Source organism: Erwinia sp. JH02, assembly GCF_013074405.1.
Lineage (GTDB): Bacteria > Pseudomonadota > Gammaproteobacteria > Enterobacterales > Enterobacteriaceae > Erwinia > Erwinia rhapontici.
The window spans coordinates 576,717-634,081 of sequence record NZ_JABANZ010000001.1 but is presented as its reverse complement, the minus strand read 5'-3'; the positions used below and the strand labels follow the sequence as shown (position 1 = coordinate 634,081).

The 57,365-nt window shown below is 54.1% G+C and carries 57 protein-coding genes (2 of these 57 cut by a window edge); 29 read left to right on the top strand and 28 right to left on the bottom strand.

Annotated elements, in window-relative coordinates; genetic code table 11:
* On the bottom strand, positions 1-1,142 hold the 5' portion of the coding sequence (gene ascB, locus HHI26_RS02900; RefSeq protein ID WP_133845105.1) for a 6-phospho-beta-glucosidase. Its footprint begins 253 nt before the window's first position; the window shows 1,142 of its 1,395 coding nt (coding positions 1-1,142); its start codon is at positions 1,140-1,142; its stop codon lies beyond the left edge, outside the window.
* Positions 1,143-1,162: 20 nt separating this feature from the next.
* Positions 1,163-3,049, bottom strand: a complete 1,887-nt coding sequence (gene bglF / locus HHI26_RS02895) for a PTS beta-glucoside transporter subunit IIABC (protein WP_159337179.1) — start codon at positions 3,047-3,049, stop codon at positions 1,163-1,165.
* 416 nt (positions 3,050-3,465) lie between these two features.
* Between bglF and zntB the strand changes: the two genes are divergently transcribed.
* From zntB to dbpA, 5 genes are all read left to right on the top strand, one after another.
* Positions 3,466-4,449, top strand: a complete 984-nt coding sequence (gene zntB, locus HHI26_RS02890; protein WP_159337178.1) for a zinc transporter ZntB — start codon at positions 3,466-3,468, stop codon at positions 4,447-4,449.
* 261 nt (positions 4,450-4,710) lie between these two features.
* Positions 4,711-4,887, top strand: coding sequence for a hypothetical protein (locus HHI26_RS02885; protein WP_159337177.1), 177 nt, complete (start codon positions 4,711-4,713; stop codon positions 4,885-4,887).
* A 116-nt stretch (positions 4,888-5,003) separates the two neighbouring features.
* The gene (gene ttcA, locus HHI26_RS02880; protein ID WP_133845099.1) at positions 5,004-5,897 is read left to right on the top strand and encodes a tRNA 2-thiocytidine(32) synthetase TtcA; all 894 of its coding nucleotides are present in this window, start codon (positions 5,004-5,006) and stop codon (positions 5,895-5,897) included.
* Positions 5,898-6,009: 112 nt separating this feature from the next.
* Positions 6,010-6,135, top strand: a complete 126-nt coding sequence (locus HHI26_RS25605; RefSeq protein ID WP_259149943.1) for a hypothetical protein — start codon at positions 6,010-6,012, stop codon at positions 6,133-6,135.
* Between the two features lie 520 nt (positions 6,136-6,655).
* A complete protein-coding gene (dbpA, locus tag HHI26_RS02875; RefSeq protein WP_133845097.1) occupies positions 6,656-8,035 on the top strand; it encodes an ATP-dependent RNA helicase DbpA in 1,380 nt (459 codons plus the stop codon).
* Positions 8,036-8,096: 61 nt separating this feature from the next.
* Here the strand turns inward: dbpA and HHI26_RS02870 are convergent, their stop codons facing one another.
* Positions 8,097-8,384, bottom strand: coding sequence for a putative quinol monooxygenase (locus HHI26_RS02870; RefSeq protein ID WP_133845095.1), 288 nt, complete (start codon positions 8,382-8,384; stop codon positions 8,097-8,099).
* Between the two features lie 280 nt (positions 8,385-8,664).
* Between HHI26_RS02870 and HHI26_RS02865 the strand changes: the two genes are divergently transcribed.
* The 3 genes from HHI26_RS02865 (at position 8,665) to yciH (ending at position 10,258) form a co-directional block, all read left to right on the top strand.
* The gene (locus HHI26_RS02865) at positions 8,665-8,937 is read left to right on the top strand and encodes a DUF333 domain-containing protein (protein ID WP_133845093.1); all 273 of its coding nucleotides are present in this window, start codon (positions 8,665-8,667) and stop codon (positions 8,935-8,937) included.
* A 275-nt stretch (positions 8,938-9,212) separates the two neighbouring features.
* A complete protein-coding gene (gene pyrF, locus HHI26_RS02860) occupies positions 9,213-9,929 on the top strand; it encodes an orotidine-5'-phosphate decarboxylase (protein WP_159337176.1) in 717 nt (238 codons plus the stop codon).
* Positions 9,930-9,931: 2 nt separating this feature from the next.
* Positions 9,932-10,258: a stress response translation initiation inhibitor YciH gene (gene yciH, locus HHI26_RS02855; RefSeq protein ID WP_133845089.1), complete on the top strand. Its 327-nt coding sequence runs from the start codon at positions 9,932-9,934 to the stop codon at positions 10,256-10,258.
* A gap of 47 nt (positions 10,259-10,305) precedes the next feature.
* Here the strand turns inward: yciH and osmB are convergent, their stop codons facing one another.
* Positions 10,306-10,524, bottom strand: coding sequence for an osmotically-inducible lipoprotein OsmB (gene osmB / locus HHI26_RS02850; RefSeq protein ID WP_133845087.1), 219 nt, complete (start codon positions 10,522-10,524; stop codon positions 10,306-10,308).
* Positions 10,525-10,932: 408 nt separating this feature from the next.
* On the opposite strand from osmB, the gene araD reads away from it, so the two are divergent.
* Positions 10,933-11,631 (top strand): L-ribulose-5-phosphate 4-epimerase, encoded by a 699-nt coding sequence (gene araD, locus HHI26_RS02845; protein WP_159337175.1) that lies wholly within the window; start codon positions 10,933-10,935, stop codon positions 11,629-11,631.
* A gap of 276 nt (positions 11,632-11,907) precedes the next feature.
* Positions 11,908-12,777: a crotonase/enoyl-CoA hydratase family protein gene (locus tag HHI26_RS02840; RefSeq protein ID WP_133845083.1), complete on the top strand. Its 870-nt coding sequence runs from the start codon at positions 11,908-11,910 to the stop codon at positions 12,775-12,777.
* 10 nt (positions 12,778-12,787) lie between these two features.
* Here HHI26_RS02840 and pdeR read toward each other — a convergent pair whose 3' ends face one another.
* From pdeR to HHI26_RS02820, 4 genes are all read right to left on the bottom strand, one after another.
* Positions 12,788-14,779: a cyclic di-GMP phosphodiesterase gene (pdeR, locus tag HHI26_RS02835; RefSeq protein ID WP_133845081.1), complete on the bottom strand. Its 1,992-nt coding sequence runs from the start codon at positions 14,777-14,779 to the stop codon at positions 12,788-12,790.
* A gap of 253 nt (positions 14,780-15,032) precedes the next feature.
* Positions 15,033-17,099: a carbon starvation CstA family protein gene (locus HHI26_RS02830; protein WP_171148561.1), complete on the bottom strand. Its 2,067-nt coding sequence runs from the start codon at positions 17,097-17,099 to the stop codon at positions 15,033-15,035.
* 181 nt (positions 17,100-17,280) lie between these two features.
* The gene (locus HHI26_RS02825) at positions 17,281-19,224 is read right to left on the bottom strand and encodes an exoribonuclease II (RefSeq protein ID WP_133845077.1); all 1,944 of its coding nucleotides are present in this window, start codon (positions 19,222-19,224) and stop codon (positions 17,281-17,283) included.
* Positions 19,225-19,347: 123 nt separating this feature from the next.
* A complete protein-coding gene (locus HHI26_RS02820) occupies positions 19,348-21,654 on the bottom strand; it encodes an FdhF/YdeP family oxidoreductase (protein ID WP_171148560.1) in 2,307 nt (768 codons plus the stop codon).
* Between the two features lie 240 nt (positions 21,655-21,894).
* Between HHI26_RS02820 and HHI26_RS02815 the strand changes: the two genes are divergently transcribed.
* The 3 genes from HHI26_RS02815 (at position 21,895) to HHI26_RS02805 (ending at position 25,300) form a co-directional block, all read left to right on the top strand.
* A complete protein-coding gene (locus HHI26_RS02815) occupies positions 21,895-23,484 on the top strand; it encodes a PTS transporter subunit EIIC (RefSeq protein ID WP_171148559.1) in 1,590 nt (529 codons plus the stop codon).
* A gap of 184 nt (positions 23,485-23,668) precedes the next feature.
* Positions 23,669-24,391 (top strand): YnfC family lipoprotein, encoded by a 723-nt coding sequence (locus HHI26_RS02810; protein WP_159337172.1) that lies wholly within the window; start codon positions 23,669-23,671, stop codon positions 24,389-24,391.
* Positions 24,392-24,403: 12 nt separating this feature from the next.
* Positions 24,404-25,300 carry a LysR family transcriptional regulator gene (locus HHI26_RS02805; protein ID WP_159337171.1) on the top strand — a complete coding sequence of 299 codons (897 nt, stop codon included), beginning with the start codon at positions 24,404-24,406 and terminating at the stop codon, positions 25,298-25,300.
* Between the two features lie 2 nt (positions 25,301-25,302).
* Here HHI26_RS02805 and HHI26_RS02800 read toward each other — a convergent pair whose 3' ends face one another.
* From HHI26_RS02800 to pspF, 15 genes are all read right to left on the bottom strand, one after another.
* Entirely contained in the window at positions 25,303-26,451 is a 1,149-nt protein-coding gene (locus HHI26_RS02800) for an oxidoreductase (protein WP_159337170.1), read from the bottom strand.
* Positions 26,452-26,685: 234 nt separating this feature from the next.
* On the bottom strand, positions 26,686-27,492 hold the full coding sequence (gene sapF / locus HHI26_RS02795) for a putrescine export ABC transporter ATP-binding protein SapF (RefSeq protein ID WP_133845064.1): 807 nt from the start codon (positions 27,490-27,492) through the stop codon (positions 26,686-26,688).
* Positions 27,492-28,484: a putrescine export ABC transporter ATP-binding protein SapD gene (sapD, locus tag HHI26_RS02790; protein ID WP_133845062.1), complete on the bottom strand. Its 993-nt coding sequence runs from the start codon at positions 28,482-28,484 to the stop codon at positions 27,492-27,494. The genes sapF and sapD overlap by 1 nt, the downstream gene beginning before the upstream one ends.
* Positions 28,484-29,374: a putrescine export ABC transporter permease SapC gene (sapC, locus tag HHI26_RS02785; RefSeq protein WP_133845060.1), complete on the bottom strand. Its 891-nt coding sequence runs from the start codon at positions 29,372-29,374 to the stop codon at positions 28,484-28,486. Before sapC ends, sapD begins: the two co-directional genes overlap by 1 nt.
* 420 nt (positions 29,375-29,794) lie before the next feature.
* A complete protein-coding gene (locus HHI26_RS02780) occupies positions 29,795-30,235 on the bottom strand; it encodes a putative T6SS immunity periplasmic lipoprotein (protein WP_171148558.1) in 441 nt (146 codons plus the stop codon).
* On the bottom strand, positions 30,235-30,768 hold the full coding sequence (locus HHI26_RS02775; RefSeq protein ID WP_171148557.1) for a type IV secretion protein Rhs: 534 nt from the start codon (positions 30,766-30,768) through the stop codon (positions 30,235-30,237). Before HHI26_RS02775 ends, HHI26_RS02780 begins: the two co-directional genes overlap by 1 nt.
* 124 nt (positions 30,769-30,892) lie before the next feature.
* On the bottom strand, positions 30,893-31,336 hold the full coding sequence (locus HHI26_RS02770) for a putative T6SS immunity periplasmic lipoprotein (RefSeq protein WP_171148556.1): 444 nt from the start codon (positions 31,334-31,336) through the stop codon (positions 30,893-30,895).
* Positions 31,336-31,869 (bottom strand): type IV secretion protein Rhs, encoded by a 534-nt coding sequence (locus tag HHI26_RS02765; RefSeq protein ID WP_159337168.1) that lies wholly within the window; start codon positions 31,867-31,869, stop codon positions 31,336-31,338. The genes HHI26_RS02770 and HHI26_RS02765 overlap by 1 nt, the downstream gene beginning before the upstream one ends.
* 124 nt (positions 31,870-31,993) lie before the next feature.
* Positions 31,994-32,437, bottom strand: coding sequence for a putative T6SS immunity periplasmic lipoprotein (locus HHI26_RS02760; RefSeq protein ID WP_133845050.1), 444 nt, complete (start codon positions 32,435-32,437; stop codon positions 31,994-31,996).
* On the bottom strand, positions 32,434-32,970 hold the full coding sequence (locus HHI26_RS02755) for a type IV secretion protein Rhs (protein WP_171148555.1): 537 nt from the start codon (positions 32,968-32,970) through the stop codon (positions 32,434-32,436). The genes HHI26_RS02760 and HHI26_RS02755 overlap by 4 nt, the downstream gene beginning before the upstream one ends.
* 124 nt (positions 32,971-33,094) lie before the next feature.
* On the bottom strand, positions 33,095-33,553 hold the full coding sequence (locus tag HHI26_RS02750; RefSeq protein ID WP_171148554.1) for a putative T6SS immunity periplasmic lipoprotein: 459 nt from the start codon (positions 33,551-33,553) through the stop codon (positions 33,095-33,097).
* Positions 33,550-34,074 (bottom strand): type IV secretion protein Rhs, encoded by a 525-nt coding sequence (locus HHI26_RS02745; RefSeq protein ID WP_171148553.1) that lies wholly within the window; start codon positions 34,072-34,074, stop codon positions 33,550-33,552. The genes HHI26_RS02750 and HHI26_RS02745 overlap by 4 nt, the downstream gene beginning before the upstream one ends.
* Positions 34,075-34,331: 257 nt before the next feature.
* Entirely contained in the window at positions 34,332-35,297 is a 966-nt protein-coding gene (gene sapB / locus HHI26_RS02740; RefSeq protein WP_159337165.1) for a putrescine export ABC transporter permease SapB, read from the bottom strand.
* On the bottom strand, positions 35,294-36,922 hold the full coding sequence (sapA, locus tag HHI26_RS02735) for an ABC transporter substrate-binding protein SapA (protein WP_133845040.1): 1,629 nt from the start codon (positions 36,920-36,922) through the stop codon (positions 35,294-35,296). Before sapA ends, sapB begins: the two co-directional genes overlap by 4 nt.
* A gap of 307 nt (positions 36,923-37,229) precedes the next feature.
* Positions 37,230-38,225: a phage shock protein operon transcriptional activator gene (gene pspF / locus HHI26_RS02730; RefSeq protein WP_133845038.1), complete on the bottom strand. Its 996-nt coding sequence runs from the start codon at positions 38,223-38,225 to the stop codon at positions 37,230-37,232.
* Between the two features lie 160 nt (positions 38,226-38,385).
* On the opposite strand from pspF, the gene pspA reads away from it, so the two are divergent.
* From pspA to tyrR, 7 genes are all read left to right on the top strand, one after another.
* On the top strand, positions 38,386-39,051 hold the full coding sequence (gene pspA / locus HHI26_RS02725) for a phage shock protein PspA (protein ID WP_133845036.1): 666 nt from the start codon (positions 38,386-38,388) through the stop codon (positions 39,049-39,051).
* A 56-nt stretch (positions 39,052-39,107) separates the two neighbouring features.
* Complete coding sequence (pspB, locus tag HHI26_RS02720) at positions 39,108-39,335, top strand: envelope stress response membrane protein PspB (RefSeq protein WP_133845034.1); 228 nt, start codon at positions 39,108-39,110, stop codon at positions 39,333-39,335.
* A complete protein-coding gene (pspC, locus tag HHI26_RS02715) occupies positions 39,332-39,679 on the top strand; it encodes an envelope stress response membrane protein PspC (protein ID WP_133845032.1) in 348 nt (115 codons plus the stop codon). Before pspB ends, pspC begins: the two co-directional genes overlap by 4 nt.
* Before the next feature lie 29 nt (positions 39,680-39,708).
* Positions 39,709-39,921 (top strand): phage shock protein PspD, encoded by a 213-nt coding sequence (pspD, locus tag HHI26_RS02710; RefSeq protein ID WP_133845030.1) that lies wholly within the window; start codon positions 39,709-39,711, stop codon positions 39,919-39,921.
* Between the two features lie 183 nt (positions 39,922-40,104).
* Positions 40,105-41,502, top strand: coding sequence for a YcjX family protein (locus tag HHI26_RS02705; protein ID WP_133845028.1), 1,398 nt, complete (start codon positions 40,105-40,107; stop codon positions 41,500-41,502).
* On the top strand, positions 41,499-42,554 hold the full coding sequence (locus HHI26_RS02700; RefSeq protein ID WP_133845026.1) for a YcjF family protein: 1,056 nt from the start codon (positions 41,499-41,501) through the stop codon (positions 42,552-42,554). The genes HHI26_RS02705 and HHI26_RS02700 overlap by 4 nt, the downstream gene beginning before the upstream one ends.
* Positions 42,555-42,655: 101 nt before the next feature.
* Positions 42,656-44,221 carry a transcriptional regulator TyrR gene (tyrR, locus tag HHI26_RS02695; protein WP_133845024.1) on the top strand — a complete coding sequence of 522 codons (1,566 nt, stop codon included), beginning with the start codon at positions 42,656-42,658 and terminating at the stop codon, positions 44,219-44,221.
* Between the two features lie 3 nt (positions 44,222-44,224).
* Here the strand turns inward: tyrR and HHI26_RS02690 are convergent, their stop codons facing one another.
* Positions 44,225-45,118 (bottom strand): LysR family transcriptional regulator, encoded by an 894-nt coding sequence (locus HHI26_RS02690; RefSeq protein WP_171148552.1) that lies wholly within the window; start codon positions 45,116-45,118, stop codon positions 44,225-44,227.
* Positions 45,119-45,215: 97 nt separating this feature from the next.
* Here HHI26_RS02690 and HHI26_RS02685 point away from each other — a divergent pair, with 97 nt between their 5' ends.
* Entirely contained in the window at positions 45,216-45,953 is a 738-nt protein-coding gene (locus tag HHI26_RS02685) for an SDR family oxidoreductase (protein ID WP_171148551.1), read from the top strand.
* A 122-nt stretch (positions 45,954-46,075) separates the two neighbouring features.
* Here HHI26_RS02685 and tpx read toward each other — a convergent pair whose 3' ends face one another.
* Positions 46,076-46,579 (bottom strand): thiol peroxidase, encoded by a 504-nt coding sequence (tpx, locus tag HHI26_RS02680; RefSeq protein WP_133845018.1) that lies wholly within the window; start codon positions 46,577-46,579, stop codon positions 46,076-46,078.
* Between the two features lie 119 nt (positions 46,580-46,698).
* Between tpx and ycjG the strand changes: the two genes are divergently transcribed.
* Entirely contained in the window at positions 46,699-47,682 is a 984-nt protein-coding gene (gene ycjG / locus HHI26_RS02675) for an L-Ala-D/L-Glu epimerase (RefSeq protein WP_171148550.1), read from the top strand.
* Here the strand turns inward: ycjG and mpaA are convergent.
* Positions 47,662-48,369, bottom strand: a complete 708-nt coding sequence (mpaA, locus tag HHI26_RS02670) for a murein tripeptide amidase MpaA (RefSeq protein ID WP_133845014.1) — start codon at positions 48,367-48,369, stop codon at positions 47,662-47,664. The genes ycjG and mpaA overlap by 21 nt on opposite strands.
* Before the next feature lie 152 nt (positions 48,370-48,521).
* Between mpaA and HHI26_RS02665 the strand changes: the two genes are divergently transcribed.
* The 3 genes from HHI26_RS02665 to HHI26_RS02655 all read left to right on the top strand — a co-directional run bounded on the left by HHI26_RS02665 (position 48,522) and on the right by HHI26_RS02655 (position 51,696).
* The gene (locus HHI26_RS02665; RefSeq protein ID WP_133845012.1) at positions 48,522-50,138 is read left to right on the top strand and encodes an ABC transporter substrate-binding protein; all 1,617 of its coding nucleotides are present in this window, start codon (positions 48,522-48,524) and stop codon (positions 50,136-50,138) included.
* Positions 50,139-50,336: 198 nt separating this feature from the next.
* Complete coding sequence (locus HHI26_RS02660; protein ID WP_133845449.1) at positions 50,337-50,660, top strand: hypothetical protein; 324 nt, start codon at positions 50,337-50,339, stop codon at positions 50,658-50,660.
* Between the two features lie 172 nt (positions 50,661-50,832).
* Complete coding sequence (locus tag HHI26_RS02655; RefSeq protein WP_133845010.1) at positions 50,833-51,696, top strand: PRD domain-containing protein; 864 nt, start codon at positions 50,833-50,835, stop codon at positions 51,694-51,696.
* Positions 51,697-51,761: 65 nt separating this feature from the next.
* On the opposite strand, the gene HHI26_RS02650 is transcribed toward HHI26_RS02655, so the two are convergent.
* A complete protein-coding gene (locus tag HHI26_RS02650) occupies positions 51,762-52,946 on the bottom strand; it encodes a sugar transporter (protein ID WP_133845009.1) in 1,185 nt (394 codons plus the stop codon).
* A 276-nt stretch (positions 52,947-53,222) separates the two neighbouring features.
* Between HHI26_RS02650 and glsB the strand changes: the two genes are divergently transcribed.
* Positions 53,223-54,146 carry a glutaminase B gene (gene glsB, locus HHI26_RS02645; protein WP_133845007.1) on the top strand — a complete coding sequence of 308 codons (924 nt, stop codon included), beginning with the start codon at positions 53,223-53,225 and terminating at the stop codon, positions 54,144-54,146.
* A gap of 154 nt (positions 54,147-54,300) precedes the next feature.
* Positions 54,301-54,477 carry a hypothetical protein gene (locus HHI26_RS02640; protein ID WP_159337159.1) on the top strand — a complete coding sequence of 59 codons (177 nt, stop codon included), beginning with the start codon at positions 54,301-54,303 and terminating at the stop codon, positions 54,475-54,477.
* A gap of 94 nt (positions 54,478-54,571) precedes the next feature.
* Here the strand turns inward: HHI26_RS02640 and HHI26_RS02635 are convergent, their stop codons facing one another.
* Entirely contained in the window at positions 54,572-55,990 is a 1,419-nt protein-coding gene (locus HHI26_RS02635) for an MFS transporter (RefSeq protein WP_159337158.1), read from the bottom strand.
* Positions 55,991-56,107: 117 nt separating this feature from the next.
* Between HHI26_RS02635 and HHI26_RS02630 the strand changes: the two genes are divergently transcribed.
* Entirely contained in the window at positions 56,108-56,962 is an 855-nt protein-coding gene (locus HHI26_RS02630) for a helix-turn-helix transcriptional regulator (protein WP_133845003.1), read from the top strand.
* Between the two features lie 62 nt (positions 56,963-57,024).
* Positions 57,025-57,365, top strand: partial view of an NAD(P)-dependent oxidoreductase gene (locus tag HHI26_RS02625; RefSeq protein WP_171148549.1) — the 5' end (the start) only. 535 nt of this gene lie beyond the right edge of the window; the window shows 341 of its 876 coding nt (coding positions 1-341); its start codon is at positions 57,025-57,027; its stop codon lies off the right edge, out of view.

The window sequence follows — 57,365 nt, the reverse complement described above, 5'->3', positions numbered from 1 at the left end:
TAGTCATCATTAATGGATCCGTCGGCTTCCACGGTATCGCGTGCACCCAGACCGTTTTCCACAATAAACAGCGGCTTCTGATAACGATCGTACAGCTCGTTCATCAGATAACGCAGCCCTTCAGGGTCGATCTGCCAGCCCCACTCAGAGCTTGCCAGATGCGGGTTAGGCACCATATTGAGAATATTGGCGCGGGCTTTGTTGTTTTGCTCTTCGTTGGTGGTCACGCACCCGGTCATGTAATAGCTGAACGAGATAAAATCGATAGGTTCGCGCAGATCCTGCTTGTCCTGTTCGGTGATCTCAAGTGTGATGCCATTCTCTTTAAAGTAGCGCGTCATGTAGGCCGGGTAGTATCCACGCGTCTGCACATCACCAAAGAACAGCCAGTCGCGGTTCTGCTTCTGGGTTTCAAGCAGGTCAGCAGGCAGCGGGCTGAGGGGGTACAGCATGGCACCCAGCAGCATATTGCCGATTTTGGCATCCGGGATGATCTGGTGGCAGGCTTTCACCGCACGAGCACTGCCGACCAGTTGATGGTGGATGGCCTGATACACGGCCTGCTTATCACTCTCTTCCGGCAGGCCTACGCCAGTGAAAGGCGCATGCAACGACATATTAATTTCGTTGAAAGTCAGCCAGTGCTTGACCTTATCTTTATAGCGAGCGAACACCGTTTCGGCATAGTTCACGAAGCAGTCGATGGTTTTACGGTTGCCCCAGCCGCCATACTTTTTAATTAAACCGTAAGGCATTTCATAATGGGAAAGGGTGACCAGCGGGGCGATATTGTATTTCGCCATCTCGTCGAACAGACGATCGTAGAACGCCAGGCCTGCTTCGTTCGGCTGTGTTTCATCCCCTTCCGGGAAGATGCGCGTCCAGGCAATTGAGGTACGCAGAACCGTAAAGCCCATTTCGGCAAACAGCTTAATGTCTTCCGGGTAGCGGTGATAGAAATCAATGGCCACATCCTTGATACCAAAATCACCTTCCTGACGTTCCACGCGCTCACCAAAAATGCCGTGTGGCTGTAAATCCGAGGTGGAAATGCCTTTACCCTCGGTCTGCCATGCGCCTTCGACCTGGTTTGCGGCAACGGCACCGCCCCAGAGGAAATGTTGTGGGAAACGTTGTGTCATGTTGATCTCCTTATGAAAGATTATTTAATCAGCGTCAGCAGTGGCTCACCTGCGGCCACCTCGCGTTGCTGGCTGGCAGCCAGCACGTCGATATAGTCATCGCTGTTACTGATTAGCACCGGAGTGGTGAGGTCATATCCCGCCGCACGAATCGCCGGGATATCGAATTCCAGCAGCAGGTCACCGACACGTACTTTGTCGTCCTGGCTGACATGAGCAGTAAAATGCAGTCCATCAAGTTTTACGGTATCAATGCCCACGTGGATCAGCACTTCTGAACCGTCTTCTGCTTCCAGGCCAATAGCGTGGCGGGTGCGGAACAGCGAGGCAACGGTGCCGTTAACCGGCGAGACTACCCGGCCAACACTGGGCTGAATACCGATGCCTTTCCCCAGCAGACCGCTGGCAAAGGTCTCATCCGGCACCTGGTCCAGCGCAACGACAGCACCGCTCATTGGGCTGACCAGCGTCTCTTTATGCAGCAGGTCAGGATTGACGACCGCCATCGGGGCAGCGGGTGCCGCTTCTTCTTTTGCTGCTGCTTTCACCGCAGGCAGACCGAACAGCGAAGTGGTTATGGCGGCAAAAATAAAGGCAATCAACGCCCCGGCAATCGCGGCAACCACGCTGGCATCAAAGCCAGTTTTTGGTACCACCTGGCTGAAGGTAAATACTGACGGTAAACCAAAGGAGTAGCTGGTGGTGTGATAGAAACCGAGCACCGCAGCACCCAGTGCACCGCCAATACAACCGAAGATAAACGGACGGCGGTTCGGCAGCGTGACGCCGTAGACCGCAGGCTCAGTGATACCAAACAGGCTGGCACTGAAGGCCGACGCAGCAATCCCTTTGAGTTTTACGTCACGGGTACGCAGCAGCACGCCCAGCGTTGCCCCGGCCTGGCCGAGAACGGCAGGCATCAGCAGCGGGAGCAGGGTGTCCGCGCCATGTACCGCGAGGTTGTTCAGCATGATAGGGACAAGGCCCCAGTGCAGACCGAAGATCACGCAGACCTGCCAGAATGCGCCCATAAAGGCACCTGCAAAGGTCGGGCTGAAGCTGTAGGCATGAAGGTAGCCCGCTGCCAGCAGTTCACTGACCCAGGTGGCGACCGGGCCAATCAGCATAAAGGTGACCGGAACCACAATGGCCAGACAGATCAGCGGGGTGGTGAAGTTACGAACCGCGCCCGGCAGGCGGTTGTGCACCGCGCGCTCAATCAGGCAGGAGAACCAGGCCGCGAAGATAATCGGGATCACGGATGAGCTGTAGTTAATCAGGATCATCGGAATGCCGAAGAAGTGCAGCGGCGGGCTACCCGCCTGTGAAGCCGTAAAGGCCGCCATCATCATCGGGTGGACCAACGCCGCACCGATAATCATTGTCGTAAAGGCGTTACCGCCAAATTTTTTGCCCGCACTGAAGCCCAGCAAAATCGGCAGGAAGTAGAAGACGGCATCACCGGCCGCAGAGAGCGTAATGTAGGTGCCGGTGGTTTCCGTGGTCAGGCCGCAGGCCAGCGCCAGAGAGAGCAATCCCTTAAGAATACCGGAGGCGGCCATGATGCCGACAAACGGGGTGAAAATACCGGAAACAATGTCAATAAAGCGGGCAAACAACGAACCTTTATCCTCGTCCGCGTTATTGCTGCTGTCGTCTGCCAATCCCGCTGTGGTGAGCAGGTCCTGATAGACCTCGCTGACGTGGTTACCAATCACCACCTGATACTGACCCCCGCTTTCCACCACCATAATCACGCCAGCGTTGGCCTTCAGCGTTGCGGTGTCGGCTTTACGACTGTCTTTAAGTTTGAAACGCAGACGCGTAGCGCAATGCATCACCGAATTGATGTTCTCTTTGCCGCCTACACCTTGCAGGATCTCTTCTGATAAAACCTGGTACTTCATCTTATGCTCCTGGTTTCGACATCTGTAACCTTCATATTTCACGGTGCAGGTGTGTTGGCTGCCTTCCTGCACCTTGAATTATGTTGGGTCTATGTTTTCGGGCCGTTGCTGAATTCAGGCCAAAAAAAAACCTAAACTGCTTCAACATCGCCGAACGGGCGTGAAAAGCAGTTTAGGTTTTGCCTGAAAATCAGTAGCAATCCTGTTTTTGTTGCAGCGATATTTCCTTACTCGCTGCGGGTTAGCAATAGGCAGGGGGTAGAATAAGTGGTTTTCGTGACCGGGATCGACTTTTATCCCGCGCTTTGTTTGCAGATTGTCACGATTTTTAACGTTCAGGAAGTGGGTCAGATTAGGCAACCGCTTCAGCACAGGCTAGACTGTATCGCATTGATTCTGTTGAGGGCGACGCAAACGTGGATGTTATTGCTGGTAAATCATTGCAGGTGTCTGACGCGATTATTTCCTGTCAGTTAGATGGAAAGGGCGGGTTAATCCCGATCGACGACAGCGATGTGCTGACGTGTGACAAGCCGTGCTGGCTGCACCTGAATTATACCCACCGTGAGAGCGCAGACTGGCTGGTGTCGACCCCGCTGCTGCCTGACGCGGTTCGTGATGCGCTGGGCGGCGACAGTATGCGTCCACGCGTTAACCGGCTGGGTGATGGCACCATGATCACCCTGCGTAGCATCAATCTCAACAGCGAATCACGCCCGGAACAACTGGTAGTGATCCGCGTTTTTATCAACGAGAAGCTGATTGTTTCAACCCGGCAGCGCAAAGTCTTTGCCATCGATGAAGTACTGACCGACCTGAAAAATGGCAATGGCCCGGTGGACGGTGGCAGCTGGCTGGTGGATGTCTGCGATGCGCTTACCGATCACACCAGCGAGTTTATTGAAGAGTTGCACGATAAGATCATCGACCTGGAAGATGCGGTGGTTGATCAACAGGTGCCGCCACGCGGTGAGCTGGCATTGATTCGTAAGCAACTGATTATCATGCGGCGCTACATGGCACCGCAGCGCGATGTCTTTTCACGTATTGCCAGTGAACGTCTTCCCTGGATGAGCGATGACGATCGTCGTCGTATGCAGGATATTTCTGACCGCTTAGGGCGGGGGCTGGACGACCTTGATGCCAGCGTGGCACGTACTGGCGTGCTGGCGGATGAGATCAGCACGGTGATGGCAGAAGCGATGAACCGCCGCACTTATACCATGTCGCTGCTGGCAATGGTTTTCCTGCCGACGACCTTCCTGACGGGGTTGTTTGGCGTCAATCTGGGTGGGATACCGGGGGGGGAATGGCATTATGGTTTTGCGACCTTCTGCCTGCTGTTGATGCTTCTGGTTATCGGGGTTGCCTGGTGGTTACGGAAACGTAAATGGTTGTGATAAATGATAATTATTGCGGAAGAGACGCAACAAACGGCCCGAAAGCTGATCGACATCAATAAATCCCCCCGTGGTTCAGGGCAAACTCTTTCCCGCAGGTGAATGCAACGTCAAGCGATGGGCGTTGCGCTCCATATTGTCTTACTTCCTTTTTTGAATTAATGCATAGCACATTTGATTCGTACGACGCCGGCTATCCGCCGGCTTTTTTTTTGCGCGTTTGCCAGCGCGGTCAGATGTCCTACGCTTAAGGTTCATGCAATGTTTGAGGAGGAAGGTATGCCTGTTGACCGTATTATGGCGATTCGCTCATCTGAACCACTCAGCGACCCGGCGCCCGTTCCTGGTCCCATTCCCACACCACAGCCGTTACCCGATCCACCGCCGATTGACCCCGACCCGATTATTGATCCGCCACCGCATGTGCATCTTCAATAAAATCTCTGGTCAGGAAAAATTGATGGCAGGGCCCTGGGAAACTTCCGTATAATATCCCTTTAAAGAGTCAGCTGATATACATCGCTATAAAGCTCCCAGGGCCCAGAGAAGTATTTATGAATCAAGTGGATGTAAGAAAAGAAACCCTGGAGATTAATAAACTCCAGAAACGCCTCAGAAGAAATGTTGGCACTGCCATTACCGATTACAACATGATTGAAGACAACGATGTGGTAATGGTCTGCATGAGCGGGGGCAAAGATTCATTCGCCATGCTGGATATTCTTCTCGGCCTGCAAAAGGTGGCACCGATCAAATTTGAGATTATTGCCGTCAATCTGGACCAGAAGCAGCCAGGGTTTCCTGAACACATTCTGCCCGCCTATCTCGATAGCTTAAATATCCCTTATTACATTGTGGATAAAGACACTTATTCAGTGGTTAAAGAGAAAGTCCCGGAAGGAAAAACGACCTGTGGCTTATGTTCGCGCCTGCGTCGCGGCACGCTTTATTCCTTTGCCGAGAAGATTGGCGCAACGAAAATCGCGCTGGGCCACCATATGGATGACATCGTTGAGACGTTGTTCCTTAATATGTTCCATGGTGCAAAAATGAAGGCGATGCCCCCTAAGCTGCGTTCTGATGACGGGCGTAACGTGGTTATCAGGCCGTTGACGTACTGCCGGGAAAAAGATCTGATCGCCTGGGCAGAATATAAAGCATTCCCGATCATCCCCTGTAATCTGTGCGGTTCGCAGGAAAATCTCCAGCGTCAGGCCATCAAGGCGATGCTGATGGAGTGGGATAAAAAGACGCCGGGCCGTGTCGACAGCGTTTTCAAGTCCATCCAGAATATCAGTCCAAGCCAGTTAGCGGACAAGAACCTGTTCGATTTTGAGGCGTTACCTCTGGATCGTAGCGGTGACAGAGCGGAATATGCCTTTACCGAGGCCACCGTTTCGTCAACCAACATTGATAAATCGCTCTATATTGACGTTGCCAATCTCTGATTCTGACACAGGCAACACCTGCCTGCGCCGATGCCCCTGACATGACTTAGGAAGAGTGAAAGATGGGGCGTCATCAACTACGCTTAGTGTAAACAAGCGAGAGGAGGGCGTAATGTCGAAAGAAAAACCAAAACCCGATCAACATCCGGCCAAAGATAATCCTAACGAGCATGGTGAGATCCCACGTACACGCGACGACAGTGATGATGACAAAAAAGATCCTTATCAAGATCAATAGCCTGGTTCGACTGTCGCCCCGTTATCAGGGGCGGCAGATAGCCTCACATCACTAAGAATATTCTGGATTTCCTAAAGCCCCTTAAGTTTTCGCTTTTCCCGCCGTTAATTCCTTCAGTACTTACATCAAATTTTTATTGCTCATTTTCCCCCCTGTTTTGCTCAGGGCCGGTTCCTGGCGCGGGTATCCTCATAATAAACAGGCGACACCCGGGGCCTGGCTTGACTATAATGACCACCGAGAATTTCGGATTAATCCCACCTTTTACATGCGTGGTGGCGTTAAGATCGAAAGTAAGGAGAAGGACTATCTATGAAATGGACCCGGAGAAATACCTGGATTGCGATGGTGGCGGCCTGCCTGATTTTCTGGCTGTTAATCGCGTTGGTTTTATCTTAGTCAGATGACACAACACACAGCGCTGCGTGGCACTATCGCCAGCGCTTTTCTCCCCGCCCCGGGTGGTTTTCTGCTACACTCAGCGCCAATAATCCTGTCCGTTTTACCAGAGAACTCTTCCGTGACTGCTTTTTCTACCCTGACACAACTCCCTGCCAGCCAGATCGAAAACCTGAATGAACTCGGCTACCTTGACATGACGCCGGTTCAGGCGGAATCGCTGCCTGCTATTCTTGAAGGGCGGGATGTTCGCGCTCAGGCAAAAACGGGCAGTGGCAAAACAGCTGCTTTTGGTCTGGGTGTGATGCATCGCGTGGATGCCAGCCAGTACGTTACCCAGGCGCTGGTGCTGTGCCCAACGCGCGAGCTGGCAGACCAGGTTGCCAAAGAACTGCGCCGTCTGGCGCGTTTCACCGCCAACATTAAAATTCTCACCCTGTGTGGCGGGCAACCGCTGAGCGCACAGCGTGATTCACTGGTGCATGCGCCGCAAATCGTGGTGGGCACGCCGGGCCGTATTCTTGATCATCTGAAACGCGAAACCCTGAAGCTGGACGGGATCAATACGCTGGTGCTGGATGAAGCAGACCGTATGCTGGAGATGGGTTTCCGCGAAGACATCGACAGTATTATTCGCCACTGTCCACCAACGCGTCAGACGCTGCTGTTCTCGGCCACCTGGCCGCAGGGCATCGCTCAGATCAGCCAAAGTATTCAGCGTGACCCGCTGACGGTGGAAACGGGCGATGTGTCCGATCTGCCGAAGATTGAACAGACATTCTACGAAGCTGGTCCACGTGAGAAACTGACGGCGCTGATTGGCCTGCTCAGCGAGCGCCAGCCGTCATCCTGCGTGGTGTTCTGCAACACCAAACGTGAATGCGATGACATTGCCTATGCGCTGACAGCCGGTAACATCAGTGCGCTGGCATTGCATGGTGATCTTGAGCAGCGTGACCGTGACCAGGTGCTGATTCGTTTCGCGAACGGCAGCTGCCGTGTGCTGGTGGCGACCGATGTTGCCGCCCGTGGTCTGGATATCAAATCGCTGGCGATGGTGGTTAACTATCAGCTGTCGTTTGATCCTGAAGTCCATGTTCACCGCATCGGCCGTACGGCCCGAGCCGGAGAGGAGGGCTGTGCTGTCAGCTTCGTGGCGCAGGATGAGATGATCCGTGCGCATGCGCTGGAAGATTATCTGCAACAGAAACTGGCCTGGCGCAATGTGTCCGAGCTGAAATCTGTTGCCGCGAAGCCATTACCGGCAGAGATGGTAACCGTGAGCCTGGACGGCGGGCGTAAAGCAAAGATCCGCCCGGGCGATATTCTCGGGGCATTGACGGGTGACGGTGGACTGACCGGCGATCAGGTCGGGAAAATTGATATTGGTCCAACGCAGGCGTACGTTGCTATCCGCCAGACGCAGGCGCGTCAGGTGATGGGGCAACTGAAAGACGTGAAGATCAAAGGGAAGTCGTGCCGGGCACGTTTAGTGAAATAACGATTTTTATCTCTGATGTAGGGGCTGGCCTTCTGTTTCGGTCAGCCCGCTAAAACACCCTTTAGATCTTCGTAATCACCGGGGGTTCTGCCAGCAGACCTTCAACGCCCGCCAGCAGCGCTTTAAAGTGGGGCTGTGTTTCATGCAGTTCGATAGCCGCCGCGCTTTTCCAGGTTTCGTGGAACAGGAACAGATCGCTGTTCTCGACGCTGCGATACAGATCGTAATGTACGTTTCCTTCCTCAAGACGGCTCGGCGCCACACAGCGGTTCAGCACTTCATACAGCGCATTGCCTTTCCCTGTCGCAGCAGCAAAAGTAGCAACGATCAAAATCGGTGTATCAGACATCTGTCTCTCCTTTAGAAACGTCAAACGACGGCGTTGATAACGGAATGCCATCCCGCCGCCAGAATTTAACAGCCTGTAAGCCTGGCATGATTACACCCATTTGACATGATCTTTTCAGGCTTCATTGCATTTCACCCGACTCGACAATAAATTAAGACGTTGTGCTATTGATATTTCCAGTGGAATGATTTTGTAAGAATCCGTGACAGCTATCGACCTGATGCGCAACGTAGCTTATGCTGGCAAACGCATTCCAGCCTACATCCCGGAGCCTGACCTCATGAAAGCAGCGACATTTTTGCTGGCGGCAGCCACGTTATTCCTGTCAGCCTGTAGTAGCGACAGTGATAATGAGCCACCGCAACAGGCCACGGCAGCCCATGTCCCGGCCCGGGTAGTGATGGCCGACATGGCTGAAAGCGCCTGTTCCAACGCGGGAGGCACGCTGGCGTTATCGCGTCAGCTGGACGGCAGCTCAGTAGGTATGTGCCAGATGGCCAATGGCCGTCGCTGTGGTGAAAGTGCGTTGATGAATGGAAGCTGTGCACGCTAAGTCAGCCGTGTGTTTCCACTACCCTCGTCAGTTTACATGCATGCAGTTGATGAACCCGAGAGTCAGGGTTTAGCGGCCTGAAACTGACGATGTTGTTTTTTACCCCTGTAACTTCTGACCTTGCACCGCCTCCTGGCCCCATCTTGCCGTAACGCCCCCTCTGCCGATCACAATAATTCCTCATAGCTTAACTGTGCATTTGCCCGCGTCGCAGGTAGAATGCATGCCGTTTATCGTTTGCGCCATGCGGTGCTCCACTCAAAGAGGGTAAATCCATGCTTTCACCTCAGGTTACCGGTTCACCGATTGTGGTGGCGTTAGATTATGCGGACCGCAATCGCGCTCTGGCGTTTATCGATCAGATTGAACCGGGCAGTTGTCGCCTTAAAGTCGGCAAAGAGATGTTTACCCTGTTTGGCCCACAGTGGGTGCGCGATCTGCAACAGCGCGGATTTGACGTTTTCCTCGACCTGAAATTCCATGATATCCCTAATACAACTGCCCATGCGGTGGCGGCGGCGGCTGACCTCGGCGTATGGATGGTGAATGTCCATGCCAGCGGCGGTGCGCGGATGATGAGCGCTGCGCGTGAAGCGTTGCTGCCATTTGGTAACGATGCGCCTCTGCTGATTGCGGTCACGGTGCTGACCAGCATGGATGCCGATGATTTACGCGGCCTGGGGATTGAACTCTCCCCGGCAGAGCAGGCCGAGCGTCTGGCGCGTCTGACACATCAGTGTGGTCTGGACGGAGTGGTCTGTTCCGCGCAGGAAGCCCGTCATTTCAAGCAGGCGATAGGCCAGGACTTCCGTCTGGTGACACCGGGGATTCGCCCGGCAGGCAGCGATGTTGGCGATCAGCGCCGCATCATGACGCCACAGGAAGCGAAGCAAGCCGGGGTGGATTATATGGTGATCGGGCGTCCGATTACCCAATCAGCCGATCCGGCGGCAACGCTGCGTGACATCCTTCATTCCCTGCAAGAGGCATAATCATGGCCGATGACAACAGCCGCCTGGTCTATTCCACTGAAACCGGGCGCATTGATGAGCCCAAAACGACTGTGCAACGTCCGAAAGGTGATGGCATTGTTCGCATTCAGCGGCAGACCAGCGGGCGTAAAGGCAAAGGGGTTTGTCTGATTAGCGGTATCGATCTGGATGATGCCGGACTGAACAAGCTGACGGCCGAACTGAAGAAAAAATGTGGCTGCGGCGGGGCGTTAAAAGACGGGGTGATTGAGATTCAGGGCGATAAACGCGACCTGTTAAAAACCCTGCTCGAAGCGAAAGGCTTTAAGGTCAAACTGGCCGGAGGCTGAGCAATAACAGGGGCCTGAACAACGTCAGGCCCCCAACAAGCTGCTTTTTATTTGTCGATCTGATGTCCGATGATCCCGCCAACTGCGGCGCCACCCACGGTGCCTAAACCACTTCCATTTGTCAGAATAGAACCGCCAATTGCGCCAGCACCTGCGCCGATGGCCGTGTTTCGATCGCGTTTAGACCAGTTTGAGCAAGCGCTCAGAGAAAGAACTAAGGTTGCGGCCAGCACGGCGGCGGTGATGCGTTTTGCAGTGATAGACATAATGACTCTCCTTAAAGAACAGCGACGAGATACCTCTACAGTATAGAGGACGCTCTGTAATCCCGACCCGATTCCATCGTTTTTTCAAGTGACTTCTGTCACTGAACAGGCAAAAAGCAGTATAAAAAATCGCCTTCAGGATTTAGGGCTGAATCCGGGGTCGGCAACGGTACATCTGGATGGTTAGACATCTTACTATCACCCAGGTTAATTTCTGTGAACTATTTTGAATTATTACCGGATATCTTAACAGGTAAAAACTCTTAATTTCCCTTGTGTCTTAAGCGAGTGTGATCACTCAAAACCACGGGAACAGTCGGATTCTGCCGTTGATACAGCAGATGCCTCCATACCCCGATCATCAAGTGGCGCTGACAATAAATCAGCAGCCATAACGGGGACAACAACATGCTGGAACAACTGAAGCAGCAAGTACTGGAAGCAAATCTGGCGTTACCGCGCTACGGACTGGTGACGTTCACCTGGGGAAACGTCAGTGCTATCGATCGCCAGCAGGGGCTGATGGTGATAAAGCCTTCAGGTGTCAGTTATGACGACATGAAGCGGGACGACATGGTCGTCGTGGCGCTGGCGTCCGGGGAAGTGATAGAAGGGGACAAACGTCCGTCATCGGATACGGACACTCACCGTGCACTCTATCTTGCCTGGCCTGATATTGGCGGCATCGTCCATACTCACTCGCGCCATGCCACCATCTGGGCGCAGGCAGGAAAAGATATTCCCGCCTGGGGCACAACGCACGCGGATGATTTCTATGGTGCCATTCCCTGCACGCGCCAGATGCGCGATGAGGAGATCCTTGAACGCTACGAGTGGCAAACCGGGCAGGTAATCATTGAAACGCTGCAACAGCGCAATATTGACCCACTGGCGATCCCAGCCGTGCTGGTGAACTCGCACGGGCCGTTTGCGTGGGGCCGCAGCGCGGAGGATGCGGTCCACAGTGCCGTTGTACTGGAAGAGGTGGCTTACATGGGTATTTTCAGTCAGCAATTGACGCCGCAGCTGCCGGCAGTGCAGCAGGTATTACTGGATAAACACTATCTGCGAAAACATGGCAAAAATGCCTATTACGGGCAGAAATAGCCGCTAACATCATCAGCTGGCGTCGGGTTATCACGGCGCCAAGTTAAGATTATCCTTACCTATTGTTCGACCACGCTTGAGTATTTTATCCTTATCCTGCCGCAAGTCTCTCCTGTTATCCCGTCAATTCAGCGGTTCTGATTGCATTTCGTCGTGCACATATGGCGTGAGGAATTTCTTTATTTTATCTTAAAAATCAAACACCCATTTAGCATGATGACACTCTGGATTAGGCTGGAGCTGCGAAGAACGCATAATGAAACAGAGGATAATGCTATGACCGTTATAAATCAGACTACTTGCCGCTTGTTCAACGAAGCTGGACAAATGACGCAGCTCTCTGCCTACTATGAAGAAGAACGTCGCACCATGTGGATGATGCTGCGCGCCCAACCTCGCCCAAGTTTTAATCATCAGCTGATCGAGGAGATCATGAACCTCAGCTACGCTGCTCAGCGTTCCGGTTTGAAGATTGATTTTTGGGTCACGGGTTCGCTGGTACCGACCATGTTTAATGCCGGCGGCGATCTGCGTTTCTTTGTCGAAACGATTAAAAATGGCCGCCGCGAAGCCCTGCGTGCCTATGCCCGTGCCTGCGTGGACTGCATTCATGCGGCAGCGCGTGGCTTCGACACGGGTGCTGTTACCATCGCGATGGTGGAAGGGAGCGCGCTGGGCGGTGGATTTGAAGCCGCGCTGGCGCATCACTTCATCCTGGCACAAAATACCGCCCGTATGGGGTTCCCGGAAATTGCCTTTAACCTGTTCCCTGGCATGGGCGGTTACTCACTGGTGGCACGCCGTTCCGGCATGAAACTGGCCGAAGAGTTGATCTGTGAAGGGGAGTCGCATACTGCAGAATGGTTTGAAACGCGCGGCCTGGTGGATCGCCTGTTCCAGCCGGGAGAGGGCTATCGCTGCACGCGTACGTTTATTGATACGCTGCAACCGAAGCTGAACGGTGTCAGAGCGATGCTGAAAGCCCGTCAGCGGGTGCTTCAGCTGACGCGTGCAGAACTGATGGATATTACGGAAGACTGGGTTGATTTTGCCTTTACTATGGAGCCGAAAGATATCGCCTATATGGAGCGTTTAGTCCAGTTGCAAAACCGCCACAGTGCGCAGTCATTGCTGAAAGCGGGCTAATTTATCGTTCTCAGGAAGCCGTAATGGCATGATGCCGCGTAAGCCAGTGCTCGAGTTCTTCAGCGGGCATTGGCTTCGCATACAGGAACCCCTGACGGGTATCCACACCGTTCGCCATCACAAACTCCGCTTCTTCTTCCGTCTCAATTCCTTCCGCGATCACCTGCAAGTTCAGCGCCTTAGCAACGGCAACAATCGCCCTGACCAGTGACTGAGAGACTACCTGCTGGTTTACGCCACGGATAAAGCTCTGGTCGAGCTTAATCGCATCAATCGGCACGCGTGCCAGCTGTGACAACGACGAGTAACCCGTACCGAAATCATCCAGATGCACGGCGGCACCCAGTTTCTGAAACTGTTTCATTAATGCCAGCGCCTGCTCCTCATTCTCAATCAGGCAGCTTTCGGTCAGCTCAATATCAATCGGGCAGACCTCCAGTCCGGCTTGATCCAGGGCGAGTTTCAGGTCGGTATAGATACTTTGGTCAATCAGCTGACGCGGCGACACATTTACCGCCACCCGCAGGTCAATGCCCTGTTTGCGCCAGCGCAGGATTTGCTCCAGCACGCTCAGCATCACCCAGCGACCGAGTGGGATAATCAATCCTGACTCTTCGGCATAGGCAATAAAACTGTCCGGCGGCACCAGCCCACGCTCTGGGGACATCCACCGCACCAGCGCTTCCACACTGGTGACCGTGCCATCGGCATTCACTTTCGGCTGATAGTGGAGCACCAGCTGATGATGTTCCAGCGCCTTGCGCAGGTTGGTGTCGAGCCAGAGATATTCAAACACCCGCTGATTCATTTCCGCTGAGAAAATGCAGAATTTACCGCGTCCGTTCTCTTTCGCTGTGTACATCGCCGTATCAGCATTGCGGATCAGGCTTTCACGATCTTCGCCATGCTGCGGAGCAAGGGCAATGCCCACGGAGCATCCGGAGTAAACCTCAATCAGCCCGATACGGAACGGCTGCTTCAGGCGCTCAAGAATACGCGACGACATCGCTTCTAATGCGGCCTGGCTGGTGTCTTCGGCCAGCACAATAAACTCATCGCCACCCAGGCGCGCCAGCGTCTGATCTTTATCAAGGCAGCTCAAAATCGCCAGAGAAACCGCCTGTAACAGCTGGTCGCCGAACATGTGCCCGTAGGCATCATTCACTTTTTTGAAATTGTCGAGATCAAGGTAGACCACGCCAATCTGCTGGTTAGCACGTTTTTCCAGTGCTTCAGTGATTTCGTGATTGATGGCATTGCGATTCGGCAGGCCGGTAATGGTATCGGTATTGGCCAGCACGCGCAGACGCTCCTGGGCTCGGCGCTCTTCGGTAATATCCGTGCCGGAGCAAATCAGGTAGATCTCATTTTTTCCGCTGCCGCTATGGACGAATTTATTGCGGAACAGGAACAAACGCTGACCTTTCTTCGTCTTGATCCAACGCTCGACTTCATAGGAGCTGCCTTCACGGAAAAACATGCTGATATTACGCCGTGAGGCCGCCGCTTCCTGGCGTGACATAAACAGCTGAAACACATTACGGCCGATCACTTCTTGTTCTTTGAGGCCGGTGTACTCTTCACTCAGGCGGTTAAAGCGCTGGATATGACCTTGCTGATCGACGATGACAATGACGGAATTGGCTTCAGATACCACCTGTTCTGCAAATGACAGACCCAGCACCAGATCGCGCGCGACCGAGGAAGTGTCTCCCCATGCTGACGCGGTCCCCGCCCAGGCAATCTGGGAGACTTTCCTGCCGACCAGATGCATGGAAAGTGCATTACCGTACAACGTGATGGTGAGATTCACGCTGGTGGTGATCACCGTCATGCTGCGCAACAGGCTGGCTTGCGGGGGAGTGAGCGGGACGGCAATGTTGGTTTCGCCCCCTTCGTCTTCGGCAAAATGCAGCGCATCGCTGTCGGAGGATAAACGCCAATGAGGGCTGCTGGTGCCAAAATATGCATACAGTAGCGTCTGCCCTTGTTCATCGGTCATTTTTATCTCCCTTGGTGCTACTTTGCAGGTGGTATCTTCTTATTTTAGCAACAGTATTCGGCAAGCAGCAGAATCACAAGCTACGAAGACAATATATTTTTTTGGTGAGAATTGATATGCAGCATAAAATCCCCCGACATGGCGGTCGGGGGAGCATATTAGCAGGATAATTTGACTAAGGTGACCCCTTTGTCGGGAAAATATCCTTCAAGATAGTTGCGTTTAAAACCCTTTACTGTCAGCCGCTTACTCATCAGATATTGACTTTTTCATCGCGCAGTACGACCGGACTTTCACGAACGGTAGGTAGATCGCTGTGCAATGCGCGTCGGATGGCAAAGCATGCCGCCACCAGCATAGTGATGGCCACCAGCATAAAGAAGGCACACAGCCCGGCATTGATCTGGTTACTGATCACGATAGTCTGCATATCCGCCACGGTTTTCGCCGGGGCAATAACGATCCCCTGGTCGATACCCTTGCTGAACTTTTTCGCCTGGGCCAGGAACCCAATGGCGGGTTTTTCATGGAAAATCTTCTGCCATCCTGCCGTCATTGAGGTAATAAATAACCAGATGGTGGGCACAATCGTGACCCAGGCGTAACGTTGCTTCTTCATTTTAAACAGCACCACGGTGCCGAGGATCAGCGCCATGGACGCCAGCATCTGGTTACCGATACCAAACAGCGGCCAGAGCGTATTAATGCCGCCAAGCGGATCGATGACGCCCTGATAGACGAAGAACCCCCAGCCTGCAACGGCCACCGCGGTGCCGATAATATTGCCTACCCAGGAACGATTATTCGCCAGCGAAGGCACCACCGTACCTGCCAGGTCCTGCACCATAAAACGACAGGCGCGCGTACCGGCATCGACGGCGGTCAGGATAAACAGCGCTTCAAACAGAATGGCAAAGTGATACCAGAAGGCCATCATCGCCCGACTGTTAAAGACCTCGGTAATGATATGCGCCATGCCCACCGCAAAGGTGGGTGCGCCACCTGCGCGCGATAGCACTGACATCTCTCCGACATCACGGGCGATGGCGGTTAACACCTCCGGTGTAACAACAAACCCCCAGCTGTTGATCGCCTGACTGGCACTTTCGACGGTGGTGCCAATCAGCGCCGCCGGGGCGTTCATCGCAAAGTAGACACCGGGGTCGATCACCGAGGCACAGATCAACGCCATGATGGCGACGAAAGACTCCATCAGCATGGCGCCGTAGCCGATCATGCGGATGTGGCTTTCTCGCTCCACCAGCTTCGGCGTGGTGCCGCTGGAGACCAGCGCATGGAACCCAGAGATTGCCCCACAGGCGATAGTGATAAACAGGAACGGGAACAGTCCCCCTGAGAACACCGGGCCGCTACCATCGATGAATTTGGTCACTGCCGGCATTTTCATCTCCGGCATGGCAAAAACGATGCCAACGGCCAGACCGACAATCACGCCGATTTTCAGGAAGGTGGACAGATAGTCACGCGGTGCCAGCAGCAGCCAGACGGGAAGCACAGAGGCAACAAACCCGTAAATCACCAGTACCAGAGTCAGCGTGGTGCCTTTTAGCGTAAAGAAAGGCCCCCAGTATGGATGCAGAGCGATATCCCCGCCGTAGATAATCGCGGCCATCATCAGCACAAAGCCAATCAGCGACACTTCAGCGATTTTTCCTGGCCGCAGGAAGCGCATATACACGCCCATAAACAGCGCGATAGGCAAGGTGGCCGCCAGCGTAAACAGACCCCAGGGGCTGTTGGTCAACGCCTTGACCACCACCAGCGCCAGCGCCGAGAGAATAATAATCATCACCCCCAGTGCGCCCAGCATGGTGATCACCCCGGCGAAGGCGCCCAGTTCCTGTTTCGCCATTTCACCCAGTGAACGGCCATCACGGCGGGTGGAAATAAACAGGATCAGGAAGTCCTGCACGGCACCCGCCAGCATCACCCCAATCAGGATCCACAGCGTGCCGGGCAGAAAGCCCATTTGTGCCGCCAGCACCGGGCCGACGAGTGGGCCAGCCCCGGCAATGGCAGCGAAGTGGTGGCCGAACAGCACCCATTTGTTGGTGGGAACATAATCCAGACCGTCATTGTGACGCTCAGCGGGCGTCAGGCGACGGTCATCCAGTTCGAAAATACGACGGGCAATAAACAGGCTGTAAAAGCGATAAGCAATGCTGTAACAGGCGACGGCGGCCACCACCAGCCATAGCGCGTTCACGGGTTCGCCCCGGTTAAGCGCCAGCATGGCGAAAGCCACTGCACCTGCTAACGCCACCAGTAACCAGATCAATCCGGCTTTGACGTTCTTCATCACGTAACTCCTTGTCAGATCCATTAAGAAGAGGGACAAGTTAACCGTAATGTAAAAAAGTGTTAATGACAGGCGGTAAGTAAAGAAGTGTGAGGCGCAGGCGATTTTTTCGTTTTAGAAGGGGAAGGGCAATAACAGAGGAAAATACGGGATAGCCAACAGGCTATCCCGTTGAAGACAATCAGACAACCGGACGGGCAACGACGCTGCGGGTTTCCATACGCACTTCGGCGATGGTCACGTCAATCAGGTCGGTGACGCGGTAAGCCACATCGCCTTTGATCTGCACGGTGCCATTCTCGTTGCTGCACACCAGCTCATCACGCACCGCGTGGATGAACGGGGCAGGGATAAAGGCAACCGCCCCATTTTCCTGAAGACGTACACGCATACCGCCACGGGAAACATCGATCACTTCCGCGCTGAAACGCTGGTCAGTACCGACCGATTTCTGCAGGAAACGCGAGTACAACCAGTCTCCGACATCGCGCTCTGCCATACGGTTCTGACGGCGGCGTTCGCCCATCTTCACCGTGACGTCATCCGCAGGGCGGCTGGCCGCTTCCCCTTTGATGATCGCTTTCAGCAGGCGGTGGTTCACCATATCGCCATACTTACGGATCGGAGAGGTCCAGGTTGCGTAGGCATCCAGACCAAGGCCGAAGTGTGGGCCTGGTGTGGTGCTGACTTCAGCAAATGACTGGAAGCGACGAATACGGCTGTCGAGGAACTGAGTCGGCAGTGTATCCAGCTCGCGGCGCAGCGTGCGGAAACCTTCCAGCGTGGCAATGGCTGCGGGATCTGCCGTCACACCGTGGTTCGCCAGAACGGCGGCAGCCTGCTCGGCATTCACGTCGTCGAAACCAAGGTGCACGTTGTAGATACCGAAGCCCAGCTTATCGCGCAGCACGGCAGCCGCGCAGATGTTGGCCAGGATCATCGATTCTTCAACGATGCGGTTAGCAATGCGACGATGCTCGGCAATGATATCCAGCACTTCGCCTTTCTCGCCTAACAGGAAGCGGAAGTCAGGGCGGTCTTTGAACACCAGCGCATGTGTCTGACGCCATTCGCTGCGTGCCTGGCACAGACGGTGCAGCAGACGAATCTGTTGTGCGATGGCGTCGCTTTCCGGCTGCCATTCACTGGTACCGTTAGTTTCCAGCCAGTCAGAGACATTGTCGTAAGCCAGCTTGGATTTAGATTCAATCCAGGCCGCGAAGAACTGAATGTCATCTCCCGGTGTGCCGTCAGCGGCGATAGTCACGCGGCATGCCAGCACAGGACGTCGCTCATTCGGACGCAGCGAACAGATGTCATCAGACAGCTCGCGCGGCAGCATCGGAATGTTAAAACCAGGCAGGTAGTTAGTGAACGAGCGCTCAGCGGCAACCGCATCGAGTTTGCTCCCCGCGGGCACATAGGCCGTTGGGTCGGCGATCGCGATGGTCAGTTTCAGCGCGCCATCGGCGGCCTCTTCCACATACAGCGCATCGTCCATATCTTCGGTGCTGGCGCTGTCGATGGTCACGAAGGTTAGGGCAGTGAGGTCTTCACGCTCCAGTTGCTCATCCAGCATCTCTTCCGGCGTTGCCACATCCGGTGCTTCACGCTCCAGATTATGGCGAGACAGCGTCACCCACCACGGCGCCAGATGGTCATCCGCAGTGGTAATAAATTCGGTCAGTTCGGCGTAGAAACTGCGATCGCCTTTGAGCGGATGACGGCGCATCTCAGCCACTGCCCAGTCACCGGCCTGGAAGTCATGCTTCACATTACGGTCAGGACGGCACTGAATGGCGTCTCTCAGCAGCGGATGATCAGGCACAATCGACAGGCGATCGTCTTTCTTCTGAACACGGCCAACAAAACGGGTCAGGAAGGGTTCAATCAGCGTTTCAGGGTCCGCAACTTCACGATCTTTATCGGTCTGAATCACTGCGCTAACGCGGTCACCGTGCATGACTTTTTTCATAAACGGTGGCGGAATAAAGTAGCTTTTCTGTGCATCGACTTCCAGGAAGCCGAAACCTTTTTCCGTGCCTTTTACCACACCCTCAACACGCGGCGTTTGGGAGTGGAGTTTCTCTTTTAGCTGCGCGAGCAGCGGGTTATCCTGGAACATAATTTCAACGTTTTCGTGGCCTAAGAGCGGCAGACAGTTTTACGCGATTAACCGCTCCACGGCAAGTAAAAAGCCTTTTCTGACGTGGTGGTGGGCGGCCATTTTTGCGGCCGCCCGGGTCTGTCAGGCGATACGTCTTCCGGCCACAACAGGTGACAGACTGATCTTCACCGGCACCGACTTCGAGGTGGGCGTTCCGCTGCCGTCACCAAAACTGGAAAGCGGCACCAGCGGATTGGTTTCGGGATAATAGGCGGCCAGATTCCCACGCGGAATGGCATAGGGCACCAGCTTAAACCCGCTGACTTTACGGGTAATACCATCATTCCACAGCGTTTCGATATCGACGTTATCTCCGGCGGCGTAGCCCATGTTGTCCATGTCTTCCGGGTTGATAAACAGCACTTCACGCTGGCCGTAAACGCCACGATAACGGTCATCCAGCCCGTAAATAGTGGTGTTGTACTGGTCATGAGAACGCAGTGTTTGCAACGTGAAAGGCACCTCAACATCGAGCGCCGGGAACAGCGAGGTCGGCAGGGCGGCCGCGCTGAACTGGGCTTTGTCATGCAGCGTATTGAAACGCAGTTCAGCCGCCGCATTGCCTAAATAAAAACCGCCTTTCAAATCGCATTTGGCGTTGAAATCGCTGAAACCGGGCAGGGTGGCCGCAATATGGTCACGAATGATATTGTAATCGTCCGCCATTCCCAGCCAGTCCACTTTCTCGCTGCCCAGTACTGCATGAGCAATGTTGGCCACGATCCAGGTTTCAGAACGCTGGGTATCAGCAATCGGTTTACCCACACCTTCTGACGCATGCACCATGCTGAAGGAGTCTTCGACGGTAATAAACTGCGGGCCACTGGCCTGAATATCCTGCTCGGTACGGCCAATCGTCGGCAGGATCAGTGCATCAATCGCGCCAGGGCACAGATGGCTGCGGTTGAGCTTGGTGCTGATCTGCACCGTCAGACCGCAGCGTTTCAGGGCTTCTTCGGTACGCGGGCTGTCCGGAGCGGCCGCAGCCAGGTTGCCCCCGAGGGCAATCAACACCTTGATTTCATCACGCAGCATCGCTTCCAGCGCCTGTACCGTGTTGTGCCCGACGTTGCGCGGTGGCTCGAAGTCAAAATGCTGCCCCAGACTATCGAGAAACGCCTGAGACGGCTTTTCATCGATGCCCATCGTACGGTTACCCTGCACATTACTGTGGCCACGTACCGGGCAAAGACCTGCGCCTTTTTTGCCTAACTGCCCGAACAACAGTTGCAGGTTGACGATTTCGCGCACGGTATCGACAGAATGTTTGTGCTGGGTGATGCCCATCGCCCACGTACAAATCACACGTTCGGCGCTTTGGTAAATCGCTGCCGCTTCACGGATCTGCTGTTCGCTGAGACCGGACTGACTGACAATCTGTGACCACTCCGTGGCATCCACGGCGGCAAGATAAGCCTCCAGACCTTCCGTTTTGGCATTGATAAACATCTCATCGAACAGGCCTTTCTCACCCGCCGCGATCAATGCACGATGGTTCTCAGCCAGCACTTTGACCATGCCGCGCACGGCGGCCATATCCCCGCCGAGGTTCGGCTGGTAATAGGTTGAGCTGATTTTACCTGCCATGCTGGTGACCACTTCCAGCGGTTTTTGCGGATCGGCAAAACGTTCCAGCCCGCGTTCGCGCAGCGTGTTGAAGGTGACGATTTTAGCGCCGTGATCGGCCGCGTGACGCAGGCTGTGCAGCATGCGCGGATGGTTGGTACCCGGGTTCTGCCCGAAGACAAAGATGGCGTCTGCATGGTCAAAGTCGTCCAGACGGATGGTGCCTTTCCCCACGCCAATACTGCGCTTCAGCCCGACACCACTGGCTTCATGGCACATGTTCGAGCAGTCAGGGAAGTTGTTACTGCCGTTCATGCGGCCGAACAGTTGATACAACCAGGAGGCTTCATTACTGGCGCGTCCTGAGGTGTAAAGCTCCATACGGTCGGGATGATCCATCGCCTTAATATGGCGGGCGATCAGGGCAAATGCCGCGTCCCAGCTAATCGGTTCATAGTGGTCAGTGGCGCGGTTATAGCGCAGCGGCTCGGTCAGACGTCCCTGGTATTCCAGGAAGTAATCGCTCTGCTGATAAAGGGCGGCAACACTGTACTGGGCAAAGAAGTCAGCACCGATATGGCGGCGGGTGGCTTCCCAGGTCACGGCTTTGGCGCCGTTCTCGCAGAAGCTGAAGGTACTTTTGTTGTCATCGCCCCAGGCACAACCCGGGCAGTCGAAGCCCTTTGCCTTATTCATACGCATCAAATTGCGCATGTTTTTTAACACTTGTTTGCTGTCGAAGACGAAACGGGTGGTGGCTTCCAGTGAACCCCAGCCGCCCGCAGCGGCCTGGTATGGCTTAATCGCTTCTTTAAATTTCATAATGTCGCAGGCTTATGTTGAATAGTTGTTAAAAAATTATTGCTTCTTTTTGGCGATTTTGCGATCCGAGCGAAGAATTGTCTAATTGATTGCAGAGATGGTGCGATAGGTCGTGTTTATCGCGATAAGTCTGGAAATGTGACGTTGGTCAAAGATTGTCCGTTGAATATCCCCATTAAGGCAGCATCCTCCGACATGCAACGCATACTTAGCCCGTGATAATGACAGCGGGAGAGACGGATGAAAGCGTTTGCCAGTAAAGTCCATGCCTTCGGTAAAGCTCTGATGATGCCGATTTCGGTGATTGCCGCCGCCGGTATTTTCTTAGGCGTTGCGGCCGCGTTGCAGAACCCGGTGATCACCGGGGATGCCTTTGCCAGCTTGCAAATACCGCAGCTGATCATTGGATTCATCCGCAAAGTGGCGGGGGCGTTGTTTGCTAACCTGCCGCTGTTCTTTGCTGTAGCCAGCGCCATTGGCCTGGCGAAAGCAGAAAAACCCACGGCGGCCTTTGCCTCGGTGATTGGTTTTATCGCCATGCACGTCGGCATCAGCGCCACCCTGGCAGCGCGGGGCCTGACGGCCGCCACCACTACCGCAGCGGCCTTGCAGCAGCAGGGGATGGATCAAACTACGGCGATGATGACCTCCGCGGAATTTATTCCCATGCTGGGCATCTTCACTTACAACATGAGTGTGCTGGGTGGGGTGATTGCCGGGCTGGTGACGGTAATGATTCATAACCGCTTTTACACCACCGAGCTACCCACGGCGATCAGCTTTTTTGGCGGGCGACGCTTTGTCCCGATTGTCACCGTGCTGGTGCTGCCGCTGGTCGGCGTTTTGCTGGCGCTCATCTGGCCGACGATCGGTGCCGGGATTGCCTGGGTCGGCGAACTGATTGGTGAGAGTGGTCAGTACGGTGCGTTTCTCTACGGCACCAGCGAACGGTTGCTGATCCCCACCGGGTTGCACCATATCCTCAATGAAACGGTGCGATTTACGCCGATTGGCGGCATTGCCACGGTCGATGGGCAGACCATTGTCGGCGCGCTGAATATCTTTAATACCTCGCTGACGCACCCGGGTTCCGTACCGGATACCACGGTGCAGGACGCTACACGTTTTCTGGCGCAGGGAAAAATTCCGGTGATGATGTTCGGCCTGCCCGCCGCCGCGCTGGCGATGTATCACTGTGCGCGTCTCGAGCATAAGCAGCGGGTGAAAGCGCTGGTGCTGGCCGGGGCGCTGACCTCCTTTACCACCGGAATTACGGAGCCGCTGGAGTTTTGCTTCATCTTTGTTTCCCCGGTGCTTTACCTATTTCATGCTTTGCTGAGCGGCCTCTCCTTTATGCTGATGTCATTGCTGCATCTGATGATTGGCAATGTGCAGGGGGGCGCTATCGATCTGGTGGTCTTCGGCATTCTGGGGGGCAGTAAAACCGCCTGGTGGTGGAGCGTGGCGCTGGGGCTGATCTATATCCCGATCTACTATTACGGTTTTCGCTTCGTCATTCTGCGGATGCGCGTGGAAACACCGGGGCGAGAGTCAGAAGAGGCACCTCAGGCCGCTAAGGTGACGGGGGATGAACGCACCCGCATTATTATCAGCGGGCTGGGCGGTGAGGCCAATATAGAGGATGTCGATTGCTGCTTTACCCGCCTGCGGGTGAGGGTTAAACAGATGAATGAGGTGGTCGATCATACCCTGATGAGCACCGGTGCCAATGGCATCAACCGCGTCAGCGACCACGATGTTCAGGTGATTTATGGGCCGCAGGTGGAAAAAATTGCCAATGAAGTGAAAAGTGCGTTGGGTCTGGCCTGAATGGCCCGGTATGATAGCGCCTGAATAAAGGCGCTAAGTTGCCGATAAAACTCAATATACCCTAAATAATTCGCATTGCAGGACAAAAACGTTACTCGTTTTTGAACAGCACTTGTGCTGGCCCCAAAGGGGCGCGCCCAACGCATCTGCAATGAGAATTGTGACGGGTAAGGACCCACGTTGCATGGACAAGATTAAAACGACGATAGCCTTGCTGTTGCCGGTGCTGCTTCTTGCGGGCTGTAAAAAAGAAGAAGATGAAGGCATTTCATTAAAAATCAAAAACCTGTCTTTCCTTTATCAGTTTGAGGCTATTCCCGGAAAGATAAAAAGCACCCATCAGACCATTTTTGATGCCAACGGCGAGAAACGTTACGACGGGGTATTTAATTTTGATAAGGACGGCTGCGTCACGGATTTTGATGTCACCAACCTCGACGTCGGTAATATCAGCGTGCGTCGGGAAAAAAACCAGCTGGTCGGCGAAGAGAATGGAAAACCCGTTGTCCTGACGCTGGATAGCAAATGCAACGTGCAGTCCAAAACCAGCGGCAACTTCACCATCGATATTCGTTACAACGATAGCGGGCTTATTTCCGGGCTTTCTTCTACACAGTCTGACTATCGCGTTGAACTGACGTATGACACTCTGGGGCGTCTGGTTGCTCAGCATGCGTTTAGCGGCGATCGCCCGATCTCGGAAGGGGTGCAGAAATATGCCTCGGATGCCGGTGATAAACCCTCCGATGCCGTGACCATCAGCAAAACTGCTGAAGGCACCAGGGAAACCACTACTCGTTGCGATTATCAGCAGGGCGTGCCCGTGACCTGTCGCTTCACCCTCAAAACCACGCCTGGCGACAAGGTGGTTGAACGCCATGCGCAGCTGGCCACGACGTTTTACTAAAGCGTAAATATTATGGATATCAAACAGCTTATCTATCTGTGTAATTTAGAGCGCGAACGCCACTTTGGTCGCGCCGCCGAGGCCAGCTTTGTCAGCCAGCCTACGCTGTCGATGCGCCTGAAAAACCTGGAACGTGAGCTGGGACTGTCGCTGATTAACCGCAGCAATAACTTTGATGGTTTTACACCGGAAGGGGAACGCGTGCTGTCCTGGGCACGGGAAATTGTCTCGGTGTATCAGGGGCTCAAGCTGGAGGTGGAGTCACTCAAACACGGCGTTAATGGAACGCTGCGTATTGGTGTGGTGCCGCAGTGCAGTATTTCCCTGCCAGTGATGCTGAAGGCGATCGGCGATCGTTACCCGCAGCTCGACTATCGTGTGGCCGTACTCAGTGCCGACCAGCTGCTGGATGCGCTGAACAGTCATACCGTGGATGTAGGAATTGGCTTCTTTGAGCTGGCTACACTGCGTGAGCTGCATTTCCAGGCGGAAACCCTGGACGATAACGGCATTGAGCTGCTTTATCATCCGCAGCATTTTCCTCAGTTACAGGGCGATGAGCCGCTGACACTGAAAGAAGTGGCCGCGCTACCGCTCTGCCTCGCTGAACAGACGCGCTATTTCCGCCGCTATATTGACGGGCACTTTCGTGATGCGGGGCTGACCCTGCGTGTGGTGCTGGAAACCACATCCGTCTTTCAACTGCTACAGGGTGTTCAGGTCGGGCTGGGATGTATGGTGTCGCCGGTCGGGCATCTGATTGACGGCATGACCAGCGGGTTGCAACGCCGCCGGGTGGCGATGCCGCCTATGTCCCGACAGGGGGCTGTGGTCATTGCTGAACCAGGGCGTGCTACGCCGCTGGCCCAGCATTTCTTTGATGAAGTCCGGCGCTGGTTAAAGGACTAGCGTTATTCGCCGTTAATGCCCAATCCCTGCATCAGCCGGTTACCCCAGCTGGCTGCCGCCACACTCAAAATAATATCGAATATCTGCGCACTGTTCAGACCCGCGTCTTTCAGCGGCTGAATATGGGCGGCATTCACTCTTTCCGGTGAACGTGTCAGCTGTGCTGCCAGTGAAATCACCGCCTGTTGCAGGGTATCCGCTACGCTCACAGCCTGTTCAACGCTCTCCTGTAATGCCGTCCGCCATTCGCTGCCTGCGGCATAACGTTCAAAACAGCTCACGCTGCCGTTGATACGTGAAGTGACTGCCGCAGCCAGCGAGGAATCGTTGCTGCTGCGTGCCGCCTCCAGCTGGTTGATCAGACGGCCCCAGCCATACAGTGCTTTGCCATCATGGGCAAACAGCCATGCGCCTGTTTCAAGTTCGGCCAGTGGCTGGCAGAAGGTGAGCGCTTCCAGCTGTTCCGGCGCTGCGTAGCGTAACTCCAGCGGCGGCAGCGCAGGGCGCCAGACGAGGGAATTCAGGAAGTTTTCGCTGGCGGCATCCGGTGGAATGGTCACGCCGGGCATCCAGCGTACGGGCAGCGCCATCAGGGCATGAACCCCGGCGACAACGCGTGCCTGATAACTCACAAAACCGATAATCTGACCGAGCGTGATAATATCCGGCGCGCTCAGGCCGACATCGTCAAGCCGCTGCACGGAGAGGGCATCAATCAGTGTTGGCTGGCTGGCAAGCTGGCGTGCATATTCGGTGATTTGTGTCAGGCGATGATTGCTCTCACGTGATGAGTCTGGCCCCGGAAGCGGATTGAGGCGTGCAGCATAGTGATTGCAAAGACGTTGCACCCCGGTCACCTGCGCCACCGTCAGCGCACTGCTGAGGCGATCGTACAGTGTCAGCGTATGGCTCAGGGTTGTGGTGAGTTCCGATGGGAACAACAGTTGATAGAGATCGCGCGAAGCCAGCAGTGCGGGTTGCACCTGCTGTAATAAGGTGTTCAGTTCTCCTTCTGCCTGCTGCGCCAGACCCAGCAAAAACCGGTCTTCAATAGTGGCAGCTTCAGGCATCAGCGGTGCGCGCTGGGCGGGCAGGCTGGTCTGGGTTTCATGATACCAGTGGTTGTTGCCGGTAAAGCGGCGCTGTTCCATGATCATTCCTTTTCGGGTTCAAAGGCTCGCCGGGAGGGCGCCAGGAAAAGGCACCATGACCAGCGGGCCTGAATGTCATGGTTATCCTGGCGTAAGGCGCAACACGATAGAAATAATGATCTGTGCTATCAAATAGCTGAATGGCATATACCCTTTTTTACCCGTCATACTTCAAGCCGTAGCTGCGTTGGCTGCATCCGTTCAACCTGGTCACAGAGTGATTGTTGATAATACTTAGCGGTCTCTGCGCCAGGCATCAGCCGTCAGGGCTTCACCAAAATGGCTGGAGATAAGACGCTTCGTCAGGTCATGCAGCGGGCAGGCCAGCACATCGGCCGTGCTGCCGCGTTCGACAACTTCACCCTGGTGCATGACCAGCACCTTGTCGCTGATATGTTTCATCATTCCCAGATGCTGAGTGACGTAAATATAGGCGATCCCGTGTTTATCCTGCAGTTCCAGCATCAGGTTAATCAACTGAGACCGCATCGACATATCCAGCGCCGCCAGCGCCTCATCAGCAACAATCACTTTAGGCTGTAAGATCAGGGCGCGCGCCAGCCCGATACGCTGCTTCTGACCGGGAGCCAGCATATGGGGGTAGTAGGATGCGTGATCGCGCAGTAACCCGACCTGGCGCAGCGTGGCGATAATGCGTTTCTCCCGCTCGGCGGAATTCAGCTCAGTATTCAAACGCAGTGGAAAATCGAGGATCTGGCTGATGCGCTGACGCGGGTTCAGCGAGGTTGACGGGTCCTGGAAAATCATACGAATGCGCTGGCTGCGGTAACCGTAATCACCGTACTCCAGCGCATGGTCGTCAATCACGATCTCTCCGGCCGTCGGTGCGATCATGCCACTGAGCATTTTTGCCAGTGTCGACTTTCCTGAACCGTTCTCACCAATTATCGCCAGCGTCTGACGTTCCTGTAACGTGAAGCTGATCTCTTTGACCGCTTCGACGTGCTGACGTCTGAACAGACCGGTGCGGTAGCGATAGGTTTTACTCAGATTGCGCACTTCCAGCAGTGTATCAACCATTACTGACTCTCCATATTCAGCGGGAAGTGGCAGGCAAAAAGATGGCTTTTACTGCCTGAAAGGCGCGGCGTTGCCATACAGTCTTTTTGCGCGTAAGGACAGCGTGGGCCAAGGCGGCAACCAATCGGCAGGTGTTCCAGCGAAGGAATGGTGCCTGGCAGCGTATTCAAACGACTCTTGTGCGGCAGAGAACGACCAAAATCCGGCATGGCGCGGATCAGGGCCTGAGTGTAGGGGTGGTGCGGCGCCGTAATCAACTCTTCGCTGACGGCAGTTTCAACGGTCTGTCCGCAGTACATGACGTTAATCCGATCCGCCCAGTGGCTGAGCATTTGCAGGTCATGACTGATCAGCAGAATAGTGGTGTTGTTATTCTGGTTCAGACGCGACAGCAGGCGGAAAATCTGCGCCTGCGTGGTCGGTTCCATGGCGTTGGTCGGTTCATCGGCAATCAACAGGCGCGGCTGATTGGCCAGCGCAATGGCAATCATCACTTTCTGGCATTCGCCATCTGTCAGCTCGTAAGGGAAGCTGCTCATGATGTCTTTATGATCTTTGATCCCCACGCGGTGCAGCAGCTCAATGGCACGGCGGTGGCGCCAGCCGAAGCGCTGATACCAGCGGCCTTTCCATGTCCAGCCGGGGATCGCCTGTTTTAACTGGGTGCCGATACTCTCAGATGGATCAAGGCACGACTGCGGCTCCTGAAAAATCATCGACACATTATGGCCGACGATCTTACGCCGTTCACGCGGCGAGAGGTGCAGCAGATCGATATCATTAAAGCGCATACGGTCGGCGGTGACGCGCCAGTTGTCGTTAGTGACGCCACAAATCGCTTTGGCAATCAGACTCTTCCCCGAACCTGACTCACCCACAAGGCCGCGAACCTCGCCTTCCGTCAGCGTAATACTTACCCGATCCACGGCTTTGACCGGGCCATCGGCCGTCATAAATTCAATGGTCAGGTTACGAATATCGAGTAGCGGCATTATTCAACTCCCGCATCGATGGCACGGCGTACACCGTCACCCAACAGGTTAACGATCAATACGCTCAACATAATGGCTGCACCGGGTAACATCACGGTCCAGGGCGCAACATAAATCAGTTCCAGCGAATCGCCCAGCATGGCGCCCCATTCTGGAGACGGCAACTGTGCGCCAAGATCGAGGAAGCCGAGAGCGGCAATATCGAGAATGGCCATCGACAGGGCGCGGGTAAACTCCGTCACCAGCAACGCCAGAATATTGGGCAGAATGGCGTACCACAGAATATCCAGACTGCTGGCCCCATCAAGGCGCGATGCCACCACATACTCTTTTTCCAGTTCGTCATGCACCGCACTGTAAATAGCGCGCACCAGACGCGGCAGGATGGCGAGGTACACCGCCAGCATGGCATGTTCCAGCCGCGGCCCGAGAAACGCGACGACGATTATCGCCAGCAGCAGAGAGGGGATCGACAGGAGTGTATCGAGCACATGATTAAGCGCCGCAGAGCGCAACCCGTGGGTCAGACCGGCCAGCACACCGAGCACCATGGCGCAGACGGAAGCCACCAGGGTGACGACAATCGCCGAGCCAACGGTGGGAGCAGCACCGCTCAGCAGGCGGCTTAACAGGTCGCGGCCCAGGTCGTCGGTGCCGAGGAAGAAGGAGACATCGCCGTAATGCGACCAGGACGGCGGCAGCAACTGATAGCCGAGAAATTGCTGATCAAGCCCGTAGGGGGCGATCAGGCCGCCGAAAATGCACAGCAGCAGCACGGCGATAAACGCATAGAAGCCGATCATCGCCGTGGTGTCACGGTAAAACAGCCCCCAGGTATGACGAAGGGGGCTGGGCGGTCGCTTCTCAGCGTAAATATTATCGGTGGGCATGAGTTTTCACTTCAATTCTTCTGGGTGTGTTGTCGTCTGCTATGGTTTTTTGATTCATATCATAACCTTAGTCTGCATCATCCCTTGATCGTCTCGTCATGTCAGTTTTTTTATCTCAGGCGACGTGACAATTTTCACTGTGCTCGCTGAAAAGCACAGCCTGTAACGATCAGCATAGGCGATTATCCTTCGATATCACTGTCGCAAGCAAGGGAACTCCGGCAGCAATTTATCCTCCTCACGGCACGAATGCTTCTCGGGTCTTATCGGTATCTGTTTCGGTCGAACGGTAGCCGTTTTAGTCGCCGCGTGCCGATAGTTTGCACAATCGAGCAGTCATCAAAATTTTGATTATCTTCATAACACATCCATTGTGATGGTTAAGATGAAAATGGCCCCAAACCCGAGGCCAGATTGTCATTATTGATAATCCTCTGCATCAGGGATAGGGACTGAATAGTCACGGGGATTGAAGGGGTAGGGCACACCATTGACTATTTTGAACTCCGACATAATAAACCGGCGCTGCATCACCTTTGTCGGTGAGCGCAAGGCAATATCAACATTCACTTCACCTTTTTTTGGGAAATGATAGTAAGTCTGAGGGATACACAATTGGTCGTTTTCAATTTTCAATGCAGGAAGTTTTCTGTTAAAACCCGATCTCTCCGTAGCATTGCGATCTCTTATTGAAATATAGTGTGCATAATAGTCACTAGCGTTTTTTATTTGGAAACAGTATCCAGCAAAGTTTTTAGAAACGGGTGCTGTTTCATACTGAGGGAAGTATTCTCCAAACAATCCGCAACTAACAAGCAACGAAGATAACAGGATGGGACGTAGCATTTTAATTATCATCATTATATGCTCCATGGGAATGATCTCAGCGTATATTGATATTGGCGTAATAGCTCTTTATCGGATAATTCATCACAATTTGTACATGTATTGTTCGATTCCCAATCACTGCGCCCGCCGGGTTGCCTCAGAAGATAATAATCAGCAATGATCGATGCCTGTTGTTCCATACGATAGGTACTCAGTGGCCAGCTGTCTAAGGCATACTTATAGGATACCAGCCAGCTCACCAGACCTCTCACTTTCACCTTCATACCATGTTGATACTGCCATACGTGAGACAGTTCATGTATAAAAATATGTTTGTTAATTATGTTCGCCCGCGAAAAATCAGGACTGTAGTATTCCCTAAAATACATCTCTCCATTGGGTGACATCGATGTTCCCATACTCTGCAAGCCAAAAGGTAGGTAACTTCCTTTATGTATCCACACCTTAGGGTAATTAATCGTGTCACGAAAAATCTCTCGCGCCATCTTAAGCTCACCCTGCGTCATCAGGCGCAGACTGCCATCCCTGGTTCCCTTATCAAACATAACCGCTCCTTGTTTCATCCATGGTAATTATCTTGTCAATATAGCAAATTCATTTCTTGCATCTTCATAACACAACGAGTGTGATCCTTAAGGGGAAAATGGCCCCGAAACAGGGCCAGGTTTTCTACTCTTTCTCGCGCATATAGTCAGCAGTAGGTACTGAGTATTCACGGGGAGTGAAAGGCTGCGGCTCACCATTTACCATTCTGAATTCAGAGACTATATTTCGGCGCTTCATTACTTTCGTTGGGGAATGTAAAGCAATGTCGACATTGATCTCACCGTTTTCAGAGAATTTGTAGTAAGCCTCAGGGATGCACATCTGATTACTCGTGATTTTTAATGCTGGTAACAGCCTGTTAAATCCAGACATTTCCGGTGCATTCCGATCTCTTATTGAAAGGTAATGCACATAATAATCTCCGGGTTTTGTTATTTGGAAACATAACCCGGTATTGTTTTTGGAAACCTGTGCAATTTCATATGGAGAGACGTAATAACCCAGCATTCCACATCCTGTCAAAAATGAAGAAAACAGAGCAATAATCGACATTTTACTTGTCTTCATTATAAACTCCATGGAAAGGATCTCAGTGTATATTCATACCGACTTAGTAAGTCATTGTAGGATAAATATTCACAATTAGCGCATGAATTATTCCTCTGCCAGTAGTTATGCCCATTGAATTGCGTAAGAAGATAATAATCCGCAATGATCGATGCCTGTTGTTCCATACGGTAAGTAGTTAGTGGCCAACTGTCTAAAGCATATTTATAGGAGACTGCCCAGCTGATCAGGCCTCTTAACTTGACCTTCATACCCTTCTGATATTGCCAGACATGAGACAATTCATGGATGAAAATATGTTGATTGATTCGCATGGCCTTTGAAAAATCAGGACTGTAGTATTCCCTAAAATACATCTCTCCATTGGGTGACATCGATGTTCCCATACTCTGTAAACCAAAAGGCAGATAACTACCTTTATGTATCCATACCTTAGGATAATCAATCGTGTCACGAAAAATCTCTCGCGCCATCTTAAGCTCACCCGGTGTCATCAGGCGAAGACTGCCATCCCTGGTTCCCTTATCAAACATAACCGCCCCTTGTTTCATCCATGGTAATTATCTTGTCAATATAGCAAATTCATTTCATGCATCTTCATAACACAACGAGTGTGATCCTTAAGGTAAAAATGGCCCCGAAACAGGGCCCGGTTTTCTACTCTTTCTCGCGCATATAGTCAGCAGTAGGTACTGAGTATTCACGGGGAGTGAAAGGCTGCGGCTCACCATCAACCATTCTGAATTCAGATGCAATCCAGCGACGCTTCATCTTCTTTGTCGGTGAACGTAGTGCAAATTCAACGTTTATCTCCCCTGAATTGGGGAAGTGATAATAGGCCTGTGGAATACAAACCTGATTTTTAGCAATGCTCAAGGCAGGCAGTTCTCTATTGAATCCAGACCTCTCCGGTGCATTCCGATCTCTGATTGAGAGATAATGAACGTAGTAGTCGCCAGGTCTTTTAATCTGGAAGCAGAATCCGCTATTTGTCCTGGACACCTGCCCAATTTCATCTAAAGGGGTGTAATCTCCCAGCAGCCAACAGCCAGTCAGTAGTGAGGAGATCAATAGGGGAAACAGAAATACTTTTATCTTCATCGTAGATTCCCCGGAAAGGATCTCAGGGTGTATTTATACTGAAGAACTAACTCTTCATCAGATAATTCTTTACAATTCGAGCAGAAACCGTTCGATGCCCAGTCAGCACGGTCATCGAATTTCGCTAAAATATAATAATCAGCAATGATCGCCGCCTGTTGTTCCATACGATAGGTGCTAAGTGGCCAACTACTTAATGCATAGTGATAATCAACCAGCCAACTTGCGAGGCCTCTGACTTTCACATTCATACCGTGTTGGTGTTGCCAGACGTGCGACAGTTCATGAATAAAGGTGTGCTGTTGCCTCATATGAGCCTTTGAGAAATCGGATCTGTAGTCATCTCTAAAATACATCTCTCCATTGGGTGACATCGATGTTCCCATACTCTGCAAGCCAAAAGGTAGGTAACTGCCTTTATGTATCCACACCTTCGCGTAATTAATCGTGTCACGAAAAATCTCTCGCGCTATCTTAAGCTCACCCGGTGTCATCAGGCGCAGACTGCCATCCTTAGTTCCCTTATCAAACATAACCGTTCCTTGTTTCATCCATGGTAATTACCTTGTCAATATAGCAAATTCATTTCTTGCATCTTCATAACATATAGAGCGTGATCCTTAAGGTGAAAATGGCCCCGAAACAGGGCCTGGTTTTCTACTCTTTCTCGCGCATATAGTCAGCAGTAGGCACTGAGTATTCACGGGGAGTGAAAGGCTGCGGCTCACCATCGACCATTCTGAATTCAGACACAATATAGCGACGTATCATCATTGTTTTCGTGGGTGACATTAGAGAAATGACAACGTTTATCTCACCGTATGCTGGGAATTGATAGTAATCCCTTGAGATGCAAAAATTATTTTTAGAAATGGTTAAGGCAGGTAGCTGCCTGTTGAAACCAGACATCTCGGGTGCATCTCTATCTCTGATTGCGAGGTAGTCGACATAATAATTCTCAGCATTTTTAATCTGGAAGCATAACCCATTATTCACTCTGAATGCTTCGCCGACCTCATATTGAGGTAGCTGTTCCCCTAATAACCCACACCCAGTAAGTAAAGGGAAAAATAGGGTGGTAAATAGTGATTTTTTTATTGTCATTAACGGATTCATGGGAATGCCCTTAACGTATATTTATACTGCTGCATTAACTCCTCAAAAGATAAGTCATCACAGTTAGTACATAATCTATTCATTCTCCAGTTAGTATGCCCGTTGAATTGTGTAAGGAGATAATAATCTGCAATGATTGATGCCTGCTGTTCCATACGAGAGGTACTCAGTGGCCAGCTGTCTAGAGCATATTTATAGGGCGCAGCCCAGTTTATCAGCCCCCTTAATTTAACATTCATACCGTGCTTAAACTGCCATACGTGAGACAGTTCATGAATGAAGGTGTGCTGATACAAAAAGTGAGCCTTTGAATAATCAGAACTGTAATACTCTCGAAGGTACATCTCTCCATTGGGTGACATTGATGCTCTTTTAAGTTGCAAACCAAAAGGCAGATAACTGCCTTTATGGAACCACACTTTAGGGTAATTAATCGTGTGACGAAAAATCTCTCGCGCCATTTTAATCTCGCCCGGCGTCATCAGGCGCAAACTGCCATCCTTAGTATCCTTATCAAACATCGTTAATCCTTGGTTCATCCGTGATTCATTCCTGGCAAGCATAGCAAATACACTTTGTACTAAACAGGTTGTGAGGTGTAATTTGCCTGGTGTGTCACGTTGGCCTTCAATGGCCGGAAAAAAGAAGGGATAACTCGAAAGGGGTATATCCCGCCAGCTTTAAGACGTAGCGAGATATTTACATAGCGGCAGTCAAACGAGTTTAATATTGCGGTGCTCAGGTTAATGAGTTGAACAACGCATAAGCACTATTGTTATTAACGCAGCGCATACCACTCTTTATGCTTCAGAGGATTGGTCATGGCGCCTAAAATATCGGAAAGCACGTTAACGGCAATCACCAGACTGCCCACTACCATCACGCCTGCGGAAATAGCGGCATAGTCCTGTTGGCGAATGGCATTAATCAGCCAGCGCCCCAGTCCAGGCCAGCTGAATACCACTTCGGTGATCATCGCCAGCGTCAGCATGGTCGAAAATTGTAGACCCAGGCGCGGGATCACGGGTGGCAGGGCGTTATGCAGGACGTGGCGGCGAATAATGGTAAACAGTGACAACCCACGCGTGGCCGCTGCTTTCACGTAATTCTGCTCCATCACTTCACGGGTGCTGAGACGCAGCAGACGGATCACCTCCGTAGTGGGGGCAACGGCCAGCGCCGTCACTGGCAACACCATATGTTTCAGTGCGCTGATAATCATTTCATGGCGCCACGGTGAATCGGTAATCCAGGCGTCGATCAGGGCGAATCCGCTAACATGCTTTACCGGATAGAGCAGATCAAAACGACCGGACACCGGGAACCAACCGAGATTCAGTGAGAAAAACAGCGTTAACAGCAGTGCAAGCCAGAATACAGGTAATGAAAATCCGAGCAGCGCCACGGCGCTGATCGCTTTGTCCTGCCACTTGTTACGCATCACGCCTGCGGCAATCCCCAGCGGTATCCCCACCATCAGCGCCACGCTAAATGCCATAAAGCAGAGTTCCAGCGTGGCAGGGAAAACCTCGCGCAGTTGCAGATTGATCGACTGGCCGTTAATGCTGGAAACGCCAAAATCGAGCTGCAAAATCCCTTTAAACCAGAACAGCCAGGCATCCAGTAAAGACGCACCCTGCAACGGCGCGTGTGGCGTAAAGTAGCTCAGGCTGAAGCCGAGCAGCGTCAACATAAACAGCGTTACGGCAAACAGCACCAGACGGCGCAGCGTATAGATAATCACGGTGACTTCTCCTCGCCGCCATCGCGGTAAACACCGGCAAATGAGGCATTGCCAAACGGACTGAGTACCAGCCCTTTAATATCGTAGCGATAGGCCTGCAAACGCAGAGAGTAGGCCAGCGGCAGAACCGGCAGCTCCTGAGACAACATCGCCTGGGCGCGGTCATAATAATCGATGCGGTTTGCCAGTTGCTGCGACAGCAGCGCCTTGTGCAGCAATTCATCAAAGCCAGAGTGGCACCAGTGCGCATAGTTAGTCTGGGAAGCAATTGCCGCACAGCTCAGCAACGGACGGAAGAAACTGTCCGGGTCATTACTGTCCGTTGCCCAGCCGGTCAGCGTCAGGTCGTGGTTCATCTCCATAAGTCTGGCTTCCTGGAAACGGCCTTCAACCTGCACGATGGTCACGCGAACGCCAACCTGGGCGAGATCTGCCTGAATCAACTCGGCAGTCTTCATCGGGCTGGGATTCCAGGACTGTGATGCCGAGGGTACCCACAGATTGAGGTGGAGATCGTCAATGCCCAGTGCCTTAAGCTGATCGCGGGATTTTTGGGGATCGTAAGGGGTCACGCGCGCATCGGTATCATAAGCCCAGGAAGCACGCGGCAGAATCGAAGCAGCGGTTTCTGCGGTACCGTAATAAATCGACTCCATCAAACGTTCGTTATTGATCGCCAGCGCCAGTGCCTGGCGTACCTCTGGGCGATCGAGCGGGGCTTTGCGCGTATTGAATGCCAGATAGGCAATATTCATTCCCGGCCGCAGCGTCAGTCGGAGGCGTGGATCATCGCGCAGGATAGAAAGCTGGCTGGCGGCAGGGTAGGCCAGCACATCGCATTCGCCGGTGAGCAGTTTGGACAACCGCCCGGTACCGCCCGCACTCATATCAATCACCACCTGTGACATGCGCGGCTTGCCCTTCCAGTAGGCGTCGTTACGTTGCAGGCGTACATACTGCCCGGCGTGATAATCGTTCAACATAAAGGGTCCGGTGCCGACCGGTTCACGGTCCAGCTGCTCCTGACGGTCCACTTTGGTGAGTTGGTCTGCGTACTCGGCCGACAGAACTGGCGCGTAGTGTGTTGCGAGATGCCAGAGGAATGAGGCGTCCGGGCTGTTAAGACGGATTTCGACGGTGTTTTTATCGATCTTTTTCACGCTCTGCACGGCGTCAGAGAACTGGAGGCTGTCAAAATAGGGATAGCTGCCGCCGTTGACGTTATGCCACGGATGCTGGCGATTAAACACACGTTCAAAGCTGAACACCACATCATCAGCGTTCATGGTACGGGTTGGCGTGAACCATGCAGTATGCTGGAAGGGCACTTTTTGGCGCAGATGGAAACGGTAGGTCGCGCCGTCGTCCAGCACTTCCCAGCTTTCAGCCAGCTCCGGCATCAGCCGATAGGTGTAAGGATCAACATCGAGCAGGCGATCGTAAAGCTGGGCGGCGAGGGTATCCACCACCAGCCCACTACTGGCCATCTGCGGATTAAACGTATTCATTACGCCATTGACGCAATACACGAAGCCACTCTGGCGAATATCACCAGGCGTGGAAGACCATACAGGGGTACTCAGCGCGCTAAGGCTGAGAAGCAAAATCGAGAATAATTTGCGCATAACTCTTCTGAAAATTCAGGCAATAAACAGAGTGTACCGCACTCGGAGGCTGCACCCAAAGTTTGCGAGGGCGAGGGGAAGAAAAATGCCCACAAGCCGTTAAGGGGTGTTAATAATAAGCCTGAACTTGTTATGGAAATGAGAAAGATTCTCAACAAAGTGCTTTACAGATCGGCTTGAGAATGATTATTATTCCCCTGCGCTTCAACGGTGGCTCTACCGTGGAAGAGCACGACATTGCTCACATTGCTTCCAGTATTTTTAGCCCGCCTTGAGCGGGCTTTTTTTTTGCCTGATTTCCCGGGCCTCAATCTTCACTGACACTGATATCATGCTTCTTTAACATGGCGCGCAGCTGATGATAGGTCACGCCCAGCAGCTCGGCAGCCCGGCGTTGATTAAAGCGAGCCTGAGTCAGCGCTTTCTCTACCAGCATTTTTTCCTGTTGATACTGCCAGTGACGTAAATCAAGCGGCAGGGCGGGCAGCGCATCATCACCCTGTGGTTCTGTCGTGACGGCAGGTTCCACGCGCTGGAAGGGGTTAAGAATGATGTTGTCGAGCGGATCCTCGATGCTGGCATGGCGATAGACCGATCGCTCCACCACGTTTTTCAGCTCACGTACGTTACCCGGCCAGCCATAGCCCAGCAGGCGTTGCTCCGCTGCCGGGGTAAAACCCGGAAAAAGCGCCAGGCCCAGTTCGCGGCACATCTGGATGGCAAAGTGCTGTGCCATCACCAGGATGTCGCTACGGCGTTCGCGCAGCGGAGGCAGCTGCACCACATCAAACGCCAGCCTGTCGAGAAGATCGGCGCGGAATTTTCCCTCACGGGCCAGCAGCGGCAGATCGTCATTGGTGGCGCACACCAGCCGCACGCTGACCTGCAACGGCTGACTACCGCCAACGCGTTCCAGTTGGCCGTATTCAATGACACGCAGTAATTTCTCCTGCACCAGCATCGGCGCCGTTGCCAGTTCATCAAGAAACAACGTGCCGCCATCGGCACGTTCAAAGCGCCCCAGATGGCGCTTTTGCGCGCCGGTAAAGGCGCCTGCTTCATGGCCGAACAGTTCTGAGTCCAGCAGGTTTTCATTCAGTGCGGCGCAGTTCAGCGAAATAAACGGCCCCTGCCAGCGGTCAGAGAGGTAGTGCAGACGGCTGGCAATCAACTCTTTACCTGTGCCGCGTTCGCCGATGACCAGCACGGGCTTATTTAGCGGTGCCAGACGGGAAACCTGCTCCAGCACATCAATAAAGTTATTCGACTCGCCAAGCAGGGTATCAGGATTTTCACTCATCATTAATTTCACCAAGTGTTAGTGATAAAAACCACTTTAGTCGCTGCATGTCATCCTGTAAAGCGATGCACTCATTGAAAATCAATAAGATAAAAACTGGCACGCCTTTTGAATAGTGTTATGCAGCAAGAACAACAGACACTAACTCAAGAGGATTTTGATTATGGGTATTTTTTCCCGCTTTGCCGACATCGTGAATGCCAATATAAACTCGCTGCTGGAGAAAGCGGAAGATCCGCAGAAGCTGGTGCGCCTGATGATTCAGGAGATGGAAGATACGCTGGTTGAAGTTCGCTCCACCTCAGCCCGCGCGCTGGCAGAGAAGAAACAGCTGCTGCGCCGTATTGATCAGGCTGAAAGCCAGCAGGCAGAATGGCAGGAGAAAGCCGAACTGGCCCTGCGTAAAGACAAAGACGATCTCGCCCGCGCTGCGCTGATGGAAAAACAGAAACTCACCGACCTGACCGCCTCATTGCAGCAGGAGGCCAGCCAGGTTGAAGAGAGCCTGACCCGCATGAAAGGGGAAATTGGTGAACTGGAAAGCAAACTGAGCGAAACCCGCGCCCGCCAGCAGGCGCTGACGTTACGCCATCAGGCAGCATCTTCTTCGCGTGATGTTCGCCGTCAGCTCGACAGTGGTAAAATTGATGAAGCGATGGCGCGTTTTGAATCGTTCGAACGCCGCATCGACCATATGGAAGCTGAAGCCGAAAGCCACAGTTTCGGAAAAAAGAAAACGCTGGACCAGGAGTTTGCTGAGTTACAGGCTGACGATGAAATCAGCCAGCAGCTGGCGGCGTTGAAAGCGAAAATGAATCGCAGTGAGTAACGGAACTGGCCACGGCAGTGGCCAGAACAGTTAAGCTTAACCTTCAAGGAACGTGAATGAGTGTCTTCATTATTGCCTTACCCCTGACGTTGTTTCTGCTGTTCGTCGCGCCGATCTGGCTCTGGCTGCATTACACAAAACGCCAGAACGGTGGGGCGGAACTGTCGCAGAACGAACTGCAACGGCTTCAGCAGCTGACCCAGGACGCACGCAAAATGCGTGAGCGTATTCAGGCGCTGGAAGCCATCCTCGATGCCGAGCATCCTCAGTGGAGGCAGCCATGAGTCAGAAGAAACTGTACTGCATCCCTGAGCAGGGGAAGCTCAAAGGTGTCTGCGCAGGGATTGCCGACTATTTGGGTGTTCCGGTGTTACTGGTGCGTGTGATTGTTATCATGTCGCTGTTTTTCGGTTTGTTTTTACTGACCATCGTGGGCTATCTGCTGCTGGCCGCGATACTGCCGGATATGCCGCCGAGTGAGCAGGGCCGCGACAAACCACTCAGCGCACATCAGCTGTTGGATGAGCTGAGCGCCGAGCTGAACGGTGGCGAGCGTGAGTTGCGCGAGGTAGAACGTTATGTCACCTCGGAAACCTTTAGCGTACGCAGCCGTTTCAGTCAGCTGTAATCTTCCGGTCCTTTTTCAGGAGTCATATTATGCGTCACTGGCAGCCCCATCCGCGCCTGAAAAAGGCCGGAAAATTTATTCTCATCAGCGCCATCACTTACGGTCCGGCCGGATTAAGCGGCTGGGCGGTGAAATCGGTGGCTCGCAGGCCGCTGAAGATCCTGCTGGCCTGGGCACTGGAACCGTTACTAAAACGCGTGATGCGCCGGGCCACCGCGCGCTGGGTGAAGCCCTCATCCTGAGTCAATATACCCGTCATACTTCAAGTTGCATGTGCGTTGGCTTCACTCAGTCACCCGAATCACATACTCGAGTAAGCTCATCGGGCCGCTTTCATGCAGCTCGAATTATTTTGGGTATAAAGCAGCAATGGCATGAGGATGTTACGATAAGGAACACACAACAATAAGGTGCCAACGCCACAGATGAAACGACTACAACATGAATTGCTGTCGCTGGTGAATCGCGGCGCGGATCGCCATCTGCGCCTGGCGGTCACCGGATTAAGCCGCAGCGGAAAAACCGCTTTTATTACCTCGCTGGTGAATCAACTTCTTAACGTCAATTCCGGTGCTCGTCTACCGATGTTCTCGGCCGTGCGCGAACAGCGTCTGCTGGGCGTGAAACGCGTCCCACAGCGCGATCTCGGTATCCCGCGTTTTACTTACGATGAAGGCGTGGCTCAACTCTATGGCACACCGGCGGCCTGGCCAACGCCAACCCGTGGCGTCAGTGAAATTCGCCTGGCGCTGCGCTACCGTTCGCAGGCATCACTGCTTCGCCACTTTAAAGAGACCTCCACGCTTTATCTGGAGATCGTCGACTACCCTGGCGAATGGCTGTTAGACCTGCCGATGCTGGAACAGGATTACCTGAGCTGGTCGCGTCAGATGACGGGCCTGTTACAGGGTGACCGCGCCGAATGGGCGCTGCAGTGGCGCCAGCTATGTGAAGGGCTGGACCCGCTGGCCCCGGCAGATGAAAACCGCCTGGCCGATATTGCCGCCGCCTGGACCGAATACCTGCAGCGCTGTAAACAGGAAGGCCTGCACTTTATCCAGCCAGGCCGCTTTGTGCTGCCCGGTGACATGGCCGGCGCACCCGCCCTGCAATTTTTCCCCTGGCCCGAGGTGGCAGAAGGGGGAGAAACGCGCCTGGCGCAGGCCGATGCGGGCAGTAATATCGGCACTTTGCGCGCCCGCTATCAGTATTATTGCCAGCACGTGGTGAAGGGGTTTTATAAAAATCACTTCCTGCGTTTCGATCGTCAGATCGTGCTGGTGGACTGTTTGCAACCGCTCAACAGCGGGCCGCAGGCGTTTAACGATATGCGCCTGGCATTGACCCAACTGATGCAAAGCTTCTCCTACGGCCAGCGCACGCTGTTTCGCCGTCTGTTTTCTCCGGTTATCGACAAACTGCAGTTTGCCGCCACCAAATCCGACCATGTCACCGCCGATCAACATGCCAATCTGGTGTCGCTGCTCCAGCAACTGGTGCAGGATGCCTGGCAGAACGCGGCGTTTGAAGGCATCAAGATGGACTGCATCGGGCTGGCATCCGTGCAGGCCACCCAAAGTGGCCGTGTTGATCACCAGGGCGAAAGCATTCCGGCACTGCGAGGGCACCGTCTGTCCGACAACACCCCGCTGACGGTTTACCCCGGTGAAGTGCCACCTCGCCTGCCGGGACAGGCATTCTGGCAGGATCAGGGATTCCATTTTGAACAGTTCCGCCCGCAGGATCTGGATGTTGACCGGCCTTTGCCACATATCCGGATGGATGCTGCACTGGAGTTTTTACTGGGAGATAAACTGCGATGAACGCACCCATTAAACCAAGAATTGATTTTGCCCAGCCGCTCAGTGACGAACCGGCGCCTGTTTTACGCCAGCAGCAGGCGTTTGCTGAGCAGCAGGATAACTTCGTGGCTACGGAGCCAGAGCTGGATGTTGAACCGGAAGGTGCCGGTGAGCTGGCGGTGGAAGCCGCACTGCGGCCTAAACGCAGCCTGTGGCGCAAAATGGTGATGGCGGGTCTGGGTCTGTTTGGTGTCAGCGTGGTTGCTCAGGGCGTACAGTGGGCACACCAGGCATGGATAACCCAGGACTGGATCGGCCTCGGCGGCAGCGTGGCGGGCGGATTGATTATCGCGGCAGGGGCCGGATCGTTGATCGGTGAATGGCGCCGTCTTTACCGCCTGCGTGAAAGGGCGGAAGAACGTGACGTGGCGCGTGAACTGCTGGCCAGCCACGGCAGCGGTCAGGGCCGCGCGTTCTGCGAAAAGCTGGCGCAGCAGGCGGGGCTGGAGTCCGGTCACCCGGCCCTGCAACGCTGGCAGGCTTCGTTGCATGAAACGCAAAACGATCGTGAAGTGGTTGCACTGTATGCCCAACTGGTGCAGCCGGTGCTGGATCGGCAGGCGCGGCGTGAAATCAGCCGTTATGCCGCTGAATCGACGTTGATGATTGCCGTCAGCCCGCTGGCGTTGGTGGATATGGCCTTTATCGCCTGGCGCAATCTGCGTCTGGTGAACCGCATTGCTGCGCTGTATGGCATTGAGCTGGGTTATTTCAGTCGGCTGCGGCTGTTCCGCCTGGTGCTGTTGAACATCGCTTTTGCAGGTGCGTCGGAGCTGATCCGCGAAGTGGGCATGGACTGGATGTCACAAGATCTTGCCGCCCGACTTTCCACCCGCGCCGCACAGGGGATTGGAGCCGGGCTGCTGACCGCCCGGCTCGGGATTAAAGCGATGGAGCTGTGCCGCCCGCTGCCGTGGCTGGAAGGAGATAAACCCCGCCTTGGTGATTTCCGCCGTGAGCTGATAGGGCAGTTAAAAGAGAGCGTGCAGCGCAGCGGGAAGGACAATCCATAAACAGACTGTCAACTTTTCATGACAGAACACTTCTGGCCTGACGAGGGATAGCGTATTATCCATCAATACGCTCCGCACTGTGATAATAAAGGTTAAAACGCATGCGTCTTGAAGTTTTTTGCCAGGATCGAATCGGTCTGACCCGTGAACTGCTGGATCTGCTGGTTGAACGCAGCATCGATCTACGCGGTATCGAAATTGCCGCCATTGGCCGCATCTATCTTAACTTTTCCACCGTCAGCTTTGAGCAGTTCAGCCAGCTGATGGCGGAAATCCGCCGCATTCCCGGCGTCACTGACGTGCGTACCGTCTCCTATTTGCCCTCAGAGCGTGAACATCGCGCACTGAGCGCGCTGCTGGTCGCCCTGCCTGATCCGGTGTTCTCCATTGACCTGAAAAGCAAAGTGGAACTGGCGAACCCGGCGGCCCAGGCCCTGTTTTCCCTTAATGAAGAGAAGATGCGCAATTACAGTGCCGGATCGTTGATCGCCGGTTTCAATTTCCAGCACTGGCTGGAAAGCGAACGCATTGAGGCTGAAGCGCATCACGTTGTGCTGCAGGGGCGCGACTTCCTGATGGAGATCACACCGATCTATGCACAGGACGAAGATACGGCGGCCCCGAACCCGGTCGGCGGCGTGGTACTGCTGAAATCCACAGCGCGTATGGGCCAGCAGCTGCAGAATCTTATCGTGAATGATGATAGTGAGTTCCAGCACATTGTTGCCGTCAGCAGCAAAATGCGCCAGGTGGTGGATCAGGCACGAAAACTGGCAATGCTCGATGCACCTCTGTTGATTGTGGGCGATACCGGTACCGGAAAAGATATGCTGGCCCGCGCCTGCCATCTGCGCAGTGCGCGCGGGAAAAAACCTTTCCTGGCGTTGAACTGTGCCTCGCTGCCGGATGATGTGGCCGAAAGTGAGCTGTTCGGACATGCGGCTGGCGCTTACCCCAATGCGCTGGAAGGGAAAAAAGGGTTCTTTGAACAGGCCAGCGGTGGCTCCGTGCTACTGGATGAAATCGGGGAAATGTCACCCCGCATGCAGACCAAACTGCTGCGTTTCCTCAATGATGGCACTTTCCGCCGTGTCGGCGAAGAGCACGAAGTTCATGTGAATGTGCGGGTGATCTGTGCCACGCAGAAAAACCTGATGGAGCTGGTGCAGCGCGGTGAGTTCCGCGAGGATCTGTTCTACCGTCTGAATGTACTGACGCTTAACCTGCCGCCGTTGCGCGATCGTCCACAGGACATCCTGCCGCTGACCGAAATGTTTGTCGCACGCTTTGCAGATGAGCAGGGCGTACCACGGCCAAAACTCTCCGCACAGCTGAATGCCTTCCTGACCCGTTACACCTGGCCGGGTAACGTGCGCCAGTTGAAAAATGCGCTGTATCGCGCACTGACTCAACTGGACGGCTATGAGCTGCGTCCACAGGATATTGTGTTGCCTGAATATGCGATGGAGATGCCGCTGGGGGATGATGCAATTGAAGGGTCGCTGGACGATATCACCAGCCGCTTTGAGCGCTCAGTATTAACCCGGCTTTATCTCTCTTATCCCAGCACGCGCAAACTGGCAAAACGCCTGGGTGTCTCGCACACCGCGATTGCCAATAAGTTGCGTGAATATGGTTTGAGCCAGAAAAAGAGCGATCCTGAATAAGGGTTACCGCGTTTCGCGCAGGTAATCAATCAGTGCTCTGAGCGGCGTGGGCACCACCGTATTGCCGGGATAATAGAGTGAATATCCGGTAAACGGGGGTGTCCAGTCACTGAGGAGCGGCACCAGCTCACCGTCTGCTATCGCCATGTCCACCAGGGCGCCGAACAGATAGCTGATGCCCGCCCCTTGTTTCACGGCGGCAACCAGTAATTCCGGCTCATTGACTCTCAAGGGGGCTGCGATATCCACCTCCAGCCTTTTTCCGTTCTTCTCAAACTCCCATCGCCACGCTGTATGATCCGACGGGCGAAAGTAAGAGAGACAGCGGTGCTGATGCAGATCTGCGGGATGCTGTGGGCATCCGTTTTGTGCCAGATACTGAGGGGAGGCCACCACGTGCATCTGCACATTGCCTCCCAGTGGAACAGCAATCATATCCTGATGCAGTTTTTCCCCCAGCCGTATCCCCGCGTCATACCCTGCGCTGACAATATCGATCAATCCCTCTTCTGACACAATCTCCACCTCAATCTCTGGATAACGGGCCATAAATCCGGCCACTTGAGGGGCCAGCAGATGCAGCGCTGCCAGCCTTGGAGCATTGATGCGCAACGTGCCTCTGGGAATGTGGCTGTGGCTGGCAAGGTCGGCTACTGCCGCATCCAGCTCGGCCAGCAGCGGATGCAACCGGGCAATCAGCGCTGCACCGGCTTCCGTCGCAGCCACGCTCCGCGTGGTTCGGTTCAACAGGCGAACGCCGTGGCGCTGTTCCAGAGATTTGATGGTCTGGCTGAGTGCTGAGGGCGTCAGCGCCAGGCGAGCGGCAGCACGGGCAAAATTGCCGCATTCCGCAATAGCCATCAGCGCCCGCAACTCCATAAATTCACTGCCACGCATTCTGTCTTTCCTGCTTAATACTCCATGAAGATTAAACAGTATTATTTAATAACCCGCTCAGTGCCAGACTCTCCTCTCTTAACACGAGGAGTAAACCATGAGTTTTAAGCAGCAACGCATCCTGATTACCGGCGGCAGCAGTGGTATTGGTCTGGCAGGCGCACAGCAATTAGCACGTGAAGGGGCTGAACTGATCGTTACCGGTCGTAACCCACAACACCTGGCAGAGGCAGCCAGGTTATTACCGGGGGAAACCCGGGTACTGCGTTCGGACAATAGTGAGCCTGACGATTTGACGGCATTAGTTGAGTGCGTGAAACAGACGGGGCCGCTGGATGGGCTGTGGCTGAACGCGGGTTATGCCGCTGTGGCACCCTGCGATCGGCAAGATAAGACGTTCTTTGATGCGATGATGGCGGCGAATGTGCGTGGCCCGGTATTACAACTGGCCGCGCTGTCCGCTTTCCTGAAACCGGGGGCAGCCGTTGTTGTGACAGCCTCGTCTTCAGCCTATGAAGGTGCGGCGGCGACCAGTATCTATGCCGCCACTAAAGCGGCGCTGATAGCCTTAACGCGCTGCTGGGCAACGGAACTGGCGGCACGTCAGATTCGGGTTAATTGTCTGGTGCCTGGCCCGATAAGCAGCGAACTGCGCAGCTTCCTGCCGGTGGATCAACGTGAGGAATTTGAACAGGGTGTGCTGGCTCAGGTGCCGTTAGCGAGGATAGGGCGAGCAGAAGAAGCGGCGGCGGTCGCGCTGTTTTTGCTGTCAAGCGCTGCGAGTTATGTGACCGGGAGTCAGTACTGCGTGGACGGGGGATTGCTGATGCGATAGAGCAGGCCACAAGGACCAACAAACTGCGTGAATATGGCTTGAGCCAGAAGAAGAGCGATCCGTCGTAGGGGCGAGGCACGCCTCGCCCTGGGTCGGGCATGCCCGACCCCTACGAAAAAATATTACTTCAACGCTGCCAGTGCGGCATCGTAGTCTGGCTCGGTGGTGATCTCATTCACCAGTTGGCTGTAGATGACGTTATCTTTTTCATCCAGAACCACAACCGCGCGCGCAGTCAGTCCGGCCAGTGGGCCGTCAACGATTGCCACGCCGTAGTCCTTTTTGAAGTCGCCGCCACGCAGGGTGGAGAGGGTGACCACATTGCTCAGGCCATCGGAGCCGCAGAAACGGGACTGGGCAAACGGCAGGTCTGCTGAAATACACAACACAACGGCGTTATTCACATCACCCGCCAGCTGATTAAATTTACGCACAGACGTGGCACACACGCCGGTATCAATGCTTGGGAAGATGTTAAGCACTTTGCGTTTGCCCGCATAGTGGGACAGGGAGACATCGGAGAGATCTTTGGCCACCAGGGTGAACGGTTTTGCTGGCTGGCCCGGCGCTGGCAGTTGCCCGTCAACGGAAACCGGATTGCCCTGGAAATGTACGGTCTGAGACATAATCTATCCTTTTAATGTTAATGGTGTTTAACCTGCTTCAGTGTATGCCATGCTGAAGCAGTGAGACAGTATAAATGCGATACAATGTGCTGGCATCAACTCAGATTAAGGATTGAAGCATGAGATCAGTGAAGACTTATCCGGAAAGCTGGCCGTTACATACGCCGTTTGTGATCGCACGTGGCGCCCGCAGTGAGGCGGGTGTGGTGGTGGTTGAGCTGGAAGAAAATGGCATTAAATCCATCGGCGAATGCACCCCCTATGCGCGTTACGGCGAGAGTGAAGCGTCGGTGCTGGCGCAAATTACCGCGTTGTTGCCTGCGTTGCAGCAGGGGCTGACCCGGGCAGAGCTTCAGCAGCAACTGCCTGCGGGTGCCGCGCGCAATGCGATCGACAGCGCTCTGTGGGATCTGGAGGTGGGGCGTGGCGGGCAAAGCCTGTGGCAATTAACAGGAAGCCATGCACCTGCGCAAATCACGATGGCGCAAACCGTGAGCATCGATGTACCCGAAATGATGGCCAGCAGTGCTTTGGCGCTATGGGAGAACGGGGCCAGATTACTGAAAATTAAACTCGACGATCATCTGATTACAGAACGTCTGGTGGCGATCCGCAGTGCCGTGCCGCAGGCCACGCTGATTGTTGATGCTAACGAGTCCTGGCACAGTGAGGGGTTGGCGGCCCGTTGCCAGCTGCTGGCTGATCTCGGCATCGCCATGCTGGAACAGCCACTGCCTGCGGCTGACGATGCCGCGCTGGAGAACTTTATTCACCCCTTGCCGATCTGTGCAGATGAGAGCTGCCATACCGCGGACAGCCTGCCTGCGCTGCACGGGCGCTATGACATGGTGAACATCAAACTGGACAAAACCGGGGGCCTGACGGCCGCGCTGGAACTGGCTCAGGCCGCGCAGGCACAGGGGTTTTCCATTATGCTCGGCTGCATGCTGTGCACCTCACGCGCCATTCGTGCCGCATTGCCGCTGGTGCCTCAGGCGCGTTTTGTCGACCTGGATGGCCCCACCTGGCTGGCGGTGGACGCCGAGCCTGCTCTACCGTTTAGCTGCGGAAGCATTGAGCTTTCACGGCTGCCAGTAGAGTAAATCGACCAGCGCCCCCAGATAGCGTTCGGTCGCTTCATCGGCGGCAATCGGTGGGAATTCGGCGGTGATGCAGGGCAGGTTGATATCGGCGCACCAGCTGCCAAACGAGCCTGGCGTGGCATAACCGACGCTGGTGACCAGCGGCAGGCCCGTTTTGGCCGCCAGCCAGTGCCCCAGTGGGCTGCTGTGCGGATCTTCAATACAGGCCAGGGGCTCATGAAAGGTGACAATCCAGGCCGGGGAGAGCTGGTGAATCAGCTGGCAAAGCGCCTTCGTTTCGGGTTCGGAAGCGGCATGCTCACCGGTGGACAACAGCACATCGCGTTCCTCGGCCACGCTGTTCCAGCGGTAAACCGTGTCGCCATGCTGCCAGTTGGCGGCAGGAAAGTTGCGGTTGAGATCCACACCATTAGCATTGGCGCGCAGCCCAAGCTGGCAACCGTCCGGGTTTACCGCGAGCACCACATGATGCCGACGATGGCTATCCTGCAACGTGCGCATGGCGCAGGAGAGAGTAACCACCGCTGCGGTTTCATCGCCATGCGTACCCGCGAGGATCAGCCCGCTGTCATCGTCCGCCAGCGGGGCCGGGAACCAGAGCAGCGGTGCGCCCAGCACGGACTGTCCATAGTGTTGCGTGGGGGCATCCAGACGACCACGCAGAGGCCGGGGGTGAAGTAATGACATTGTCCTGCTCCTGAGAGAAAGTTCTGCGCTAAGCCTGGCACATCACCTGCTGCGGTTCATCATAAAAACACTGTTTCGCAGCGTGCAATTTGCGTTAGAGTGCCAGCAGTACAAAAACACCCGCCGTTTCGCTGACAGGTAAGGATATCTCTATGAGGACATCATCATCTTTTGCGCTGGCTGCTTTAGCGCTATGTATCAGCTCAACTTTGCACGCTGCCGACGTTCCGGCAGGGACTCAACTGGCCGCACGACAGGAAATTGTCCGTCATATTAAAGATGAACCGGCCTCGCTGGACCCGGTGAAAGCGGTCGGCTTACCTGAAATTCCGGTGATCCGCGATCTGTTTGAGGGGCTGACCAATCAGGATGCCAGCGGGAAAATCATTCCCGGCGTGGCGACGGCCTGGCAGACCAATGATAATAAAACCTGGATTTTCACGCTAAGAAAAGATGCCCGCTGGTCAAATGGTGACACTGTCACAGCGGCGGATTTTGTTTACAGCTGGCAGCGCCTGGTTGATCCAAAAAACACCTCAACCTTCGCCTGGTTTGCTGAGCTGGCCGGGATTGAAAATGCGGGTGCGATTGTTAAAGGTGAGATGAGCCCGGATAAACTGGGCGTCAGTGCCATTGATGCCACCCATCTGAAAGTCACACTCGATAAACCGGTACCTTATTTTGTCAGCCTGACGGCCAACTTCAGCCTGTTCCCGGTGCCGCAAAAGGTGATTGCACAATATGGCGATCAGTGGACGCGTGCGGGCAATCTGGTCGGTAACGGGGCGTATCAGCTCAACAACCGGGTGGTGAATGAGAAGGTCGAGCTGGTGCGTAATCCGCACTACTGGGATGATGCACATTCGGTGCTTACCAAGGTCACCTTTGTACCGATCAGTGAAGAGTCCAGCGCGACCAAACGTTACCGCGCCGGGGATATCGATATTACCGAGTCCTTCCCGAAAGAGCTTTACGGGCTGCTGAAGAAAGAGATCCCTGCAGAGGTCTACACACCTGACCAGCTCGGCACCTATTATTATGCATTCAACACCCAGAAGGGCCCGACGGCCGATGTTCGCGTGCGTCAGGCGCTCTCCTGGTCCATCGACCGTAAAGTCATTGCGGAGAAAGTGCTGGGCACGGGCGAAAAACCCGCCTGGCATTTTACGCCGGATGTCACGGCAGGTTTTACCCCGAAAGCCAGCTTTATGCAGCAGCACAGTCAGGCAGAACTTAACGCGCAGGCCAAAGCACTGCTCGCGGCGGCAGGTTATGGTCCCACGCATCCGCTCAATTTGACGCTGTTGTATAACACCTCGGAAACACACAAGAAGATCGCCATTGCCGTGGCCTCCATGTGGAAGAAAAACCTTGGGGTCAATGTGAAGCTGCAAAACCAGGAGTGGAAGACTTACATTGATAACCGTAACAGCGGGAATTTCGATGTTATCCGCGCTTCCTGGGTGGGGGATTACAACGAGCCTTCGACGTTCCTCAGCCTGCTGACCTCAACGCATAGCGGTAATATCGCCCGCTTTAAAAGCAGCGAATATGATGCGGTGCTGGCGCAGGCCAGTCGTCAGACTAATGACAAAGCACGTAACGACGACTACAACCGTGCTGAACAGATGATCGCCGGGCAGGCTCCGATTGCGCCGATCTATCAGTACACCAATGGTCGGTTGATTAAGCCTTATGTGAAGGGGTATCCCATTACTAATCCGGAAGATGTTGCTTACAGTCGTACGCTGTATATTTTGAAGCACTGATAGATAGCGAGCGCCACGTCGTCTTAAGGTCCAGGTCAAGGACGTTGACGTTGACCCGGACCTTGACCTGGCCCTAACCCTGGCCACGCCCCTAACACAACCAATACCCACGAAAAGCAGCAGTTAACGCTGCTGCTTCCGCTATTGAATCGCGCACGTTATGTGCACAATGATGCCATTCTGTCCGAAACGGTAATGATGATGAAACTGACCCCTCTGCTGGTACTCTCTCTGCTACTCAGTGGCTGCGCTTTGAAGCAATATCCTGATTCTCCCCCGGTCAGTGCCGTGCAGGCCGATCAGCTGGATTGCCAGGGCGTACAGCAGCAACTTGCTGAACAACAAAAGGTCCAGCAGGATATCGATAAAACAGGGGAGTTTGACGCGTTGACGGTGGTCGGTGCCGCCATGGACTTCGGTATTGGCAACGGTATTGCGAAACATCAGGCGCAGAAGCAGGCGACAGAGCGCGAAGAACAGTTACAACAGCTGGCCGCAGCGAAGTGTTCACGCGCCAGTTAAGACACAAATCGTAACAAACCGGGAGATCTGTCACAGATTGGCAGCCTGGTACTTGAGACGCGCGTATAATCCCTTATCGTGTTCATCACTGGATTGTTACTGCATTTATGCAGGCAAAACCTGACCGCTGGAGCATATCCGGCTGTCAGGTTTTTTTGTTTCAGGCAGGGAAATGAAAATAGCAAAAGTTCTGAATAATAATGTAGTCATCGTTCATGACGAACAGGGTAATGAACAGGTGGTGATGGGGCGCGGGCTGGCGTTTAAAAAACGCAGTGGCGACGAGCTGGACCCAACGCTGGTCGAAAAAACCTTTGCCCTGAAAAGTCGGGAGCTGACCGGGCGCCTGAGCGAACTCTTGTCCGAAATTCCGCTGGAAGTGGTGATTGCCAGCGAATGCATTATCGCGCTGGCACGTGAGCAGTTGTCGTGTGCGCTGCACGAAAGCCTGGCGATTGCACTGACCGACCACGTCAATTTTGCGCTGACCCGTCATCAGCAGAATTTGCCGATCCGTAATGTGTTGCAGTGGGAAATTCGCAGTCTTTATCCGAAAGAGTATGCGGTCGGGCTGGCGGCACTGGATATTATAGAAAAGCGCTTAAAGGCGCGCTTACCTGAAGATGAGGCGGGGTTTATTGCCCTGCACCTGGTCAATGCTCAGCTGGGCAGCGAGATGCCTGCGGTGATGCATATCACCAAATTTATGCAGGAAATCCTGCATATTGTTAAGTATCAGCTGCAGCTGGATTACCAGACCGACTCGCTGAGTTACAACCGTTTTGTGACCCACCTGAAATTCTTTTCTCAGCGTATGCTGGGGAAACGCGGCGTCTATAGCGACGATGAATCGCTGCATGACGTGGTGCGCGACCGTTATCCTGATGCGTATAAGTGCGTGGAGAAAATTGACCGTCATGTGATGAAAAATTACGAATATACGCTGGGCAGTGAGGAGCGGATGTTTTTGACGATTCACATCGAGCGGGTCAGAAAAGAGACGCTGGCGTTGGGGGAGAGCCAGGACGAGGCATGATGTTTTTCGTTTGAGCGTGATGCAGTCAGGAGCGGGCATGAACACCCGATCCTGACCGCCACCGGTCAACCGTTGAGGCGCAACTGCGGATAACGCTTCATGCTGATGGCACACCACAACAGCGAAAGCATCCCGATGGCACCGCCGACGTAGCCGACACTTGCCATATTCAGGTGGAGACTCACCTGATTTCCCAGTAGCGCACCCGCACCGATACCAATATTGTAGATCCCGGACAGCAGCGACATCGCCACATCTGTCGCATCCGGTGCCAGGGCCAGCACGCGCACCTGCACGGCCAGACCAATCACCATCATCGCCATGCCCCAGACAATACACAGCGTGGAAATCGCCAGCGTGTGGGTGGCAGACACATACAGTGACAGCATCGACAGCGTAATTAATGCAATCGCGCCGAGCAAAAAGGTTGCCGGATATTTATTGCCGTAAATGCTGAACAGAATACTTCCCACAATGCCCGCTGCGCCGAAAATTAACAGCAGGAACGTGGTGAAACCGCCGCTCAGTGACGCCACACTCTGAATAAACGGCTCAATATAACTGTACGCGGTGTAGTGCGCCGTTACTGTTACTGCAATCAGAAGATACAGTGCGACCAGCGCCGGGCGGCGAAACAGCATAGGAACGCTTTTCAACGATCCGGTATGTTCACTTGGCAGCTTCGGTAACAGTTTGACCAGTAACAGCATAGTCACCAGCGCCACCACACCAATCACCGCAAACGTGATGCGCCAGCCCAGCAACTGGCCAATCATACGGCCAATCGGCAAGCCCAGAACCATTGCCAGCGCGGTGCCCGTGGCCAGCATACTCAGTGCCTGGGTCTTTTTCCCCGGAGGGGCCACACGGATCGCCAGTGAAGCGGTAATGGACCAGAAAATCGCATGTGAAAAGGCAATACCAATGCGGGAGGCCACCAGGGTTGTGAAGTCCCACGCCACCGAGGAGAGAGCATGGCTGGCAATAAACAGCACAAAGATCACAATCAACAACAGGCGACGCTCGACATTACGCGTCAGCAACATCATTGGCAGTGACATCAGCGCCACCACCCACGCGTAAATCGTGAGCATCAGGCCGACCTGCGCCGTCTGCATGGAAAAACTGCTACCGATATCTGACAGCAGGCCCACCGGAACAAACTCCGTGGTATTGAAAATAAACGCAGCAATAGCGAGCATGACCACGCGTAGCCATGCGGTCTTACGGGAAACAGTAGTTGATTGCATTGAAGTTAGCGATGTGTTGAAGGAATGTTAACCCGAAAGAACAGGTCAAAGAATAACGTGGGGATATTGTCTTTTATTTATTCGCCAGATGAAATAAAAAAATCAATAAAATTGTAAATCAGAATTTTTATATAAGCCGGGGTTATGACGAGCGCTTATTTCCCTGTGTAAAAGTGTCTGAACGTTTATCTGCATCAATGTTTGACGCCAATGCGGCCAGGCCGCAGAATCGCGCAGTAATTCAACTCATCAGGCAGCAGCAGAGGAAAGGTATACGTGAGCGTTCTGGATAATGCATTGTTGACGGACATCCTGCAGCAGGTCAGGCCATTAATTGGTCAGGGAAAGGTGGCTGACTACATTCCGGCTCTGGCCGAGGTGCCTGCCGACCGTCTGGGTATTGCGGTCTGCATGCTTGACGGCACCGTCTATCAGGCGGGCGATGCGCAGGAGCGTTTCTCCATCCAGTCGATCTCCAAAGTGCTGTCACTGACGCTGGCGCTGACGCGCTATCAGGACAGTGAAATCTGGCAGCGGGTCGGCAAAGAACCCTCCGGCCAGCCGTTTAACTCGCTGTTGCAGCTCGAGTTGGAGCAGGGTAAACCACGAAATCCGTTTATCAATGCCGGCGCGCTGGTCGTGTGTGACATGCTGGAAACCCGCCTTACCGCGCCGCGCCAGCGTATGCTGGAGGTGGTCAGAAGCCTGACCCAGGAGCCGGACATTGCCTATGATCGCTATGTGGCGCGTTCGGAGTATGACCATTCCGCGCGCAATGCCGCTATTGCCTGGCTGATGAAGTCTTTCGGTAATTTCGACAATGATGTACCGAAGGTACTGCAAACCTATTTTCATTACTGCTCAATGACGCTGAGCTGTGTCGAACTGGCGCGCTGCTTCCTTTATCTTGCTAACCACGGCAAAGGTCTGGGGCAGGAGGAACCGCTGCTGACGCCGAAACAGACGCGACAGATCAATGCGTTAATGGTCACCAGTGGTATGTATGATGGCGCGGGCGAATTCGCCTGGCGCGTTGGCATGCCGGGTAAATCGGGCGTCGGTGGAGGTATTGTTGCGGTGGTGCCGGGGGAAATGAGCATCGCCGTCTGGTCGCCGGAGCTGGATGGTTCAGGCAACTCGCTGGCCGGAACAGCCGCGCTGGAGCTGCTGGCGGAGCGTATTGGCCGGTCGATATTTTGATGCCGGATCCGGTCTACTTCAACAGCGATTAATCACATAGCGTAATCAATGATTGATCGTGGTCAACGACCGGTTTAGCATGAATTGCTAATATTTTGCGCAGCGAAATAATACGACGCTCCACACAGCAATCCATGAACCTGAGAGGATAGGTATGACTATTCAGGCACGGCAGTTAACGCTTAATCATCAATTGCGCCAGTTTGGCGCGCTGGTCAAACTGGCTATGATCCGTTCCACGCCACAGAGTGTCGAAGTCTGGACCATGAGCGGCAATCGTCTGCGTTTCAGACCGACTCAGCAGGTTGAGGCCCAGTTCGTCGCATGTTAAGCCCCGCTTTGTGAAGATCGCCCGACACCGCGGTAACGGTGGGGTCGGGCTCCTGACCCTCATTCGATTTGTGCGTGTTAATAGTGCTGCCGTTTCAGCTCGTCTGAGCTGCCATTCTGCGCCGTGACATCAACGTCCGCACCACCAGTAACAGCATAATCAGCCACTCCGCTGCCAGCGCAGTCAGCACCGCATGCTGGTAATGACCCTGCATGTGCAGCGCCTGACTGAACACGGTGCCCAGTAGCATCGGCCCCAGACCGAACGCCGCCTGCTGCACTGTCGACAGCATCGCACTGCCTGCGCCAGCATGATCTTTCGATACCTCAGCCAGACCAATGCGGAAGAAACAGCTGACGATAAACGATTGCCCAAAGCCAACCAGTATCGTCGCCGGGATCAGGCTTCTCACTCCAATCTGCGGCCAGTCCATGTTGAATGTCAGCATCAGCGCAAGCAGTCCTGTCATCTGCACCAGACAGCCGATCAGCAGCGTGTTAACTTTGCCCAGCCGCTCGACAATCCGCGTCGACAGTAATGAACCGATAAAGTAAGCCACGCCGAGAGCAATAAAGGCATTACCTGACTGGAAGGCGTTCAGACCCAGTCCCGATTGCAGCGTCAGTGCCACCACAAACATGAAGCCACTCCAGCAGGAGAAAAACAGCACGGCAATCGATAAGCCGAAACGCACGCTGTACAACCGCATCAGCGCTGGCGGCAGCAGTGGGGCGCCGCCCTGTTGTTCAATGCGCTCTTCTACCTGCCACAGGCGTTTCAGGAGCAGGGGGAAAGCAGCGAGCAGGGCAATACAGGGCCACGACCAGTGCAGCAGCGGGCCTAACGCCAGGGCGACCAGCAGACAGCCAATACTTCCGGCCAGATACAGCGTTCCAGCCCAGTCGATGGCTACGCGCTGCGGCTTTTTCGTTTCAGGAATGGTGCGGGGTGCCATCAGTAAAACCAGCAGGCAGATGGGAATATTAATCAGAAACACACTGCGCCAGCCGTAACCGCCGGGATTGGCGTTAATCAGAAAACCACCCAAAACCTGACCAATGATAAAGGCCATGCCGCCAATGCCGCCGTACAAACCGAGCGCACGCGAATGTTCGCGCCCGTGCAACGTAACATGCAGGGTCGCTAAGATCTGCGGCACGACCAGCGCTGCACCAATCCCCTGTAGAGCGCGTGCCAGTAATAATGTCCACACATCCGGTGTGATGCCGCACAGCAGGGAAGCGATGGCAAACACCACGACGCCGATGCAGAAGATGCGGCGGCGGCCAAAGTTATCGCCGAGCCGGCTTCCCATCGCCAGGCTGACGGCAAAGGCGATGCCGTAGATCGCGACGATCAGCTCCAGTTGAATAGGGCTGGCGTGCAGCGTGGTGGACATGGCATCAAGTGCCACATTGACGATGGAAAAATCAATCATCGGTAACAGCTGACCCGCTAACAGCACTATCAAACCGCTGTGGCCGAGAGTGGTGGAATCAAAACCGCTTTTCATGATGCGTAACCCTTGTGTTAATCAGTATCCGGGCATAGCATCAGTGAAATCTTAAACGGGTACCAGTTCTTGATTATCATAGTACCTGCACTACCTGCCTGAGTGGAGTGCCCCCCAATGAGTGAGATTCCGCTGTCGTTGAGCAGCAGTGAAAAAAACCGTCAGCTGCTGGCCACATTTTTACGCAGTCGTCGTGAAAGCATTGATCCGGCGCGGCTGGGAATGCCGCACCATCGCTCACGTCGCACCCCGGGCTTACGCCGTGAAGAGGTGGCTCAGCTGGCGGACGTGGGCGTGACCTGGTACACCTGGCTTGAGCAGGGGCGTGAGATAAAACCCTCGCCGAAAACCCTGGCCGCAATTGCCACTGCGTTACAGTGTAACGAAGCCGAGACGCAGCACCTATACCGGCTGGCCGGGCATCCCATGCCGGCCACTGCGGCAGCGAAAACCTGTGCCAAGGTCTCGGCGCATGGGCAGATCCTCCTCGACCACCTCAACCCACTACCGGCCATTATCCAGACGCCGCGCTTCGATATTCTCGGTTACAACCCGGCATGGTGCCGCCTGATGAATGTCGACCTGGAGAGCATCGCGCCAGAAGACCGTAACTGTATTCTGCTGGCCTTCACCCATCCGCAATGGCGGCAGGCGGTTGCGGATCAGGAACAGCTGATGCCGCATATGGTGGCGCTGTTTCGTACTCAAATGGGGGAACACCTCGACGACCCGCGTTGGCAGGAATTACTGGAACGTCTGTTGTCCGAATCCGATGAATTTCGCGCCATGTGGCAACGCTACGAGATCCGCGCCATCGACAATCATGTAAAGCGCTTTTACCATCCGGATGTGGGCATTATCACGCTGCGGCAGAATAACTGGTGGTCTGCACCGCGCAACGGCGACCGTCTGTTGGTGTACATTCCCAACGATGAACAGAGCGCGGCGGCACTCAAAAAAATCACCGATTGACTCTCTCAAGGCTCAGGTATTCCTGAGTCAATCATGAAACAGGACAAGGACAGGAAGTGACTATGAATCAACACCCTTCAGTCGCGGTACTCGGACTGGGCGCTATGGGCCACGCTTTTGCGGCTAATCTGCTGAAAAAATCATTTCACGTTTCCGGCTGGAACCGCACGCGCGCACGTGGTGATGATCTGACGGCTGACGGGCTGGTGCTGTGTGATACCCCCGAACAGGCGGTGGCAGATGCGCAGGTGATCATCGTGATGCTTTCGGATGGTGCCACCACACTGAAGACCTGTGCGCAGATCCTGCCGGTGCTGAAACCGGGTGCGGTACTGTGCCAGATGGGCACCATCGGCGTTGACGCCACACAGCAGCTGATTGACAGCATTCACCAACAGCGCCC

Coding starts and splice junctions, on each gene's coding strand:
- bglF (WP_159337179.1), bottom strand. CDS start 3,049: ATGAAGTACCAGGTTTTATCAGAAGAGATCCTGCAAGGTGTAGGCGGC.
- HHI26_RS02885 (WP_159337177.1), top strand. CDS start 4,711: ATGTTTGAGGAGGAAGGTATGCCTGTTGACCGTATTATGGCGATTCGC.
- ttcA (WP_133845099.1), top strand. CDS start 5,004: ATGAATCAAGTGGATGTAAGAAAAGAAACCCTGGAGATTAATAAACTC.
- HHI26_RS25605 (WP_259149943.1), top strand. CDS start 6,010: ATGTCGAAAGAAAAACCAAAACCCGATCAACATCCGGCCAAAGATAAT.
- HHI26_RS02870 (WP_133845095.1), bottom strand. CDS start 8,384: ATGTCTGATACACCGATTTTGATCGTTGCTACTTTTGCTGCTGCGACA.
- HHI26_RS02865 (WP_133845093.1), top strand. CDS start 8,665: ATGAAAGCAGCGACATTTTTGCTGGCGGCAGCCACGTTATTCCTGTCA.
- pyrF (WP_159337176.1), top strand. CDS start 9,213: ATGCTTTCACCTCAGGTTACCGGTTCACCGATTGTGGTGGCGTTAGAT.
- yciH (WP_133845089.1), top strand. CDS start 9,932: ATGGCCGATGACAACAGCCGCCTGGTCTATTCCACTGAAACCGGGCGC.
- osmB (WP_133845087.1), bottom strand. CDS start 10,524: ATGTCTATCACTGCAAAACGCATCACCGCCGCCGTGCTGGCCGCAACC.
- araD (WP_159337175.1), top strand. CDS start 10,933: ATGCTGGAACAACTGAAGCAGCAAGTACTGGAAGCAAATCTGGCGTTA.
- HHI26_RS02840 (WP_133845083.1), top strand. CDS start 11,908: ATGACCGTTATAAATCAGACTACTTGCCGCTTGTTCAACGAAGCTGGA.
- pdeR (WP_133845081.1), bottom strand. CDS start 14,779: ATGACCGATGAACAAGGGCAGACGCTACTGTATGCATATTTTGGCACC.
- HHI26_RS02830 (WP_171148561.1), bottom strand. CDS start 17,099: ATGAAGAACGTCAAAGCCGGATTGATCTGGTTACTGGTGGCGTTAGCA.
- HHI26_RS02825 (WP_133845077.1), bottom strand. CDS start 19,224: ATGTTCCAGGATAACCCGCTGCTCGCGCAGCTAAAAGAGAAACTCCAC.
- HHI26_RS02820 (WP_171148560.1), bottom strand. CDS start 21,654: ATGAAATTTAAAGAAGCGATTAAGCCATACCAGGCCGCTGCGGGCGGC.
- HHI26_RS02815 (WP_171148559.1), top strand. CDS start 21,895: ATGAAAGCGTTTGCCAGTAAAGTCCATGCCTTCGGTAAAGCTCTGATG.
- HHI26_RS02810 (WP_159337172.1), top strand. CDS start 23,669: ATGGACAAGATTAAAACGACGATAGCCTTGCTGTTGCCGGTGCTGCTT.
- HHI26_RS02805 (WP_159337171.1), top strand. CDS start 24,404: ATGGATATCAAACAGCTTATCTATCTGTGTAATTTAGAGCGCGAACGC.
- HHI26_RS02800 (WP_159337170.1), bottom strand. CDS start 26,451: ATGGAACAGCGCCGCTTTACCGGCAACAACCACTGGTATCATGAAACC.
- sapF (WP_133845064.1), bottom strand. CDS start 27,492: ATGGTTGATACACTGCTGGAAGTGCGCAATCTGAGTAAAACCTATCGC.
- sapD (WP_133845062.1), bottom strand. CDS start 28,484: ATGCCGCTACTCGATATTCGTAACCTGACCATTGAATTTATGACGGCC.
- sapC (WP_133845060.1), bottom strand. CDS start 29,374: ATGCCCACCGATAATATTTACGCTGAGAAGCGACCGCCCAGCCCCCTT.
- HHI26_RS02780 (WP_171148558.1), bottom strand. CDS start 30,235: ATGATGATAATTAAAATGCTACGTCCCATCCTGTTATCTTCGTTGCTT.
- HHI26_RS02775 (WP_171148557.1), bottom strand. CDS start 30,768: ATGTTTGATAAGGGAACCAGGGATGGCAGTCTGCGCCTGATGACGCAG.
- HHI26_RS02770 (WP_171148556.1), bottom strand. CDS start 31,336: ATGAAGACAAGTAAAATGTCGATTATTGCTCTGTTTTCTTCATTTTTG.
- HHI26_RS02765 (WP_159337168.1), bottom strand. CDS start 31,869: ATGTTTGATAAGGGAACCAGGGATGGCAGTCTTCGCCTGATGACACCG.
- HHI26_RS02760 (WP_133845050.1), bottom strand. CDS start 32,437: ATGAAGATAAAAGTATTTCTGTTTCCCCTATTGATCTCCTCACTACTG.
- HHI26_RS02755 (WP_171148555.1), bottom strand. CDS start 32,970: ATGTTTGATAAGGGAACTAAGGATGGCAGTCTGCGCCTGATGACACCG.
- HHI26_RS02750 (WP_171148554.1), bottom strand. CDS start 33,553: ATGAATCCGTTAATGACAATAAAAAAATCACTATTTACCACCCTATTT.
- HHI26_RS02745 (WP_171148553.1), bottom strand. CDS start 34,074: ATGTTTGATAAGGATACTAAGGATGGCAGTTTGCGCCTGATGACGCCG.
- sapA (WP_133845040.1), bottom strand. CDS start 36,922: ATGCGCAAATTATTCTCGATTTTGCTTCTCAGCCTTAGCGCGCTGAGT.
- pspF (WP_133845038.1), bottom strand. CDS start 38,225: ATGATGAGTGAAAATCCTGATACCCTGCTTGGCGAGTCGAATAACTTT.
- pspA (WP_133845036.1), top strand. CDS start 38,386: ATGGGTATTTTTTCCCGCTTTGCCGACATCGTGAATGCCAATATAAAC.
- pspB (WP_133845034.1), top strand. CDS start 39,108: ATGAGTGTCTTCATTATTGCCTTACCCCTGACGTTGTTTCTGCTGTTC.
- pspC (WP_133845032.1), top strand. CDS start 39,332: ATGAGTCAGAAGAAACTGTACTGCATCCCTGAGCAGGGGAAGCTCAAA.
- pspD (WP_133845030.1), top strand. CDS start 39,709: ATGCGTCACTGGCAGCCCCATCCGCGCCTGAAAAAGGCCGGAAAATTT.
- HHI26_RS02705 (WP_133845028.1), top strand. CDS start 40,105: ATGAAACGACTACAACATGAATTGCTGTCGCTGGTGAATCGCGGCGCG.
- HHI26_RS02700 (WP_133845026.1), top strand. CDS start 41,499: ATGAACGCACCCATTAAACCAAGAATTGATTTTGCCCAGCCGCTCAGT.
- tyrR (WP_133845024.1), top strand. CDS start 42,656: ATGCGTCTTGAAGTTTTTTGCCAGGATCGAATCGGTCTGACCCGTGAA.
- HHI26_RS02690 (WP_171148552.1), bottom strand. CDS start 45,118: ATGCGTGGCAGTGAATTTATGGAGTTGCGGGCGCTGATGGCTATTGCG.
- HHI26_RS02685 (WP_171148551.1), top strand. CDS start 45,216: ATGAGTTTTAAGCAGCAACGCATCCTGATTACCGGCGGCAGCAGTGGT.
- tpx (WP_133845018.1), bottom strand. CDS start 46,579: ATGTCTCAGACCGTACATTTCCAGGGCAATCCGGTTTCCGTTGACGGG.
- ycjG (WP_171148550.1), top strand. CDS start 46,699: ATGAGATCAGTGAAGACTTATCCGGAAAGCTGGCCGTTACATACGCCG.
- mpaA (WP_133845014.1), bottom strand. CDS start 48,369: ATGTCATTACTTCACCCCCGGCCTCTGCGTGGTCGTCTGGATGCCCCC.
- HHI26_RS02665 (WP_133845012.1), top strand. CDS start 48,522: ATGAGGACATCATCATCTTTTGCGCTGGCTGCTTTAGCGCTATGTATC.
- HHI26_RS02660 (WP_133845449.1), top strand. CDS start 50,337: ATGATGAAACTGACCCCTCTGCTGGTACTCTCTCTGCTACTCAGTGGC.
- HHI26_RS02655 (WP_133845010.1), top strand. CDS start 50,833: ATGAAAATAGCAAAAGTTCTGAATAATAATGTAGTCATCGTTCATGAC.
- HHI26_RS02650 (WP_133845009.1), bottom strand. CDS start 52,946: ATGCAATCAACTACTGTTTCCCGTAAGACCGCATGGCTACGCGTGGTC.
- HHI26_RS02640 (WP_159337159.1), top strand. CDS start 54,301: ATGACTATTCAGGCACGGCAGTTAACGCTTAATCATCAATTGCGCCAG.
- HHI26_RS02635 (WP_159337158.1), bottom strand. CDS start 55,990: ATGAAAAGCGGTTTTGATTCCACCACTCTCGGCCACAGCGGTTTGATA.
- HHI26_RS02630 (WP_133845003.1), top strand. CDS start 56,108: ATGAGTGAGATTCCGCTGTCGTTGAGCAGCAGTGAAAAAAACCGTCAG.